This window comes from Streptomyces venezuelae (assembly GCF_008642275.1).
Classification (GTDB): domain Bacteria; phylum Actinomycetota; class Actinomycetes; order Streptomycetales; family Streptomycetaceae; genus Streptomyces; species Streptomyces venezuelae_E.
Window position 1 is genome coordinate 335,463 of sequence record NZ_CP029189.1, and the last position, 54,904, is coordinate 390,366.

Genomic DNA, 54,904 nt, shown 5'->3' on the forward strand with positions numbered 1-54,904 from the left:
GGACGTTCATGCCGGCGGTGGGCTCGAAGAGGTCCCACTGCTTGGCGTACTCGGTGTCGTTCGGGGTGACGGCCATGGCGTAGGCGCGGGTGTCCGGCTCGACGTAGGCGACGTCCGGGTCGGCGCGGAACTGGGCCATGACGTTCGCCGCGTCGGCCGGGGCGGTCGCACCACCCAGGTTGACGAGGGCGGCGCCGGTGCCGAGGCGGCGGTCGAACTTCGCCTTCTTGCCGGCCTTCTTGCCCTTGGCGTTGGCGTCGTCCGCCGCCGCGGTGTTCGAGCTGGCCTCGGTGGCCGAGGCCTTGTATCCGACGATGAGGTTCTCGACCGGAGCGGTGGGGGCGGCCGTCGCCGCCGGTGCCGCGCCGGGGTTCTCGACGGCCGCGGCCACCGACGCGGTGGCGGTGGCGGAGCCGGCGAGCAGGGTGACGGACATGGCCACCACGGATATGAGCCGACGTCTTGAAGCGTGCACGTGTTCCCCTTCGAGGGCCGTTTCCGGGCAAGCCGGAGCGGCCGGTCAGTGCAGTGTGGGAGGTTCCGACGGCCGCGGGACCGGGAGCGAGTTGGTCGAGCTCGCCCCGGCCTCCGCCGCGCGCCACGTCGCCCGAGCCGCAACGGCGGGGCCGGGCAACGGCGGTCCCGGCTCTCCCCCCGACCGTGCGGCCTTCACGCCATGTGGGGTTGGCGTGTGTGCCGTAGGGTCAGGGGAAGATCGCCGGTGGGCAGACAGTAGGCAACACGGGGATGAACTCGATACGGGGAAAACCCTTGTCCGGCCCCTGCGGCTCCCCCCGGGGGTCCCTCGGCAGGGGCGCTGACCAGGCACGTTCGAGATCCGCGCGGTCGCCGCGCGAATCCGGGAGCAGGAGCGGAACCGGCCCTACCGCGGCGGGAAGAGCCTGCGGAAGTACGTCCAGCTGGTCTCGTTCGGCTCGCTCCACTTCTCCGGCGCGTGGGCGAATTCGGGGTGGTGCTCGGCGACGTACGCGCGGGTGCGCTCCGGGACCTGCGCGTACGAGTCCAGCTTGCGGCCGCGGCAGTGGTAGGTGAGGCCGCCGGGGCGCTGCCCCTGTTCCATCCAGGGCAGCCAGGGAGACATCCGGGTCCAGGACATCGTGGCGGGGACGCTCACGGCGTCCGTGGTCAGGGTGGCGGCGGGCGCGAAGAACTGGAACAGCTCCAGGGCGCGGTAGGTGTCGTCGGCCGAGTGGGCCGGGTACTGCGCGACCGGCAGGGGCGAGGGGTAGGCCAGCGGGATCTCCAGGCTGAAGCAGACCTGGTCGTCCAGTTCCGTCAGGGGGACCGGGAAGGGCCGCCACTTCTGGTTGGCCGGATCGTTCCAGACGTGGATCACGGGCTTGTCCTGCCAGGTCTCGAGGATCTCCCGGGTCCCGGGGTCGAGGTAGAACGCGGCCTCCCTGGACAGGAGCTGGTAGCCGCCGGTCTCCTCGTCCACCACCAGGCGGGCGACGTTGAGCCCTTCGAAGCCGAAGAGACGCCGGTAGGGCTCGCCGGGGGCCCAGGCGTGGACGTCGCCGGTCCACCAGTAGGTGACCTCGGCGCCGTCGAGCGAGGCGCGGGTGCGGGCGAACGCGTGCAGGAGCTCGGCGGGTGTCAGCTCTGATGTCATACGCCCCACTGTGCGCGGTCGCCGCACGGCCGGACAAGCGGCCCCACGGACAACGTCGGCCCCGGCGGTGACGGTTCATGCCGTTCGGCGCCGACGAGCGGAGCTGGATCCGCCTCACGCCGGGCTGGCGCACACCGGAATCAGGCACCTCGGGGCCGCCGGGAACGGGGTCGTGCGCGGCCCCGGCGGGCCCCCGGACGCGCTTTTGCCGCGGCGCCCCACCCTGGGGCCGACCGGCTCCGGGCAGCCGCGTACCGACCCGCCCAGGCGCTCGCCAAACCCACCCTGACCTGGTGTTTTCCTTGAATCCACCTAGGCTGTGGAGATCTGCCGGACACCATCGGAGGGGACCTCATGAGTGACGAAGCGATCAAGTACGACGCCAGCCACATCCAGGTGCTGACGGGGCTCGAAGCGGTCCGCAAGCGGCCCGGGATGTACGTCGGCTCGACCGGCGAACGCGGCCTGCACCAGCTGGTCTTCGAGGTCGCGGACCGGGCGGTGGACGAAGCCCTGAGCGGCCGCGCCGGCCGCGTCGACGTGACCCTCATGGCCGACGGCGTCGTACGGGTGGCCGACAACGGGCCGGGCATCCCCTTCGGGGCCGCCGAGGACACCGGCGGACCCGGCCTCGAAGCGCTGTTGACCGATCTGTCGGCCGGGGCGGGGCCCGGCAGCCGCCGAGTCGTGACCTTGAGCCTCTTCGGTCTTACGCCCGCCGTAACCAACGCCCTCTCCAGCCGGCTGACGGCCGAGGTGCGGCGCGAGGGCATCCGCTGGGTCCAGGAGTACGCGTGCGGTGTCGCCGTCGCCCCGCCCGCCGCCACGGGTCCGGCGACGGGAAGCGGGACCTCCATCACCTTCCGGCCCGACGCCACCCTCTTCGAGACGACGGAGTGCTCGTTCGCCGTACTGGCGGAGCGCTTCGAGGAACTGGCCTTCCTCAACCGGGGCCTGGACCTCTCACTGACCGACGAACGCCCTCCGGGCGGCCCCCAGACCGCGCGTTTCCGGTTCCCGGGCGGGGTGCGGGACTTCGTCGCATCGATCCGGGCTCGGGCGGGGACGGTCGTGCAGACGGACGTCATCGGCTTCGAGCGGGAGGACCCGCGGATGGCGGGGACGATGGAGGTGGCCCTGCGGTGGTGCGGCTCCCGCGAGGAGCAGGTCCGGAGCTTCGTCAACAGCATGGCGACCCCCTACGGCGGCACCCACGAGGCGGGCCTGCGCGACGGGGTGGCGGCCGCGCTCGACGCGTACGCGCGGGCGCGGGGGCTGCTGACGGCGGCGGAGCCCGGCCTCGGCGCCGACCGCGTCGGCGAGGGCCTGACGGCGGTGGTGTCGGTCAAGCTGGACCGCCCCGAGTTCGTGGGCGCCACCCGCGGGGAGCTGGACAACGCCCCGGTGCGCGCGTGTGTCGGGGAGGCCGTGCGGGAGCACCTCGGTGCCTGGCTGGAGCAGAACCCGGAGCAGGCGGAGGCCGTCGTCACCGAGATCCTCCGGGCCGACGCCCTCGACTGAGTGCCCGTGTCCCGGCCGGCAGGCCGGCCGGGACACGACGGTTCAGGCGTACCTCTCGAAGAGGGCGTGGACGTAGTCCTCCAGTCGCTGCGTCAGGACGCGGGCCGTCAGGTCGGTGCGGCCGAGTTCGCGCCAGGGCACGGCGACCTTCTCGGCGTCCGGAGCGAAGCCCAGGGCGTCCAGGAGGCGCCAGTAGAGGTGGGCGGCGCGGTCCTCGGTCAGGGTTCCTCCCGCAGCGGCGTAGCGGTCCGCGAAGCCCATCCCCGCGGGAACCCCGTGCAGCAGGGCGAGGGCCGTCGAGCAGTGCGCCACGTCCAGGTCGGCGGGCCCCCAGGAGGTTTCCACCCAGTCGACGACGCCGCTGATCCGCAGGTCCGCGTCCGCGCCGGTGAACAGGACGTTCCCGGGATGGAAGTCCCGGTGCAGGAAGCGGCCCCGGTACTCCGGCGGATCCCGGCGGATCACGTCGACCGCCCGCTGCCAGAGCTCGGGCCGCCCGGTGTCCGCGGGCGGGGTCACGCGCTCGGGAGAGGTCCAGGCCTGATAGGTGCGGGGCCGGTGTCGCTCGGCGACGGGCAGCTGATGGATCCGCACGAGCTGGCGGGCCAGCAGTGCGGCGCGCTCGTCGGCGCCCTGGTCGTCCACCCGCACGGTACCCGGCAGCAGGGACATCAGCAGGGAGGGGTGGTCGCAGTACTGCGCCGTCGCGTCCACCGCCACCGGCGTGGCCGCGGGCACGTCCGTGTCGCCGAGCAGACGCAGGATCGCCGCTTCACGGGTCAGCAGGCCCTCCGCGTGCCGGGCGTAGAACGGCTTGACGAAGGACCGCAGGACGAGCGAGCGCCGGCCGCCCGGGCCGCCGAGGTCCAGACGCCGCATCTCCGACGTCCAGCCACCGCGCAGACGTACGGCCCGCTCGATGCGTTCGGCCCCGGGTAACCCCTTCTCCACCCAGGCGCGCGTGGCGCCCCAGCCCTGCTGTTCGAGATCCGTGCCCATGCCGTCGGCCTTCTCGTTCGCATTCATGACAGGAGCCTATGCGCGGCCTCGCGACCGCCATGCGGATGCCAGGTTGACGACGGCGACGTCACCGGCAACCGTGACCGGCATGTGGAACGAACACCGGCTGCTCACTCTCGCCCTCTGCCTGGTCCTGGGCGGCGGGCTGATCGCGGCCGTACTGGGGGCGTCACGTGCGGTCGGTCCGCGCGCCGGGGCGGACGGGCGGCCGGCGGCGTCCGACTACGTGGACATACGTGACGTCCCGCGCGTAGCGCCGCCCGCTCCCCTCCCGGGGGCCGAGGGATCGGCCGGGTCGGTGGTCGTGGATTGCGGCCGCAACGAGGAGGGTCACTACAACGAGGACAACCTGGTGGTCTCGCCGGGTCTGCCGGGCGGCGCGCATCACACGCACGCCTACGTGGGGAACCTCTCCACCAACGCGCTGTCCACGGAGGCCTCGCTGGACGCGGCCGCCACCAGCTGCGCGGGCGGCGACCGGTCCACGTACTACTGGCCCGTCCTGCGCCGCCCCGACCGCCCAGGCACGCGCGAGCACGAGGACGCGGCGGGGCACGGGAACGTCGGCGAGATCGTGCCGGAGACCTCCGTCCTGGTGGAGTTCCGCGGCAACCCCGTGAGCAAGGTGGTGCCGATGCCGCGCTTCCTGCGCGGGATGACCGGTGACGCCGTCGCGTACACGGCCCGCAGCGAGGCCGACGTCCGCGCCCGCTGGGGGTGTTCGGGCTCGCCGGACCGGGCCACCACCCGCTACCCGCGCTGCCCCGCCGGCGAGCGCGTCACCCGCACCCTGGTCTTCCCCAGCTGCTGGAACGGCCTCGACACCGTCGGCGTCACGCACCGTTCGCACCTGTTGTTCACCGCCGCGAACGGCGTCTGCCCGAAGGACACCTTCCCGGTACCGGAACTGCGCGTCTCCCTGGCCTACGAGATCCCTCCGGGACTGAAGGTGGCCCTCGACTCCTTCCCCGAGCAGCGGCACAGCCCGAAGACCGATCACGCCATGTTCGTGAACGCGATGACCGACCGTCAGATGGCCGCGGTCGTCGACTGCATCAACGAGGGCCGCGACTGCCGGATCTGAGTGACGCAGGTCACGTGAACCGAATCCGTCCCGGTGGCGTGTTCCGACCGCACCACATATGCGAGGAAGACGGAGAGGGTGAGATGGCCGGACCACTGTGGCCCCGCACTCGGCGGGGCTCGACCGATGAGGCACTGATCAAGTCGGTGTACGAGGAGCACGGTCACGCCCTGCTCGCGTACGCCACCCGGCTGACCGGGGACCGTGCCGCCGCCGAGGACGTCGTACAGGAGACGCTGATCCGGGCCTGGCGCCACTCCGAGGTGCTGGTCAACGGAAAGGGCTCGGTGCGCGGCTGGCTGCTCACGGTGGCCCGCAACATCATCACCGACCGCTACCGGGCCAAGGCCGCCCGGCCGCCCGAGGTCTCGGGGGCCTCGTCCGCCCCTCCGGTGGAGGCGGACCACGCCGATTCCGTGGTGGACAGCATGACGGTCCTGGGGGCCCTCGACCAGCTGTCACCGGAACACCGCGACGTCCTGAAGGAGTTGTACTACCGACAGCTCAGCGTCGCGGAGGCGGCCGACAGCCTCGGCATCCCGGCGGGTACGGTCAAATCTCGCTCGCACTACGCCCTCAAGGCGCTGCGCGACGTGTTCAAGAGCGACGGATTCAGGGACATCGGTTCCAGAGAAGGAAAGCGATCGGGCAGGCCGCCCCAGCAGCCCGCCGGACTGCGTGAGGTGGTGGCATGAACCGGCAGAGGCACGAGGAGGAACTGCTCGGCCCCTACGTACTCGGTGTCCTGGACGCCGTGGAGATCCGCCGGGTCGAGGAACACACGAGCGGATGCGTGCAGTGCCGGGAGGAGGTGGCCGCGTTGCGCGAGATGGAGGCGGCTCTGGGCGAGGTGCCCGACGAGGCGTTCCTCGACGGACCACCGCAGGGCGGTGACCTGCTGCTCCAGCGCACCCTGCGGCAGATGCGCGGGGAGCGGGCCGGTGACTCGCGCCGTCGGGCTGGCATCGCGGGCCTGGCGGTGGCCGCCTCGCTGGCCGCCGTGTTCTGGGCAGGGACACAGCTGGGTGCGGGCGACCCGGATCCGCAGGCACTGCCCGTACCGCCGGCTCCGACGGCCACGGCGAACCCTTCGCCGCCGCCCGCCGGGACCAGGACGCTCTCCGGGACCGATCAGGTCTCGGGCGCGCGGATGACGGTACAGATGACGCCCGCAGCGAAGTGGGTGCGGGTGCGTGCGGCGGTCACCGGAGTGCCGCAGGGTGAGCGGTGCAGGCTCGTCGTGGTCTCCAGGAACGGTACGCGCACCACCGCCGGGAGCTGGGTCGTGGGCGGCCAGGAGAACGGCGGGGGCAAGGGCGCGGCGCTGGACGGTTCGGCGGCCGTGGACCCGGCGGACGTCAAGGCGATCCTCGTCGAGAACGAGTCCGGCCGGACGTTCGTGTCCGTACCCGTCCCGGCCTGAGCGGGCCGGGACGCCGCGGGCGGGCCGCGGGCCGGGCCGGGAACGTGACGGAGCCCGGGAGCATATCCAGCTCCCGGGCTCCTGTTTGCCACCCAATTGCGCACACCGGCACGTTTAAGAGTCGCGGATCATTCTTAGATCGACGTGTTCTACCTTTGAACTACCGCGCCACGAGGAGAGGCACAGGGGGGACTTGAACCCCCATCCATCGATGATCGTCCACGCTCGGTCGATCCGGTGTTCGGCGGCGAATACTGAGACTGGAGCGAGAATCTGAGATTAACGGGGCCGCCTCTACCACTTGGGCCAACCCGGCTCGTGATGCCGGGTGAGGGATTCGAACCCCCAACTGACACCCCAGTTCAGCTTCAACATCAGTTTCAGCTTGCGCTCTCGCGCACCCCCTGCAGACATGCAGAGGGAGTCTTCGGGGCTACCGGAACAGGTAGCCGAACACCGCGTCGCCGACCCGCTGGTCGGTGACCTCGGCGCTGTTGGCCTCCTCGCGGGCGAACTTGACGGCCTGCTGGAGCTTCTCCACGCGGTCGATCAGTTCGTTGACCCGCCGGGCAGGGAGGGCACCGGAGAACTTCACGGTCGTCCAGTACCCGACCGGAACGTCCTCGTAGTAGACCTCGACCTGCGCCGGGTGCTTCTCGGTGGCCTCGGCCTTCACGTGGTTGCGCGGCACCTTCTTGGTACGGATGGTGCGCACGGGGTCGGTCTTCCAGGAGTCCGTGGACGGGTCCAGGTTCCAGGATTCGGAGGCGTCCAGCACCGGCAGCTTCCGGACGAAGGTGTGCATGTCGGTGAGCTGCTTCTCCAGGAAGAGCAGGTACGGCACGGGCACCTGCGCCAGCAGGACCGTTCCGTCCACGACGACGTCGGCGGCCGCGGTGCGGTTGGCCCAGTCCTTGGTGGCCGTCACGTCGAACAGCCGCGTCAGGGTTCCGGCCGTCGCCCGCAGCACGTCCTCGGCCTTGACCTGCACCCGGGTGGACTCGGGCGGCAGCTGCTCGCCCTCCTCGTCCTTGGGCTGGTAGGTCCGGGAGATTCCGGCCAGCAGGGCGGGCTTCTGGACGTCGTGGTGAGCCTGGGTGAGCTCCTGGAGGGACTTGGACTTGACGCCCTTTTCCACTGCGATGATCTGATTCAGCTTCGGCACGCGATCAACCTAGCAGCCGTTTGTACGATCATTCATCCGGATTTCCGGCACCTCCGCCCGGTCCAGCAGCCGGCGCATGTCCTCGGGCGGGAGCGCGGGATTGGCGGCCGCGGCGGGGGCGGTTTCCGGGTCGGCGAGCAGCTCGCGGATCCGGGCCAGCGGGAGCCGGGGGTCCCGGCCGGCGGAGCCGCGCGTAGCGGGGTCCCGGCTGAGGCGGTCGAGGAGTTCCGGTTCCAGGCCGGGGTCGCGCAGGGCCAGCAGTCGGCGCTGGGGGTCCGGCGAGTCGCCGAAGCGGGCGGCGAGCCCGGCGGCGGGGAAACCCGGCCGGGTGACGAGCATGGCCACGGACCGGTGGGTGCCGTTCAGGTAGAGGTCGAGGAGCAGCTCGGGGGGCGGCTCCGGGTGGAACTCGGCGAGCAGCAGCCGCACGGCGAAGTCCTCGTCCGCCGCAAGCAGTTCGACGGCGTCGGCGGGCAGCCCCGGGCACACCGCCGCGCTGCGGCGCAGCCAGGTGTGCGCGGACCGGGCGCACTGCCGCAGGAATTCGGCGTCCTCGCGCCGCTCCCACACCCAGTCGAGCGTGCCCAGACGCGCCTCGGCGTCCACGGTGTAGTCAACGGCGGCACGCTCGGCCTCGCTCAGCTCGGGGCGGGCGGACACGACCAGCCGGACCGCCGGGTCGGGGTCGGCGGCGAGGCGTGCCACGAGGTCGGGCGGAAGCGAGGGGTTACCGGCGAGCGCCGGAAGGTGTTCGCCCTCGGCGACCAGGCGTTCGGCGAGGTCCCGGGTGAGCCGGCCGGTCTCCAGCACGCGTTGCACCCGCCACGAATCGGCCAGTTCCCCGATGAGCCAGGCGGTCCGTTCCCCGTCCTCGCGGCAGACCTGTTCGGCGGCCGCGAGCCGCACCTCGCGGTCGTCGTCGTGGAGCAGGCGATCGCGCGCCGCGCCGGGCAGCTCGTGCCATGCGCCGCGGCACGCTGCCAGGCGGAACATCGGATCTTCGTGACCGGCGAGCCCCGCCAGGACGTGGGCGGGCGGCCCGGCCCACGTGAACAGCTCCTGGCGCACCAGGGCCTCGGGGTGGTCCAGCAGCCGCTCGTACGCCCAGTCGGGCAAGGGCGGCACCGGCCGCCGGTAGGGCATGGGACCTACGGCGAGCATCAAGTGGACCGACTTGGACGGGTCGTCGACCAGCCGGGCCCGCTGCTCGGGGTCGGCGTCGGCGTTCTCCGCGAAGGCGGTCCGGACGCGGCGGTCCGGGTGCACCAGAACGGCCTCGATCACTTCCTGCGGCAGAACGGCGCGCCGCGCAACCTCTCGCCGCAGGTGTTCGTCCTCCTGACCTAGCAGCCGCAGCAGCACGTCCGCGGGCGCCGCCTTGTTGTACGTCAGCGCATGCATCACATCGGTCCGCCGGTCACCCATGTCCCGTCCTCCCCCGCCCAGCCGAAACGGGAAGCCTACAAGGAAGCCCACAGCCGGACCGATCATCACATTGCGGTCCATGACATCCTGTGGCGTCACAACTCGCCGGACGGTATCGGCGGACGTCCGGGAAATTTGGGGAAGGTCATGAGGCTCTGCTTCCTGGTGGAGGAGCACTACCGCCACGACGGCATGCCGAACGAGGTGATCCGGCAGCTGACCGCGTGGGGGCACCAGGTCGACGTCGTGCGCCCGGGCGGCTCGCTCCTGCGCATGACCGAGGTGGTGGACGCGGGTGCGCACGACGCGTGGGTCCTCAAGACGGTGTCCGGCGGCCCGGGTCTGACGCTGCTCGAAGCCGCCGCCGCGGCCGGGACGACCACCGTCAACGACGCCCGGTCGATCCGTGGCGTCCGGGACAAGGCGCTGGCCGCCGCCCTCGGGCGCGGCCGGGGGCTCCCGCTGCCGCCGACGTACGCCGTGGCCGTCCCCGAACTGCTCAGGGAGGTCCCGGCGGCGGAGTACCCGCTCGTCGTCAAACCCGCCGACGGCAGCTCGGGGCGGGCCGTGCACCTGGTGTCCTCGCCGGAACGGCTGGAGGCGCTGCTGCCCGTACTCGCGGGCGAAGGCCTGCTCATCGCCCAGCCGTACGTACCCAACTCGGGCACGGACATCAAGGTGTACGCGGTCGGCGGGGAGCTGTTCGCGACGGAACGGTGCTCGCCGCTGCACCCCGACCCGTCGGTGCGGGAGCGCCGCGTGCCGCTGTCGGCCGAGGTGGCGGCGATCGCCGCCCAGGTGGGGGCGGTCTACGGTCTGGACCTGTACGGCGTGGACGTGCTGCTGGGCCCGGACGGGCCGGTGGTCGTCGACGTGAACGACTTCCCGAGCTTCCGTCAGGTGCCGGACGCGGCCGCACGGGTGGCCCGGGCGGTCCTGGAACTGGCGCGGGCGGGCGGCCGCGCACAGCCGCCGGAACCCGTGGCGCTGCCCCGTCCGCTGCCCCTGCCGATTCCGGCGCAGGTCTCGGCCATGGGGGGCGACGGCGCGTGAAGATCGGTCTGATCACCCCGGATCCCGGGCATCCGCTGCTGGCGGACACCACGGCCCTGCTGGCACCGGAACACGAGGTGGAGGTCCTCGACCCGGTCACCCTCGGGGACGTCCCGCTGCCGCTCGCCGAGGTGTACCTGCTGAAGTCGCGGACCCCGCACGCCCTGGGTCTCGCGCGTTGCCTGGAACGGCGCGGAGCGGTCGTGCTGAACTCCGCCTCGGCCACCGCGCTGTGCCAGGACCGTACGGAGATGGCCGAGCTCGCCCGGCGGGCCGGACTGCCCTTCGCCGGGACCCGTACCCACGACTGCCTCGGCACCTGGGCGGCCGGGGCCCGGATCGACGCCCCCGTGGTGGTCAAGAGCCGGCGCAGCCGCCGCGGCGACCTCGTCGCCCGCGTCGACGACACGGCCCGCCTGCGGGAGTTGGCCCGGGAGTGGCCGAACGAGCCGGTCGTGGTGCAGGAGTACGCGCCCAACAGCGGTTGGGACCACAAGCTGTGGGCCATCGGGGACCAGGTGTTCTCGGCCCTGCGCCGGTCGGAGCTCTCCCCCGGGGGCCGTGGCCCCACCCGTCCCCTGCCGCTGGCGGAACTGCCGTCCGGCTGGGCCCCTCTGGTGCGCGAGGTGGGTGCGGTCTTCGCCCTGGACGTCTACGGGGTGGACGTCATCGACACCGGCGGCGGGACGCCGCTGATCGTGGACGTCAACGCCTTCCCCGGTGTCCGGGGCCAGGCCGGTGCCCCGGAGGCGCTCGCGGAGCTGGTCCTGCGCCGGGCCGCGGGGCGGGTGTAGGCGTCTCCTTCGGATCGTGCCGGCCGCCGGGCAGGTCCGGACGGGGGAATGCGCGGGGCAGGACGGCCGTGGCCCGGTGTCGTGGCGCCGGGGGGCGGCGGGCGCCGTGAGGATCGGGGCATGGGCGTCGTCCTGCCGGTCCTCTTCGCGCTGTTCGCGGCGTTCAGCAACGCGCTCGCCACCGTGCTCCAGCGGCGCGCGGCGCTCACCGTGCCGCAGAGCGACGGCTTCCGCATCGGTCTGGTCCTCGACCTGCTGCGGCGCCCGCTGTGGATCGGCGGCATCCTGGCCGTGATCGCGGCGGGGGCCGGGCAGGCCCTCGCGCTGGCCACCGGCGCGCTGGCGCTCGTACAGCCCCTGTTCGTGCTGGAGCTGCCGCTCGCGCTGCTGATCGCCTCGCTGATGACGCGGCAGCGGCTGCCGCGGGCGCTGTGGCTGGCCGTGGCGGGGGTGGTGGCGGGGCTCGGGGTCGCGCTCGTGGCCGCCTCGCCGATGGGCAACCGGACGGACGTGCCGCCCGAGCGCTGGGTGGTGGCCCTGACGGCGAGCGCGGTCGTCGTGGCCGCCCTGGCCGTGGCCGGGCTGCGGCTGCCGCCGGGCCGCGCCCGGGCCGGCGCTCTGGGCGCGGCCACGGCCGTCTGTTACGCGCTCACCGCAGCGCTGATGAAGTCCGCGGTGCACGTCCTCGACGACGACGGTTTTGTCGCCTTCCTGACGACCTGGGAGACGTACGCCTTCGGGGCGAGCGGCATCTGCGCCCTGCTCCTGCTGGAACACGCCATGCAGGGCGGCCCGCTGGTCGCCTCGCAGCCCGCGCTGACGCTCGGCGACGCGAGCATCAGCATCGCGCTGGGGGTGGTGCTGTACGAGGAACACCTGCGGTCGGGCTGGTGGCTGCTCCCCCAGCTGCTGGGCATCGCCCTGATCTGCGCGGGCGTGATGGCGCTGGCCCGCGCCGGGGAGGGCGCGCCCTGAGACCGGGTAGCGTGCCGTCCGGTCGAGCGGAGGGCGGGATCCATGCGAGCGGTGGTCTTCGAGCGGTACGGCGAGCGGGCCGAGGTACGGGAGGTGGCGGAGCCGGCTCCGCCGGCGGGCGGCGTGGTGGTGCGGGTGGAGGCCACCGGGCTGTGCCGCAGCGACTGGCACGGCTGGATGGGGCACGACCCGGACATCGTGCTGCCGCACGTCCCCGGGCACGAACTCGCGGGTGTGGTCGAGGCCGTGGGGACCGGCGTCGTGAACTGGCGGGCCGGCGACCGGGTCACGGCGCCGTTCGTGTGCGCCTGCGGGAGCTGCGCCGACTGCGCGGCCGGTGACCACCAGGTGTGCGCCAGGCAGACGCAGCCCGGTTTCACCCATTGGGGGTCCTTCGCGCAGTACGTGGCCCTGGACCACGCCGACGTGAACCTGGTGGCCGTGCCCGAGGAGCTCTCGTACGCGACGGCGGCCGGTCTCGGCTGCCGCTTCGCGACCGCGTTCCGGGCGGTGGTGGCGCGGGGCCGGGTGGCGGCGGGCGAATGGGTGTCCGTGTACGGCTGCGGTGGGGTGGGGCTCTCCGCGGTGATGATCGCGGCGGCGGCCGGGGCCCGGGTGGTCGCCGTGGACACCGCGCCGGGGGCGCTGGATCTGGCGCGGACGTTCGGCGCCGTGCACTGCGTGGACGCCCGGGACGGCGCCGACACCGTGCGGGCCGTCCGGGAGGCGACCGGCGGGGGCGCGCACCTGTCCCTCGACGCCCTGGGATCCCCGGCCACGGCGGCGGCGTCGGTGGCCGGGCTGCGGCGGCGCGGACGGCACGTGCAGGTGGGACTGCTGCCGGCGGCGGCCGGCGCGGCGGCCCTGCCGATGGACCGGGTGATCGGCTGGGAGTTGGAGCTCCTCGGGAGCCACGGCATGGCGGCGCACGCGTACCCGCCGATGATGGAGATGGTCCGGGGCGGGGTGCTGCGGCCGGACCTGCTGGTCACCTCGACGATCCCGCTCGACGCGGCCCCGGCGGCGCTGGCCGCCATGGGAACGGCGGCCGGGGGCGGAGTCACGATCATCCTGCCGGGAGCGGACGCCCGGACCTGACGCACGGTCACCCGGGCTTTCGGGACCGGTGGCGGCGGGGACGTGTGCGGACCCCTGACGGCCCGAAGTCCCGGCCGTCTCCTTCGGGCCTTGTCGACAAAGCCCTCCGGCGTCCGACGCTTTGGGCCTCGCCGGGCCCGCCAGGGCCGAAGGGAGGCTCATGGCAGGACGGAGGGGCGCCCGTGCCCGCGTACGGGACGTACCCCGGCGCGGTGCCGGGGGCCTCGGGCCCGGCGGGATCCGGGAGCGCCGGTCCGGGGCGCCCCACCCGCGCGGGCCGTGCTGGTCAGGGGCAGCCGGGGCCGGGGCCGCGCGCTCGGCGCCGGCAGCCGTCCCAGCTCCCCCTGGACCCCGCCGCCCCGCCGGGCTCAGGCAGTCGGCAGCGGGGTCCGGGCGTACGCGCCGGAGAGCAGGTGGCCCGCCCCCGGTGCCACCGCGTCCAGGTCCAGGGACCGCAGCAGCTGGTGGGCCGTGCAGACCGCGGCGGACACCACCGGCTTGCCCAGGAGCTGCTCGGCCTCCTCGACGGCGCCGAGCGAGGGCATCTGCACGCAGGCCGAGAGCACGACCGCGTCGGCATCGGCGTACTCCAGCTCCCGTGCCAGACCGGGCAGCCTGGCCGGGTCGTGGGCGGCGACGTCGAGGTTGTCGGGGATCTCCAGGGCCTGGTGGTCCAGGACCTCGATGCCCTCGTGCGTCAGGTAGTCCACGACGGTCCTGGTGAGCGGGCGCATGTAGGGGGCCAGCAGCACGATCTTCCGGGCACCGAGGGTGTGCAGTCCGTGGACGAGGGCTCCGGCGCTGGTGACGACCGGGGCGGGGGCGCCGTTCTCGGCGGTCCGGGTGTGCAGGCGCTGCTCCGAGGTGCGGTGGTAGCCGAGGCCCATGCTCATGATGGCCACCAGGCAGGCGTAGCCGAGCACGTCGACCCGGGCGTCGGAGAGTTCCATGGCGCAGCGGTCGGAGTCGGCGTCCATGGCCCTGAGCTGTTCCGGGGTCACGTGGGTCATGCGCATCCGGCTGGAGTGGAAGGTGAAGCGTTCGTCGGGTGCGACGGCCTGGCGGGCCCGGAGGATGGCCGGGACCTCCGTCTCCATGGTGACGTTGGAGCTCGGCACGATCTGGCCGATGCGGTAGGTGCGGGGGGACATGTTCGCTCCTCAGCGGGCGTCGACGACGGGGTTGGTCAGGGTGCCGATTCCTTCGACCGTGGCTTCGACGGTGTCGCCGGGCCGCAGGAACTCGGGCGGGACCATGCCGGCGCCGACACCGGACGGCGAGCCCGTCGCGATGACGTCTCCGGGTTCCAGGGTCATGCCGGAGCTGATGTCGGCGATGAGGCGGGCGATCGGGAAGAGCATGTGCCGGGTGTTCGACTTCTGCTTGGTGACGCCGTTGACGCGCAGCGAGAGGTCGAGGGCCATCGGGTCCCGGATCTCGTCGCGGGTGACGACCACCGGGCCGAAGGGGGCGTAGGAGTCCTGTCCCTTGGAGAAGAACCACTGGCCTGAGCGGCGCTGGTCGCGGGCGCTGATGTCGTTGACGATGCTGAAGCCGAAGACGTGGTCGTAGGCCTGCTCCTCGCTCACCCGGAAGGCGGGGCGACCGATGACGACGGCGAGTTCGCACTCCCAGTCGAGCTGGGTGGTCAGGTCGGCGTCGTGCAGGATCGGCTGGCCCGGGCCCGTGACGGCGGTGGCGGGCTTGCCGAAGAGGACGGGGCGCGGTGGCAGGTCCTTGTCGGTGTCGAGGCTGCGGCTGGACTCCTCGACGTGCTCGGTGTAGTTGAGTCCGACCCCGATGATCTTTCCGGGGCGCAGGGGTGCGCGCAGGGTGACGTCTTCGAGGCGGTGCACGGCCTCGGCGGGCCAGGCCGAGGGTCCGGCGGCCAGGAGTCCGCGCGCGGTCTCCCGGGCGGACGGGCCGGCCTGGATGAACGACAGCAGGTCCAGGGGCAGGTGCGCGCAGGCCCGCCGGGCCAGGGTGGTGAGGTCCACGACGAGGTCGTCGACCTGTGCGCCGAGACGCACGGAGGCATCGTGGAGGGTGTAGCTGAGCAGCCGCATGGGGGCTCCTTGCGTGAGAGAGGGGGCGCCGGTCGGGGCGGTGCGGGGCGGTGCACCGCCCGGACCGGGGCTCCGCCGTACCGGGGCCGGTGTCAGGGCCGGCGGCGTCCGGTACGGCGGAGCGGTTCAGGGGGTGGGCTGGTGGCCGCCGTTGTCGGCGTACGCCTCTTCGCGGTGGAAGCCGAGCGAGCGCATGACGGGGAAGTCGTCGAAGGAGAAGAGGCAGGCGTCCTCGGCCGGATCGAGGTTGTGGTGCTCGTGCCAGGCCCAGGACGGGACGCAGAAGATGTCGCCCTGCTTCCACTCGAAGCGCTGTCCGGCGATCACCGAGACGCCGTGGCCCTTGGCCGCCGTGTAGATCACCGAGCCGGTGTGGCGGTGGGCGAGGGTGGCCTGGCCGGGGCGCAGCAGCTGCATGCGGGCGCTCATGGTGGGCATGACCGGGCCGCCGGTGACCGGGTTGGTGTACTCGGCGACGACCCCGTCGTACGGGGAACCCTCGGTCGCCTTCGCTAGGCGGCGCAGGGCCTCGTACGTGGGCTCCCAGGGGTAGGCGAGCAGGGGTGAGTACGGACGGGTCCACTTCTCGGAGCCGTACGGCAGGAGGTTCGCCGAGTAGGTCAGGACCGAGGAGTCGACGACCTTTCCGGGGGTCTGGTACAGCTCGGGGTGGACCTCGTAGAACCCGGCGTCCAGGGCGTTGACCAGGGGGATGTCGAGTCCGTCCTGCCAGATGACGGGGGCGTCGTCGGCGTCGTTGCCGTGCTCGTGCCAGGTTCCGTTCGGGGTGATGGCGAAGTCGCGGGGGCCGACCTTCAGCTTCTGGCCGTCGACGATCGTCCAGGCTCCGGTGCCCTCGTGGACGAAGCGCAGGGCGGCGGCCTGGTGGCGGTGGGCGGTCATGGCCTCGCCGGGTCCCATGATCTGGAGTCCCGTGTAGAGGAGTCCGGCGGCGGCGCTGACCTCCTTGCGGCCCGGGTTGACGAGCATGACGACCCGGCGGCCGGCGTCGTCGCCCTCGACGAGCGCGAGGGCCTTGTGGACCAGCGGCCGCAGGTCCGCGTAGCGCCACAGCACGGGCACGGAGCGGGGCTGCGGGTACCAGGGTTCGATGTCGTTGGCGACGGTCCACAGCGCGCCCGCGTCGAGGGTGGCGAGCTCCTCGTAGTAGCGGTTGAGCTCGGGGGTGTCGGGCACCCGGGCACGGCCGAGCATGGTGTCGTCCTGCTCGATGGTCATTCGTCCTCCTCTGAAGCGGCGGGAACGGCGGGAACGGCGGGAGTGGCGGGGGTGGCCGGGGCGGTGGGAGCGGCCGAAGCACGGGGGGCCGCGGCGGTCGCGGCGGTCGCGGCGGTCGCGGTGAAGGTGACCGGGGCCTGGGGGCGGTTGTCCACTTCGAGGCGGAAGACGTCGAAGCGGTTGTAGTGGCCGGTGATGTCGTGCATCTGCTTGGGCTGGATGCACCGGGCCAGGTCGATCTCGGCGTAGACGATGCCTTCGTCGTCGACGAGGGGTTCGGTCACCGGGCGGCCGTCGGGGCCGAAGATCCCGGACAGGGCGCTGCGCGGGCGCGTGAACCGCTCGCGCAGCTCCTCGTCGTCCCCGGCGACGGCGTCCACGATCTCCGGGGAGACGGTCGAGCAGGCGACGACGGAGAAGACCTTGCCCTCGAAGCTGTGGGCGGCGGTGCGGACGGCGATCGCGTCGGCCATGTCGTAGTCGGCGGGGGCCACGGGCAGGGCGATGTAGCAGGAGGCGTGGACGAGTTCGCCCTGGGCGAGGAGCGCGAAGCGGGCGAGGGTGTTGGTGTTCTCGCCGCAGGCCAGTGCCCCGAGCGGGCCGACGGGCGTGTCGTGGACGACCAGCGAGCTGCCGTCGCCGCCGGTCCAGGTGAGCTTTTCGGCCCAGGTCGGCACCAGCTTGCGGTGCACACCGAGCAGTTCACCGTCGGGGCCGATGGTGAGCAGGGTGTTGTAGAGGACGCCGAGGCTGTGCGCGGCCCGTTCGTTGACCCCGATGACGAGGACGACGCCGTGCCGGCGGGCCGCCGCGCGCAGGGTGTCGACGTGCGGGCCGGGAACGTCGACGGAGGCGCGCTGGAGCCGCTCGAACCAGGGGGAGCCCTGGACCGGGTTCATCGTCCAGTTCCAGTACGGGTAGCCGGGGACGAACACCTCGGGGAAGACGACGAGTTCGGCGCCCCGGGCCGCGGCCTCGGCGATCAGGGCGACGGCTTTGTCGACGGTGGCGGCGGGATCGAGGTAGACGGGCGCGGCCTGGACGGCCGCCGCCGTGAAGCGGGGCAGGTGGTCCCTGTTCATGTGCGCGGGCACCTCCGGCTCATCGGTGGGCGGGCACGGCCGCACGCGGCCGCCAGCGGCGGTGGACGGACTCGGCGGGCTGTCGCAGGAGCTCCAGGCGCGGCGGGATCCGGTCGGTCCGCGCCGACGGGGGCCGTCCGCTGCCCGCCCGCCAGGCGCGGGCCCAGGGCGCGGCCGGGCCCTGGTAGCCCTGGGCGGCCGCGGCGTGCAGGGTCCACAGGGGGTCGTGGAGCTGGGCGCGGCCCACGCCGCACAGGTCCGCCCGGCCGGCCAGGATGATCGAGTTCACGTCGTCGTACGTGGAGATCGCGCCGACGGCGATGGTGGGGACTCCGGTGGCGTTGCGGATGAGGTCCGCGTAGGGGGTCTGGTAGCTGCGGCCGTAGCGGGGCTCCTCGTGGGCGACGACCTCGCCGGTGGAGACGTCGATGGCGTCGGCGCCCGCCCCGGCGAGCGCGCCCGCGATCGCGACGGCGTCGGCCTCCGTGGTACCGCCCTCGGCCCAGTCGGCGGCGGAGATCCGTACGAGCAGCGCCTTGCCGGCCGGCCACACCTCCCGTACGGCACCCAGCACTTCGAGGGGGAGGCGCAGCCTGCCGTCCAGATCGCCGCCGTACGCGTCGGTGCGCAGGTTGGTCAGCGGGGACAGGAAGCCCGACAGCAGATGGCCGTGCCCGTACTGCAGTTCCAGCGCGTCGAATCCCGCCCGGTCGGCCCGCCGGGCCGCGGCCGTGAAGTCCCGTACGAGCGCGTCCATGTCGGCCCGGTCGGCCTCGCGCGGTACGGGGCCCCGCTCGTCCCAGGGCAGGGCCGAGGCGGCGAGCGGCTGCCCGCCGCCGTGGGATGCCGCGCGGCGACCGGCGTGGGTGAGCTGGATGCCGAGGCAGGTGTCGCTCTGGCCGTGGACGAAGCCCGTGAGGCGCCGCCAGGCCGCCTCCTGTTCGTCGTTCCACAGGCCGGGGCAGCCGGGGGTGGCCCGGCCTCCGGCACTGACGGCGGTCATTCCGGCGAGCACCAGCCCGGCGCCGCCGACGGCCTGCGTGCTGAGGTGGACGAGGTCGAAGTCGCCGGGGATCCCCTCGCGCGCGGTGTGCAGGGCGGTGGGCGGTACGACGACGCGGTTGCGCAGCAGCAGTCCGCCGAGCGGGTAGGGGCGGAACATCGGCGGCACGGCCGAGGAGCGGTTGACCGCGGTGGTGAAGCCCTCGTCGCGCACGCGCAGGTTGTCGTAGGTGACCCGGCGGCTGCGGGTGAGGAGGTTGAAGGCGAACTGGTGCGGCTCCTGACCGGTGTACCGGTCGATGCGCTCGAACCACTCCAGGCTGGCCTGGGCCGCGCGCTGGGTGGATTCGACCACCGGCCTGCGCTCGTCCTCGTAGGCGGCGAGGGCGGTCGGCACGTCCGGGTGCTCGTGCAGGCTGGCCGCCAGCACGAGGGCGTCCTCCATGGCGAGCTTGGTGCCGGAGCCGATGGAGAAGTGCGCGGTGTGGGCGGCGTCGCCGAGCAGGACGACGTTCTGGTGCCGCCAGGTCCCGTTGCGGACCGTGGTGAAGCGCAGCCACTTGGAGTTGTTGGGGATCAGGCGGTGGCCGTCGAGATGGCCCGCGAGGAGTTCCTCGCAGCGCCTGATGCTGTCCTCGTCGCTGGTGCCGGGCGGAAGGTCGCGGCCGTCGGACTCCGCGAACCCGGCGCGCCGCCAGGCGTCCTCCGTCATCTCCACGATGAAGGTGGAGCGGGTCGCGTCGTAGGGGTACGCGTGCACCTGGAGGGTGCCGAACTCCTGCTCGTCGACGATGAAGGTGAAGGCCTCGAAGACCTTGTCCGTGCCGAGCCACATGTAGCGGCCGGAGCGCTCGTCGAGGTCGGGGGCGAAGGTGTCGGCGTAGGCGGCACGGGTGGCCGACCGCACGCCGTCGCACGCCACCACCAGGTCGTAGCCGGCGGCGAGTTCGGCGGCGGGCGGGGACTGGGTGCGGTAGCGGACGTCCACCGCGAGGTCGGCGCAGCGCCGCTGGAGGATGCGCAGGAGGTGCTGCCGGCCGAGGGCGGCGAAGCCGTGGCCGCCCGAGGTGAGGGTGCTCCCCCGGTGGCGGACGTCGATGTCGGTCCAGCGGGCGAACTCGGCCGACATCGCCTCGTAGATCTCGCGGTCTGCCTGGGCGATGCCGTCGAGCGTCTCGTCGGAGAAGACGACCCCGAAGCCGAAGGTGTCGTCGGGGGCGTTGCGTTCCCAGACGGTGACTTCCCAGTGCGGGGAGAGCTGCTTGGTGAGGGCCGCGAAGTACAGTCCGCCGGGCCCTCCTCCTATGACTGCGACGCGCACGGCGTGCCTCCTGACGGTGGTGCGGTGGTGAGTAGTTCCGGTTCCTGCGGACCCGCCGTGCCGAGCAGCTCCCGTACCTCGGCGGGCCAGGGGGTCGACCCGGTGGCGTGGGCGGCCGAGTGCGCGACGACCATGCGCCCGGTGGCCGCCTCACCGCCCTGCGCGCCCCGTACGGTGAAGGCGTAGTGCAGGGAGGCCGTGCCGACCTTCGTGACCTTGAGTTCGGTGCGCACGGCGTCCCCGAACCAGAGGCGGGCGCGGTAGTCGGCCTCGAAGTGGACCCGGGGTGTGCTGCCGAAGAGGTGGGACAGGCCCAGGCGCTGGAGCAGGACGGCCTCGGCCGCCTCGACCCAGCGCACGACGGTGGAGTGGTGGTAGTGACCGGCGGCGTCGGTGTCGGTCCACTCGACGCGGCGTTCGACGACGACGCCGGCCGGCCCGGCGGGCACCGGGGCCGCGGGCGCCGCGGTGGACCCGGCGGTGGACACGCCCGTGGGCACGCCCGTGGACACGGCGGTGGACACGGCGGTGGACACGGCGGTGGACACGGCGTCGTTTCGGGCCCGTTCACGCAGTTCACCGCGCCGTAGCTTGCCGGTGCCGGTACGCGGGAGCGTGGTGACGAACTCGACGGCGCGCGGGTACTTGTACGGGGCGATGGTCTGCTTGACGTGGCTCTGGAGCTCGCGGACGGTCGACCCGTCGGCCGGGACACCGGCGCCCAGGACGACGTACGCCTTCACGAGCATGCCGCGCCGGGCGTCCGGGGCCCCGACGACCGCGCACTCCTCGACGTACGGGTGCGTGGCGAGGGCCTTCTCGACCTCGGGGCCGGCGATGTTGTATCCGGAGGAGACGATCATGTCGTCGCTGCGCGCGACGTACCAGAAGTAGCCTTCGGCGTCGCGGATGTAGGTGTCGCCGGTGATGTTCCAGCCGTTCCTGACGTACGAGGCCTGGCGCGGGTCCTCCAGATAACGGCATCCGGTGGGACCGGTGACCGCGAGCAGCCCGGGCTGCCCGTCGGGGACCCGGTCGCCGTTCTCGTCGACCACGGCGGCGCGGTATCCCGGGACGGGACGGCCGGTGGATCCGGGCCGGATGTCCTCGTCGGCAGCGGAGATGAAGACGTGCAGCATCTCGGTGGCACCGATGCCGTCGATGATCCGCAGGCCCGTGGCGGCATGGAACTCGTGCCAGACCGCGGCCGGGAGCGGTTCGCCGGCGGACACGCAGCGGCGCAGCCCGGACAGCCGGTCCGCCGCCCCCGCCTCCATGATCGCGCGGTAGGCCGTGGGCGCGGTGAACAGGACGGTCACACCGTGCTCCGCGACGAGCTCGGCCAGCTGCAGCGGGGCCGCCTGCTCGATCAGCAGGGTCGCGGCCCCGGCGTGGAGGGGGAAGACCACCAGTCCGCCGAGCCCGAAGGTGAAGGCGAGCGGTGGGGTGCCGGTGAAGACGTCGTCCGGACGGGGTTTGAGGACGTGCCGGGAGAACGTGTCGGCGTTGGCCAGGACGTCGCGGTGGAAGTGGAGGGTCGCCTTGGGGCGGCCTGTGGTGCCGGAGGTGAAGGCGATCAGCGCCACGTCGTCCGCGGCCGTGACCACGGTGGTGAAGCGGCCGTCCTTGGCGGCGCAGCGCGCGGCCAGGTCCTCCGGGCCGGGTCCCCCGTAGGTGAGGACGGGCAGGGCGGCGGGCGAACCGGGGCGGCGGCCCGGGTCGAGCTCGTCGGCGTAACGGTGGTCGCACAGGGCGAGCGAGGGCCGGCTGATGTCGGTGAGCTCGGCGAGCTCACCGGCGCGCAGCAGCGGCATGGTGGTGACGGCGACCCCGCCGGCCTTCAGGACGCCGAACCAGGCGGCGACGAGCCAGGGGTTGTTGGGGCCGCGCAGCAGGACGCGGTTGCCGGGCCGGAGACCGAAGTCCTCGGTGAGGACCTGGGCGACCTGGTTGGCGCGGTGCTGCAGTTCGCCGTACGTCCAGCGCTCGGTCGGGGTGAGCAGACAGGGGCGGTCGGGGCCGTGCCGCTCGACGGCGTCGTCGAGCAGGCGCCGGGCGCAGTTGAGCCGGTCCGGGTATTCCAACTCCGGTAGTTCGAAGTGGAGTTCGGGCCAGAGAGAGAAGGGCGGAAGCCGATCACGACAGAAGGAATCGGCGTACGCGGAAGGGGAGAGCTCCATGGGGCGGCACCTCGATCAGGGAGCAGCGGGGAGATGGGTGCAAGGTATGTCGAATATTTGTCGCCCGTCAACATCTCGCGATATTGCGGCGGGGTCATGAGCCTCGCCACCCCCTCCCGGACGGCCCGGAACGCCCCCGGCCGCACCTCAGGACAGAGGGAGGCGCACCCGGACCGACTTGCCGAACTCGCGCGCCACGACCGAGAGTTCACCGCCCAGCTCGGCCGCCAGCAGCTGGACCATCAGCAGCCCGCGCCCACCCTCGGACTCGGGATCGACCTCCGCGCGGGGCGCCGGCAGCCGCGGCAGCCCGGCACCCCGGTCGGCGACCTCCAGCCGGAGCCAGCCCCCGCCCTCCGCGACGGCGACGCGCACCCGTCCGGCGCGATCCGCGTGCCGGACCACGTTCCCGACGAGTTCACTGACGGCCAGCAGCAGCGCGTCCGTCACGTCCGCGGGGATCCGCCAGCCGTCGAGGGCGGTGCGCACCCGCGACCTGACCTGCGGAACGCTCGCGGCGACGGGATCGGAGACCCAGTGGACGAGGGTCCGGACCGCGGGAGCCGCGGAGGTGTCGGGGAGGGTGAGCATGAAGTGCTCCCGGAGGGGAAGGCGACGCCGCCACCGCGGCAGCTCGTGTCACCGAGTCCGAATCCGGATCGATTCCGGGCTTGTGGTCAGCGGAAACGCGTCGCTAGAGTCCTTGATTACACGTGTAACAACGTACGCCTCCCCCGGTGGCCGCGCAAGCATTCCGGACAAACGGCGCGAAGCCCTCGTCCACCCCGCCGGCCACGGAGCCGGTGCTCCACCGGGACACCGCCGACACTGGAAGGGCAGCAATGACGCAACCTCCCCCCGCCGGGATCGACATCGCCGACATGACCTGGCCGCCCCCGCCGTACCGGTCCCCCGTACCGGCCGTGACGGGCACCGACGGCGTGCGCCGCTTCGACGGGATCACCTACGCGACGACGCCCGGCTTCCGCCCCCGGCTCCTCGACGTCCAGGTGCCCGCCGGCGAAGGCCCGTTCCCCGCGATCGTCTGGATCCACGGCGGCGGCTGGCTGGACGGCGACCGCCGGTACCCGCCGCCGACCGTCCCCGTGGGCCTGCTGCACGGTGCGGTACTCGGGGCCGGTATCGCCCTCGTCTCCGTCGACTACCGGCACAGCCTCGAAGCGTCCTTCCCGGCCCAGCTGCACGACGTGAAGGCCGCGATCCGCTACGTCCGCGCGTTCGCCGGCGACCTCGGCATCGACCCGGACCGGATCGGCGTCTGGGGCGAGTCCGCCGGCGGCCACCTGGCCGCCCTGGCCGGCCTCGTCGGCCCCGACAGCCCGCAGGGCGCGGCGCTGGAGGGCACGGAGGGCGTCGGCTCCGGGGAGACCGGGGTCCGCGCCGTCGTCGACTGGTACGGCGTCTCCGACCTCGTCACCCTGGCCGAGCACCCCATGCCGGTCCTGCCCGGTACGGACTTCCCCGACCCCTACGAGGCCCTGCTCGGCGCCACCGTCGCCCAGCGGCCGGACCTGGCGCGGGCCGCGAGTCCGGTGACGTACGCGGGGGGCTCCACCCCGCCGCCGTTCCTGCTGGTGCACGGGACGCACGACGGCCTGGTCCCGTACAGCCAGAGCGAGGCGCTCGCCGCGGCCCTGCGGAGCGCCGGGGGCGAGGTCACCCTGCAGCCCGTGGAGGGTGCCGACCACATCTTCCTCGGGTCCTGCGACATCCCCGCCATCGTCGAGGGCGGCGTCGCCTTCCTCGCCCGGCACCTCGGCGCGGGAGCCTGACGGCGCCGGTCCCGCACCCCTGTTCCGCCACGGGGGCGCGGCCGCGCCCGCGCCCCCGCGCTCCCTTCCCCCCGCGCTCCCTTCCCCCACGCTCCCTTCCCCCACGCTCCCTTCACAGCGCACCCGGCCGCGGGCCCCCGCCGCGGTCACGAGAGGCAGCCATGTCCGCCAACCCGCTCCCCACCACCGCCGGCACCCCGTACGACAGACCCCGCGAACCCCAGCGGTCCGGTGGGACCGGCCGACGCGCCGAGACCGGGGCGCCGCCCGGCCGCGGCGTCCTCGTCACGGGCATCCTGCTGCTCGGGGCGGCCGTGGCCTCGGCCCTCGTCGTCCGCGCCGACGCCGCGCATCCGCCCTTCCAGGGGCTGGACGACCGGTGGCTGACCTGGATGGGCGGCCCCCACGAGGGGCTGTACCGGGCCGCCGCCACGGCCCTGAACCTGTTCGGCGGGCCGGTCGGGGTCGTGGTCCCGCTCTCCCTGCTGATCCTGTTGCTGGTCCGCGGACGCCGGCTCTCGGCCGGATTCCTGCTCGCGGCCCACCTCGGTGGCAACATGCTCGTCGTCCAGGGCCTCAAGCACCTGGTGGACCGGCCGCGTCCGGCCGACCCGCTGGTCCGTGTCGACCACGGCTCCTTCCCGTCCGGTCATGCGGCCACGGCGGCACTCCTGGTCGTCGTCCTCGGCGCACTGCTGGTCCCGGCCGCCCGTCGGCGGGCGTGGTGGATCGGTGGCACGGCCTTCACGCTGGCCATGATGTGGAGCCGTACCTGGCTGCACGCGCACTGGCTCAGCGACACCGTGGCCGGGGCCGCGGCGGGCGCGGGGGCGGGACTGCTGGTGTGGTGGCTGTTCGGTCCGGCACTCGCCCGGGAACGTGTCCGCGCCCACGACCGCCGGGGGGCGGCCGCGGGCGCGGGCACCACGTGAGCCGGACGCACGGCCGCTGAGCCAGGGGGTCGGCCCGGCCGGGATCCGGGACGGCTCCCCGGACGGACCCCCGCCGGAACTGGTCGGCCGGCGAACGCCCGCAACCGGTCGTTCTCGGCCCGCCCGTCCCCACCGACGACGCACGGCCGCCCCCGCTGCACACACGAGAGACCGGACCGCAATGCCGGCACCGGCCGCCCTGCACTGGCTGATCAGGATCAGGGGATGCCTGCCCAGAGTGAGGGGGCGGCGGCGGGTGGTCAGGCATCAGGGTCGGCTTCGGGGTGCGTGAACCGCACGGGCTTGCCCAGCGACCGGGCGTAGGCGACTTCGGCTCGGGTACTGTCTCCGATGTAGCCGCCGACGACGAGCACCTCGTCGGCGAGCCGGATCTTCGCCCGGTGCAGACCGTCGAGTCGGGCCTTCAGCGCCTCGGCCTCGACGGGATCGGACCAGAGTCCGTGCGGCGACTTCATGTCGACGCCCGGTTTGACGACGATCCTTCCGGCTGTGGTCTCCCGCAGATCGGCCTCGTTCATCTCGGTCATGAAGCGGGTGGAGCCGCAGATCACGACGATGGACGGAAGTCTCAACAGCTGCTTCGCGTCGGCGAGTTTCTCCTCGGGGGTGGGCGGTTGCGGGTACGGCACCGGTTCCTCCTGGTGGTGTGGTCCAACGGGCAACGCCTTCTCGGCATCGCGTGCGTGAGCCTGCACGACCACGACCAGTCGCCTCGCTCGTTCCTGCGGTGCTTCGCCCGAAGGCGTCATGTTCGGTGCGAGGAGGCTTCCGACCGGCGGCAGAGCGACACATGAGCCAACAGGCCTTCGGTCAGGGGGACGTTCCCACGCTGCTGACCCAGACCTTAAGGGGTGCGTACTCCGGTTCGGGGTCGGTCCCCGCCGGGTCGTCCTCCACCTCTTCCAGGTCCGCCCGGGCGATGGTCCCCGGCTCACTGTCGGCCAGGAACCCCAGGAACCCCTCGATCACCGGACCGAGTTCGGTGCAGGGCGTGTAGTCGCATCCGAACGGCAAGGCGTCCGGGGACACGGAACCGGTCGAGCAGCGGAGCTGACCGGCTTGCCCGTCGTGCCAGACGTAGAACGTCGCCGCCCCGGAAAAGCCCAGCCCGCGCACGCGGCCCCGGATGGCGGTGGCGGTCCGCTCGAACGCCGCCACCAGCTGGGAGACGGACAGCGATGCCCTGTCCCCTTCCGCCGCGCTCAGGAACCAGGTGTTGGTCTCCCGCTCCGCCTGCCGGTCGGCCGGTTCGAGCACGAGGGGCTCGTGCGCCACCTCGGCTATCCACGTCAACAGCATCGCCACGGCATACGAACGGTTCAGGAGGTCAGGCGGTGGACCAGGACCGGGTTCACGGCCGGCACCGGCGCCGCCGTACCGGTCTCGATCAGCTCGTGCACGGCGTCCGCGATCCGCGCGGCCGACGGCATGTCCAGCCGTACCGTGGTGAGCGCCGGCTGCTGGAGCGCGGAGAGGACCAGGTCGTCGCAGCCGACCAGGGCGACCTCGTCCGGCACGGTGATGCCCTCGGCCTGCAGCGCGTGCAGCAGCAGGGCGGCGTACTCGTCGTTGTAGGTGAAGGCGGCGTCCAGACCGAGGCCGCGCCAGCGGCGGGCGAGGGCTCTGGCGGACTCCAGGGTGTAGGACAGTTCCACCGGGGTGACGGTGGCCATGTGCCGGGCCGCCACCGACTCGGCGCCCGCGAGGCGGGGCTCCGCGAGGGTGCCGAGGCCGCGTTCCTGGGGCATGACCACGCCGATCCGGGTCCGGCCACGCGCGATGAGGTGCTCGGCCGCGGTGGCACCGATCCGGGTGTGGTCGAAGTCGACGGTGTGCACTCCCTCGACCGGGTGGGACGCGAAGGCCAGCAGGCCGCGCACCCCCGCACGGGCCAGCACCTCGGCCGCCTGGGCGGTGAAACGGTCGCCGTCCAGGGCCACAACGGCCGCGGGGCGCAGTTCGGCCCAGGCCCGGGCGGCGTCGAGAGGGTCGGCGAAGCGGCCCGCGTGCAGGACGGCCGTGTAGCCGAAGCGGTCGAGCTCGCTGTGCAGATCGTCGACCCAGTCGCTGACGAGGCGGCCGATCGCGGAGATCGACGAGGGCATCAGGACGAGGTTGCTGCGGCCGGCGCGCAGGGACCGGGCGGCCGCGTGCGGTACGTAGCCGAGCTGCTTGGCCGCGTCGAGCACCCGGGCACGGGTGCCCGCGCTCACCCGGTGGCCCTGGGTGTCGTTGAGGACGAAGGAAACCGTGGCACGTGACACCCCGGCGAGGCGGGCCACGTCGGCGCTGGTGATGGATGCGGGGACGTGCGTGTCTCTGGCCATGACGACCCTCGTCGCTCCTTCTGCTCGGGCGGGCATCCGATCGAGCACCGGTTCGCGCACCGGATTCCTTCGGGTGACTCCTTCCTTCTCAGGTTACACGAGTCAAATCAAGGGGTCGGGGGCGTGCAGGAGCCTGGAGGCTCCCGCGAGGTCGTCGAGGGCGGTCACGACCGAGTCGAAGCGCATCGTGGTGCGGGTGCGGGTGTCGTACGGCCGCCACCGCGGCAGGCCGGGATGGTTGGGGTCGCCGGTACGGACGAAGGCGATCCAGGCCCGGTGCATGGCGCATGCGAGCCCGTCGCGGACGGCGGGGGCGAGGCCGGCCAGGAAGGGTGCGTGCGACCAGCGGTCGAAGTTGGCGAACACGAAAGGGAGTTCGAGGCAGTGCGCCGCGCCGAGACGCCCCTCATACGCAGGGGTGGGCAGGTCGAACTGGTAGGCCCATACGGGACGGTCCGTCCCGCCGCGCGCCTCGGCCAGCCGCACCGCCGGCACCCGGAAGAGCTCGTCCGTGACGAGGTCCATCAGGACGTCGGCGGGACGGGCTCCGGGCCGGGCCCGCTCGTACGCCGCGTACACGCCTTCCGCGGCCTCGTTCCCGAAGGTCTCCGCGATCCGCTCGGTGACCTGCTCCCGGGTGGCGGCGGCGTACCCCTCGTCGAGGGCGAAGCCGAAGTTGGCCTCCTCCCGCGTCCAGCCGATCATGACGTCGACACCGGCCGCGGCCCCGCTCAGCAGGGCCTCGGCGGGGTGCCCGCAGAGGGTGACTCCGTCGATCACGGGCAGGAAGGGTGTCGGCCAGTACCCCCAGCGCACGGTCCGGGCGAACAGCCCGGCGCCCGCCCCGATCAGCTCGGGCCAGGGCAGCGTGCGCAGCTCCGCCAGATCCTTGGCTCCGGCCAGCTCCAGGTAGGCGGCGGTGCGCTCCAGGTACGCCTGCGGGCCGGGGAGGTCCAGGCCGAAGGGCGGGCTCTGCAGGATCACCCGCCTGATCAGGCCCGCGGTCTGCGGGTGGCCGGCGAGGGCGGCGGTGGACACCGCACCGCCGGACTGCCCGGCGACGGTGACGCAGTCCGGATCACCGCCGAAGGAGGCGATGTTCTCCTTCACCCAGCGCAGGGCGGCGAGCTGGTCGGTGAGCCAGAAGTTCCCGCCCTCGCCGGCCGGGTCGCCTTCCCCGTCGCCCGGGTAGAGGTAACCGAGCGGCCCGATGCGGTAGTTGATGCTCACGACGACGAGGTCGCCGTCACGCGCGAAGGTCTCGCCCGAGTAGCCGGGCAGCGAGCCGGAGCCGGACACGAAACCGCCGCCGTGGATCCAGACCAGGACCGGGCGCCGGGCGTCGTCGGCGGCGGGCGTCCAGAGGTTCAGGGTCAGGCAGTCCTCGTCGAAGGGCGGTGACCCGTGGCCGCCGAGCACCGGATCGCCGCCCTCCAGGTACATCTGCGGCGCGCTCGGGCCCTCGGCGGTGGCGTCCCGCGTGCCGCTCCAGCCCGCGTGCGGCTGCGCGGGCCTCCAGCGCAGGTCACCGACCGGCGGGGCGGCATAGGGCACGGCCCGGAAGACCGTGAGCCCGCCTTCGCGCGCTCCGCGCAGGCGGCCTGCGGGCAGGTCCACCACCGTCCGGTCCTGGCCTGGGGGGTGAGGCATGAGCCGTTCCTTCCTCGCTGCCGCGCGCCGGGTGCGCGCCACCGGTCGAGAGTATTGCGTAAATTTGCCGGACGTCAATGATGCTCAATATTCCCGGATGCCGGGGTGTACGCCTCACAGCCAGAGGCTGTTCGAGGCCATCCGCTCCGCCTCCGCCTCCAGCAGCGGAGCGAAGACCCGCCACAGCACGAGGCAGGCTCCGACGCCGACGAGGGCGCCGGCGACGGTGTCGCTGAGCCACTGGGCGTGGAGCCAGGTCCGGCTGCCCATCATGGCGAGGACGTACGGGGCTCCGAACGCCCACCACCAGCGTCGCGCACGCGGCGGGAACAGCACCACCGCGACGGCGACCACCAGCGTCACGGCGCCGAACACCTGCCCGGACGGGTACGAGCCGTCGTTGACCAGCACCGACGGGTGCGGCGGGCGGGGCCGGTCGGCCACCTGCTTGAGGGGCAGGAGCACGACGAGGTTGGCGACGACGGTGACCGTGAAGACGAACAACCCCGAGCGCCAGCGTCCGTAGACGCACAGGCAGCCGATGACCAGCAGCGGCAGGACCATTCCGAGCGGGCCGCCGAGCCGGTCGAGGACGGTGGTGAACAGCCCGAGGTCGTCACCGTCGGGGGATCCCGCGACGGCCGTGTCGTTCACCGAGGCCGCCCAGCGGTCGTCGAGCCCCTGGAAGAAGGGCCGCGGGTCCAGCCGCAGCAGCAGCCCGGCCAGGAACACGAGGGCGAGGAGGGCGATCCCGAGGCCGAGCGCATGACGCGGCGGGGCCGCCGGAAGGTGGTGCCGGGGCGGGCCGGCCGGCCGGGTCGGCGGCACGGAGGAGGGCGAGGGGAACATGGCGGGCCTTTCGCGGTCGTCTCCCCAAGCGGTGGGGGCACGCGGAGAGCAGGCACGGGACGGTGGAGCGCGGGGGAGGGCGCCGGGGAGCGCCTTCGGGGGACGTGACCGGGGAGCGTCCGACGAGGCCTTGGGCGGCGCCATCGGGCAACGCCGTCGGGGGACTTCTTCTGCTGCGGGCGACACCTGCGGAGGGCGCCCCGGCGAGCGTCTTCGGGACACGGCACCGGGGGGTGCCAGCCGGAAGCCGACGGAACACGCCGCCAGGGCACGGTGCACGGCGCACCGTGCACGGCGCACGGCGCCGACCAGGCGGCCCGCGGCGCTCACGCCACCGGCCGCCCGGGCCGGCGGGAAGCCCGCCTGCGACCGGATCATCGCGGTGCGGCACGGAGTATTGCCGAAGAGTCACGGCCACCACAAGAGCAAGAGGGTTTCCCGACACATCCGCCGTGACGATGGCCGCGAACCAACGGTTACACGCGTCGCCCTTTTGCCTTGGCCTTTCGGTCACGATCTGCACAACGTGCCGTCGCAGGGCCTGGCGGAGCCCGGAAATGGGTGCTACACAATGTCCACCGCACTTGGTGACACGTGTAACAACATCACGTTACGAACGAACGACCGACGTCCGCCACCGCACGTCCCGACGGCCACACCGTTCCCCGCCGTCCCGCGCCCGTTCGCGGGCCGTCCCGCGCCGTCCCGCGCCCGGGCCGCCCCTCCCCCTCGCACGCCACCTCCCCGCTCCGTCCCCCGAGGAGTCGTCATGGCCACGCCCGAAGTTGCCGAACCGTCCGTACCCCCGACCGGGGATCCCGCACCCCGGCGGGGTCTCCTGCTCCTCCTGCTGGTCGCCAACTCGGCGATGATGGCGCTCTACATGGGCGTCGGCTCGGTCCTCCTGCCCACCCAGGTCGCCGCGATCGCCCCCGACGACAAGGTCGCCGTACTCGGCCTGATCGGCGGCGTCAGCGCGGTCTTCGCCACCGCCTTCAACCCCATCGCCGGCGCCCTCTCCGACCGCAGCGGGCGCCGCAACCCGTGGATCGTGGGCGGTGGCCTCGCCTCGCTCATCCTCCTGGCCCTGCTCGGCAGCGTGAGCACCGCGCTGCTCGTCGGCATCGGCTGGTGCCTGATCCAGGCGACGATGAACGTCTACCAGGCGGCGGTCACCGCGATCGTGCCGGACCGGATCCCCGCGGCCCGCCGCGGCACCGCGTCCGCGCTGGTCGGACTCGGCCTGCCCATCGGCGGTACCGTCGGGGTGCTCATCGCCTCCCGGACCGCGGACCAGCTGCGGACCGGGTACCTCGTCCTCGGCGCGGTCGTCGCCGGGTCCGCACTGCTGCTCAGCGCCTTCTGCCGGGACGTCCCGCGCACCGGGCCCGCCGCCGAGGCGCCCGCCAGACCCAAGGGCGCCCAACTGGCCGCGTTCCTCTCGGCCCTGGCCAACCACGACTTCCGGTGGGCCTTCATCGGCCGCGCCCTGATGGTCCTCGGCTACTTCTCCGTCGTCGGCTACCAGCTGTACATCCTCGGCGACCACATCGCGCTGCCCGACGGACTGACCCCGCCCGCCGCGATGGCCGTCCTCACCCCGGTGTCGATGGTCGCGATGGCCGTCTCCACCGTGGTGGGCGGGCTGCTGTCCGACCGCTGGAACCGCCGCAAGGTGTTCGTCGGCGTGTCGGCGGCCCTCGCCGGGCTCGTCATGGTGGTACCCGTGGTCAGCCCGACCTGGACCGGCATGCTCGTCTTCAGCGCGCTCAACGGACTCGCCTTCGGCTGCTTCATGGCCGTCGACACCGCGCTCGTCACCCTGGTCCTCCCGCGGGCCGAGGACGCGGCCCGCGACATGGGCGTCCTCAACATCGCGAACGCCGGGCCGCAGATCATCGCCCCGTTCGTCGCCTCGGCCGTCGTCACCGGCCTGGGCGGCTACACCCCGCTCTTCCTCGTCGGCGGAGCCCTCTCGCTGGTCGGCGCGCTCGCCATCCTCCCGATCCGCAGCGTGCGCTGACCCGCTCCCCCGGGCCCGCCCGTCCGCAGCTCCGGCGGGCGCACGCCGAGGGTCGTGCGCCCGCCGGTCACCACCTCTGCCCACCCTCGACTCCCCTCCCTCCCAAGGAGCCCCCTGTGAGACGCACGCGAGTTCTGCCGCTGGCCGCGCTGCTGCTGTGCACGCCGGCCCTGGCCGGCACGGCCCCGGCGGCCGCCGCGCCGCAGACCGCGCCCGCCGGCCCGCTGCGGATCCTGCTCACCAACGACGACGGCTACGACGCCCCCGGCATCCGCAAGGCCTTCGAGCGGCTGACCGCCGCCGGGCACGACGTCACGATCGTGGCCCCGCTCACCAACCAGAGCGGCACGGGTACGAAGATGCTGAGCGGCCCGTCGATCACGGTGAAGCACCCCGAGCCGAAGGTCTGGGCCGTCGACGGCACCCCCGGCGACTCCGTCGCCTTCGGGCTGGCCGAGGTGTTCGCGGGCGATGCCCCCGACCTGGTCGTCTCGGGCACCAACTTCGGCCCGAACGTCGCCGGTCTCGCCACCCACTCCGGTACCGTCGGCGGCGCCGTCGCCGCGCTGGAGCACGGCGTACCGGCCATCGCGCTGAGCACCGGGGGCGTCACCGCGCCGGACCCGGTCACCACGGTCAACGCGATGGGGCCCACGCTCGACTTCGCGGTCAAGCTGATCGACCGGCTGCGTTCGCGGGCCCGGTCCGGGCCGCTGCTGCCCGAGGGGGTCGGCCTGAACGTCAACCACCCGGTGGTCGGCGCGGACGGCCGGGGAACGGCCGCGGGGGTGTCCTCGACCTTCCAGGACGCGCAGACCCTGCTCGAACCCGACTTCACCGACGCGGGCGACGGCACCTGGAAGGTGACCGTGAAGGTGGACCTCCGGCCCGCCGCCAAGGGCAGTGACGTCGAGGCCGTCGCCGCCGGCCGGATCGCCGTCAGCCCGATGAACGCCGACTGGAACACGGGGCCGGTGGACCGGGCCGTGACCTCCGTACTGATCGCCGGGCTCCGCCCCTGACGGGTCCCGGCCGGGGCGGAGCCCGCGACCGCTCCGCTCCGCCCCGGCCGGTCCGGCCCCGGCTCCATCCCCGCGGAGCCGCGGCTCCCCCGGCACGACATCGGCACGCACCGGCACATTCCAGGAGGACGGATGAAGAGGCCCGGAAAACGGCTGCCCTCGGCAAGGTCCCTGCTCACCGCCGCACTTGCCCTGGCGGCACTGCTCGCCGGCGCACCGCCCACGTCGGCGTCGCCGCCGTCGTCGTCGTACGGCGGACCACCGCACCCGGTGGTCACCGTCGCGCAGGGCACCCTGCGCGGCCAGTCCCGTGACGGCGCGCAGGAGTTCCTCGGCGTCCCCTACGCCGCTCCCCCGGTCGGGGACGCCCGGCTGCGGGCCCCCGCGCCCGCGCCCCGGTGGCACGGGGTGCGGGAGGCCGTCCGGCAGGCCCCCGCCTGCCTGCAGTTCTCGCCCTTCGGTCTGAGCGATCCGGCGGCCGTCGGCGAGGACTGCCTGTACCTGGACGTGTACCGGCCCCGGACCGCCCGCCCCGGAGCCCGGCTCCCGGTGGTCTTCTGGATGCACGGGGGTGCGTACAGCCAGGGAACCGGGACCCAGTTCGGCGGCCGGACCATGGCCGACCTCACCGGGAGCGTGGTGGTCGGCATCAACTACCGGCTGGGGCAGCTCGGCTATCTCCAACTGCCCGAGCTGGGGCGGGAGAACGCGCTGCGCTCCGGGTCCTTCGGGCTGATGGACCAGCTCGCGGCGCTGCGCTGGACGCGGGAGAACATCGGCGCGTTCGGCGGGGACCCGGGCAACGTCACGATCTCCGGGCAGTCGGCGGGCAGCGGTTCCGTCTGCGCGCTGCTCGCGGCACCGGCGGCCGCCGGCCTGTTCCACCGGGCCGTGCTGCAGAGCGGTCCGTGCACCCTGCTGGGTACGCCGGACCGTGCGGAGGCCGAGGAACAGGCCCGGTCGTTCGCCGCGCGGGCGGGCTGTACCGCTTCCGCGGAGGTGGCCGCCTGCCTGCGCGCCGTCTCCGGGGCGGCACTGGTGGATGCGGCCCGTACGCTGCCCACCCGGGGTCCCGCCTCGGGTGACGGGCTGCTGCCGGTCGCTCCCGCGCGGGCCATCGGGAGCGGTGCGTGGAACAAGGTGCCGGTGCTGATCGGGAGCACCCGCTCCGAGGCCCGGTTCTTCGTCGCCCTGACGCAGCCGTACCTGACCGCCGAGCAGTACACGGCGCAGGTCATGGCGGATCACGGGGCGGCCGGGCCGGAGGTGCTCGCGCGTTATCCGGTCGCGCGGTACGGCTCGCCGTACCTGGCGCTGTCCGCGGTCCTGACCGACTCGACCTTCGCGTGCCACACCGCGTGGACGGCCGAGCTGTTCGCGGCTCAGGTGCCGACGTACGTCTACGAGTTCGACGACCCGCGGTCGCCCACGCTCGCGGGTGCGCAGGTGCCGGGCCTGGACGAGTCGAACGCGCACAGTGCGGAGCTGGCCTACCTGTACGACTTCACCATGGGTGAGCGCCCGCTGACACCGGTTCAGGTCGCGCTCGGGAACCGGATGAAGCGCTACTGGGGGGCGTTCGCCCGGTTCGGCGCCCCTGTGGTGGCGGGCCAGACCCCGTGGCCGCGGGCCGGCTCCGGGGCGGCCACGGTGCTCGTCCTGGACCCGGTGGCGACGCGGACGACCACGTCGTTCGGGGCGGAACACAACTGCGCGTTCTGGCGGACCCGGCCTCCCCGGCCGCTCTGACGTCCCGCCCCGGGAGTGTCCTGTCGGGTCAGGCGGCCGGCGGACGGGGGCGTCGCTGCGCCCACGGCCGGACCTCCTCCAGCTGCGCCGCGACCCGCAGGAGGGTCACCTCGTCGTCCCGGCGGCCCACCAGTTGCACGGCGAGCGGCAGACCGTCCTCGCCGAGGCCCGCCGGGACCGAGGCGGCCGGGTGCCCGGTGACGTTCCACAGGGCGGTGTAGGCGACCATCGGGCGCGAGCGGACCATCGCCGTCAGCAGCCCGGCACCGTCCAGCGCGCCCACCGGGCGCGGTCGTTCGGCGACGACCGGGGTCAGGAGCAGGTCCATGGTGGTGAACATGCGGTCGGCCCGCTCCGCGAGCCGCTCTCCCGCCCGGATCGCGCGCTCCACGGCGGATCCGGGGACCCGCCGGGCGAGCGCGAGGGTCTGCCGGGTGCGCCGTTCGAGCAGGTCGGGGCGCTCGACGGCGTCGGCCTCCGCCCTCACTCCACCGCAGAACTGTGCGACGAACGAGGCCGTCGCGTCGGGGTAGCGCGGGTCGACCTCCCGTACGTCGTGGCCCAGTTCGCGCAGGGCCCGTACGGTTTCCCGTACGGCTGCGACGTGTTCCGGATGCGGGCGCACCCCGGGCACGGCCGGCTTGACCGCGTAGCCGATGCGCAGCCGGCCGGGCGGGGTCTCCAGGGCCTGCGTCCAGGCGGTGGTCGCGGGGCGGGCGCTCCAGCGGTCGGTGGGGGTGCTGCCGGCGAGCACGTCGTAGAGGAGCGCCGCGTCACCCACGCTGCGGGTCAGGGGTCCCACGGTGCCCAGCGCGTACCAGAGGTGGGGGTTCGGGGCGGTGGAGACCCGGCCGCGCTGGGGTTTGAGGCCGAACAGTCCGCAGCAGGCGGCCGGGATGCGGATGGATCCGCCGCCGTCGCCGCCGAGGGCCGCCCCGACCAGTCCGGCCGCGACGGCGGCGGCGCTGCCGCCGCTGGAGCCGCCGGGGGTGCGGGTGGTGTCCCAGGGGTTGCGGGTGTGGCCGTGGGCGGCGGATTCGGTGAAGGGCCACTGGCCGAACTCGGGCATCGTCGTCTTGCCGATGACGACGGCTCCGGCGGCGCGCAGGCGGCGTACCGCTTCGGAGTCGGCGGTGACGGGGCTCCGGTTGGCGGAGCCGCCGAAGGTGGTGACCTGGCCCGCGACGTCCAGTTCGTCCTTGACGGCGATGGGGACGCCGTGCAGCGGGCCGGCGCCGCTCGCGGGGCCTTCCGCGTCACGGGCATCGGCCTCGGCGAGGGCCTGCTCTGCGAGGACGACGCGGAAGGCTCCGAGAACGGCATCGGTCCGGGCGATGCGGCGCAGGGCCGCCTCGACGAGGGCCCGTGAGGTGGTCTTGCCGGTGCGCACCAGCGCGGCCTGGTGCGCGACCCCCTGGAACATCAACTCCGCGTCGTCCCGGTCCTGTTCCTGCCGCCGTACGCCGTCTGTTTCCGCGAACACCACGCTGATCCCCTTACCTCTCGGTAACTCCGGTGCAAGGCTGGTGTGCCCGCGCTCGCGCGTCAACCCCGGCAGGTGTGGCGGCAGGCAGGCGGATCAGGCCGTCGCGGAGGCACGGCTGCGGGACGGCTCCTCCAGGGGATGGCCGTCGGGGATCTTCCCGCAGGGGGCGTGGAGGAGGACGACGAGTGTCCCGGTGGGTTCGTACCAGTCCACATCGATCTGGTCGCCGGTGTCCTGGTTCTCGAATCGGAAGCCCATGGGGGAGACGTTCTGGCTGACGGGCTTCCAGCCCTGCCGGGTCAGCCGGGAGCGGACGCGCTCCTGGGCGGCCCGGGCGGTGTCCTGCGCGATGCCGGTGGTCTCCCGTTCGAGGCTGAAGCTTCGGACGTCCCTGCGGGCCTGGTCGATGTGGGCGAGGGAGCGCAGTCCCCGGTAGTAGCAGGCGCCCGTCTCCATCCGGTCGGGCAGCGGGCCGGGCCCGACGGGCAGGGCCAGGTCGTTCTCGACGCGCTCGGCCTCCGCTGCGAGCCGCGTGGCGACGACATGGGGATCGACCTCGGGGTACGGTCCGCCGTTCCAGAGGCGGTACGCGCCCCAGCAGGCGAGAAGGCAGCACACGGCACTACCGAGAGCCAGTGCCGCGAGGAGGGGGCGGGACCGCGGGCGGCGCGGGCGCGGCGGTACAGCAGGGGGGACGGACCGTAGGGAAGGCATGATCCCGAGCCTAGGGGGACGGTTCGGGCGGCGAATCGGGGCGGGTACTCAGGTCGGGGTGAGTACCCGCCCGTGCGCGTCCGGCGTGACGGGTCCGGGCGCCGGGGCGGACCGGCCGCGCCGGGCTGGAGCCCGGCGGTGACGTCGTCCGGGTCAAGGCGCCGCGGCCTGGACCGGGTCCGGGGCCGGGCCGGAGCCCGTGCGGCGGCCGCGGAGCCGGAGCACCGTGAGGGACCCGGCGATCAGGGCCGCCACGACGGCCGCCGACGTCAGGAGCCAGACCGGGACGCCGCCCAGCGTGAGCAGCTCGTCGTGGTAGACCGCCCTGCGGAACGGGGTGTCCTTGGCGGTGGCGCGCAGTTCGTGGTCTGCGTCGATCCGGCCGGGCTCCGGGAACCGCTGGTCGAGGGCGGTGAGGAAGACGGGCTCGGCGCCCGCCAGTTCGGCGAGCGGGCCCTTCTCGGGGCGGATGGCTCCCGCGAACGTCACCTCGGGTGCGGAGCCGCCGATCGGCGAGGTGGGCTCCATGCGGTGGTCGGCGAGGACGTACAGGCCGAGGGACTGCGGTGTCTTCGCCATCCGGGAGAGCCGCATCGGGTAGACCAGCCGGTCGCTGTCGAAGCGGATCCTCAGCGGGTCCAGCTCGCCCCGCAGGGGGTTGCCCGGTCCGCGCGGGACCAGCCGTACCGCCACGTACTCCCAGTGCTGGTCCACGTAGGGCTTGACCTCGGCGGCGAGGCGGTCGGGGAGCTCGAAGCCATTGCTCTCCAGCCAGTTCCCCAGGGCGTCCGGGTCGGTGGCGGTGAGCCGTGCGACGTCGAAGGCACCGAGCTGCTCGCGGCCGACGACGCCGACCGGCGGCGCGGCGGCGCCCGGTGCCGGGGCTCCGGCGGTGTCGCGCCCGCCCGTGGAGAAGGGCCAGTCGCGGTCGCGGGGCCAGAAGTAGCCCCGGGTCCTGTGCTCGGGCCGGGTGATGCGGCTCAGTTCGTCGAACACCTCGCCGTCGCCGAGCTCCACGGTGGCCCGGCCCGGCACCGGCATGATCCAGGCGGCCCGCCGGGCGTCCCCGCCGACGGTGAAACGCATGAGGATCTGCTCCGTGCGGCCGTCCCAGCGCACGACGGAGGTCTCGCGGTCGACGGCGATCCGGGACTGGCCGTCCGGGATCATGGCTCCGCAGCCGCACGCGTAGGCGGGGTTGACCAGGGCGCCCAGCTGGGTCACGAGCAGGGCGAACAGCAGTGCCGGAATTCTTCGTTTCATCCACACGGGGTCTCAGACGGCGGACCCTGTGATCCGGTTCCGACCCCCGTCGCCGTCGACTCCGGCCTGGCCTCATACTGTGCCCCATGACGGGGAGCGAGAAGCGGCAGCAGGCGCTGCTGCGCAGGTCCGCGGTGCTGCGCAGCCCGCTGGTTCCGGATGCCGTGGCGGTGGAGATCGCGCGGCACGACTGGGAGTCCATCGAGTGCGGCTGCGGCCGCTCGGCGGGCCATCTGGTGGACGCTGTCCGGGACGCGGCCGAGGGGCATCCGTCCGCGTTCCACGCGCTGGAGGGGCACGTCTTCTTCGCGGAGCACCTGAAGCCGCCCGCCCCGGCGGTGTGCGGTGTCCTGATGGCCGTGTGGGCCGCGCACCCGCCCCGGCAGGCGACCCGCGAGGCCCTGCTGTGGACCCTGCTCGCCCTGCTGTGCACGGTGGACGACGGCGGCACCCACGAGGCCGGACTGCACGGCCAGTGCGCCGCCTTCATCCGTACGGGTGTGGACGGCTTCCGACGTGAGGTCGCCACCGCCCCGGGCTCGGGGACCGCCGCCTACGCGGAGGGCATCCTGGACATCCTCGGCCTGCCGGGCTGAGTGCGGGTCAGCCGCCCGCCGTCAGGCAGCTCCGCAGCCGGGCCACGGTGACGTCCTCCAGGGAGGCGGCGAAGGTCCGCGGCGGTGACGCCGGGACCGCCAGCAGGGACGGGACCACCAGGACCGCGCAGCCCGCGGCCTCCGCGGAGGCCGCGCCGTCCGGCGAGTCCTCCACCGCGACGCACGCGTGCGGGGCGAGGCCGAGGCGGCCGGCGGCCTCCCGGTAGGGGTCCGGATGCGGCTTGGTGCGTGCGGTGTCGTCGGCGGACAGGGTGAAGGCGAAGGGGACATGGGCCAGGGAGCCCCCGACCACGGAGTCGACGACGACCCGCGGTGACGCGCTGACCAGCGCGAAGGGCACTCCCTGTGCCTCCAGTGCGGTCAGCAGCCGCTGGGCGCCGGGCCGCATCGGCGCCCCGGCCTCCACCTCGCGGAAGAAGCTCTCGGTGAGCGCCGCCGCCACCTCGTCCGGGTCTCCCCCGCCCGCGACCCGGACGAGGTGGGCGGCGGTGTCCTCCACCGCCCGGCCGACGACCTCCGGCGCGTCCGCGTCGGTGAGCCGGTGGCCGAGGTCGTCCGCTATCTCCTCGGCGGTGCGCCACCACAGCACCTCGGTGTCGACGAGGGTGCCGTCCATGTCGAACAGCACCGCGGCGAGGGCGCTCACGCGGACCCGGCCACGACGAGCACGGGCCGTTCGGCCAGTCCCACGGTGGCGCTCGCTCCCGGCACCAGGGCTCCGGCGTCCCGCGAGGGCAGGTCGGCCTTGACGGTCACCCCGCCCCGCAGTTCCAGGTGGAGCCGGGTCACGGAACCCAGGAAGGAGGCGGAGACGACGGTGGCGGTGCCGGCCTCGTCGGCGGCGACGGTGACGTTCTCGGGCCGTACGAGGACCTGCACCTGCGGCGTCGTGGGGACCGGGCCGTCGACGGGCAGGCGCGCCCCGGCCACCTCCACCAGGCCGGAGTCGGTGAGCCGTCCGGGCAGCCGGTTCATGGTGCCGACGAACTCGGCGACGAAGGGGGTGGCCGGCCGGTCGTACAGTTCGGCCGGGGCGGCGCACTGCTCCAGCTTCCCGGCGTTCAGGACGGCGACCCGGTCGGCCATCGAGAGGGCTTCCTCCTGGTCGTGGGTGACGAAGACGGTGGTGATGCCGAGGGAGAGCTGGAGGCGGCGGATCTCCTCGCGCAGGTTCGCCCGTACCTTGGCGTCGAGCGCGGACAGCGGCTCGTCGAGCAGGAGTACGCGCGGGCGCAGGGCGAGGGCGCGGGCGAGGGCGACGCGCTGCTGCTGGCCGCCGGACATCTGGTGCGGGTAGCGGTCGCCGTGGTCGGGCAGGCCCACCAGGTCGAGAAGTTCGGCGGCGCGTTCGCGGCGCTCGGCCGCGCCGACCTTGCGCACCCGCAGGCCGAAGGCCACGTTGTCGCGGGCGCTCAGGTTCGGGAAGAGGCTGTACGACTGGAAGACCATGCCGGCGTCGCGGCGGTTGGCCGGGACCCGGGTGATGTCCGCTCCGTCGACGAGGACCTCGCCGGAGTCGGGCTGTTCGAAACCGGCGACGACGCGCAGGGCGGTGGTCTTGCCGCAGCCGGACGGGCCCAGCAGGGCGAGGAGTTCACCGGGTTCGACGGTGAGGTCGAGCCCGTCGAGGGCGACGGTGGAGCCGAACGCCCTGCGCAGGCCGCGGAACTCGACGCGGGCGCCCGCGGGCCGGGCGGGATCCGCCGGCGTCCCGGCCGCGGGAAGGGTGGTGGGCGTGGTGGACATGGGCTCAGGACTCCTTGCGGGAGGTGGTGGCGGGTGCGGCGGCGGCTGTGGAAGGGGTGGTCCCGGCCCGGGAGAGGGCGATCAGCAGCAGCCAGGTGATCAGGAGGCTGAGGATGGAGACGGCCACCGACATCCGGGCCTGCGCTCCGGAGATCGAGACGATCCACACGGCGAACGGCCGGAACCCGAGGAGGGAGGCGATGGTGAACTCGCCGAGCACCAGGGCCAGGGTGAGGAAGGCGGCACCGGCGAGGGAGGCCCGCAGGTTCGGCAGCAGTACGCGCAGGACCACGTACGGCCAGCTCGCGCCGCAGCTGCGGGCTGCCTCGGCCAGGGTCGGTACGTCGACGGCGCGCAGGCCCGCGTCGAGCGACCGGTAGACGAAGGGCAGCGCCAGGACCGTGTAGGCGAGGACCAGGACGACGGGGAACTTCTCGTTCTGGACGGCGATGAAGGTCTGGTAGAGCGGGGTCCGCGACAGGTGCTCCGGTCCCCAGCGCAGCACGGTGGTGATGCCGGTGACCAGCGCGATCGGCGGCACCACCAGCGGCAGCATGCACATGACCTCGACGACCGGGCGCAGCCGCGGGGAGCCGATGCGTACGGCCACCAGTGCGGGTACGGCGAGCAGCAGCGACAGGGCGATGGTCGCGGCGGCGAGGCCGAGGGAGAGCAGCAGGCTCTTGGTGAAGCCGTCGGCGGAGAGCAGCTCGGTGTACGCCTCGAAGGTGATGCCCTGGCCGGGCACGTGGACGGTGAAGACGAACGAGGCGACGAGCGGGATCAGGAAGTAGGCGCCGGCGAGGGCGAGGACGGCTCCGCGCCAGATCCCGGGGCGGGGCCGGCGGGCCGGGGTCCGCGCGGGGGCCCCGGTGTCCGGTGCCCGTGTGTCGGGGGCGGTGTCGGGGTGCCGGGTGGTCGGGGTCATCGCAGCCATCGGGCGCTCCGTCGCTGGAGGGGCAGGTAGACCGCCATGACCAGGCCGGCGATCAGGATCATGTCGAGGCCGAGGGCGAGCGCCACGTTCTCCTGGCCAGTGAGCACGTTCCCGGACAGCGCGTCCGCGATCTTCAGCGTGACCAGCGGTACGGATCCGCCGACGAGGGCCGCGGCCGTGGCGTGGGCGGCGAAGGCGGTGCCGAAGAGCAGGACGAACCCGCCGAGCAGGGAAGGCGCGAGCACGGGCAGGCCGACGTGGAGCCAGAACTGCCGCCCGGTGGCCCCGCTGCTCTGGGCGGCCTCGCGCCACTGCGGGCGCAGTCCGTCCAGTGCCGGGGCGATCACGAGCACCATCAGCGGGATCAGGAAGTACAGGTAGACCACGGTGAGGCCGGTGAAGGAGTACAGGTTCCAGCCGAGGTCGGTGAGGTCGGCGAGCTGGGTGACGACGCCGGAGATCCCGACGGTGGCGATGAAGGCGAACGCGAGGGGGACGCCGCCGAAGTTGGCGAGCACCCCGGAGGCGGTCAGCGTGGCGCTGCGCAGGCCGGCGGAGCGGGAGGTGACCACGGCCTGGGCGATCACCACGCCCAGGACGCCGCCGACGAGTGCGGTGAGGGCGGAGAGCTGGACGCTGCCGACGAGGGAGGCGAGGTAGGGGCCCTGGAGGGAGCGCGCGAGGTGCTCACCGGTCGCCTGGGTGGCGCCGCTCGCCGGGTCGGTGCGGGTGACCGCGCCGTAGGCCATGGCGCCGAGCGGGATGCCGAAGCAGAGCCCGGTGAAGGTGAGCAGCGGGAGGGTCGCGAGCCAGGTGCGCGGGCCGCGCCGCCGGCGGCGGGTGCCGTCGGCGGCGCGGGGGTCGGTGGTGGAGGACATCAGGAGAGGGCCTTGTCCCACTTCTCGGCGAGGGTGGCCTTGGCCTTGTCGAGCTCCTCGGAGGCGGGGAAGGCGGGGGTGCCCTGGACCTGCGGGAGCTTGGCGACGGCGGCCTGGTCGGCGGTGCCGTCCTGGGTCATGCCGGGGAGCAGGACCGGGCGGGCGTATCCCTTGAGCCAGAGGTTCTGGCCCTCGGCTCCGTAGAGGAACTCCAGCCACAGGCGGGCGGCCGCCGGGTGCGGGGCGTCCTTGTTGATGGCCTGCGAGTAGTACTGGGCGTAGACGCCGTCGGTGGGGACGGCGACCTTCCAGTCGACGCCCTTGCCCTTGAACTGGTCGGCGTAGCCGGCGTTCAGGTAGTCCCAGTCGATGGAGATGGGCGTCTCGCCCTTCTCGACGGTCGCCGGGGTGGACTCGACCGGGATGAAGTTCCCGCTCTTCTTCAGCTGCCCGAAGAAGTCGATGCCGGGCTGGATGTCGGCGAAGGAGCCCTTGTTGGCGAGGGCGGCCGCGTAGACACCGCCGAAGGCCGAGCCGGACTTGGTGGGGTTGCCGTTGAGCGCGACCTTGCCCTTGTACTCGGGCTTGAGGAGGTCGGCGAAGGTCTGCGGGCAGGTGGGGATGCGGGCCGCGTCGCAGCCGATGGAGACGTAGCCGCCGTAGTCGTTGGTCCAGCGTCCGTCGGCGTCCTTCTGGGCGGCGGGGATCTTGTCCCAGGCGGTGACCTTGTACGGGGCGAAGAGGTTCTCGGCCGCGCCGCTGCGGGCGAAGGCGATCCCCAGGTCCAGGACGTCGGGGGCGCGGTTCTGGCCCTTGCGGGACTTGACGGCGGCGATCTCGTCGGAGCTGGAGGCGTCCGGGTTCTCGCTGTTCACCTTGATCTTGTACTTGGCCTCGAAGGCCTTGATGATCTCGCCGTAGTTCGCCCAGTCCGGGGGCAGCGCGATCACGTTGAGCTCGCCCTCCTTCTGCGCGGCGGCGGCGAGGGCCTCCAAGGAGCCGAAGTCGGCGACCGAGGTCGCGGCGCCCGGCTGCACGGCGTTCTTGGCGCCGCCTGCGCCGCCGGACTTCTGGTCGGGGGCGGCACCGCAGGCGCTGAGCGTGGTGAGTACGGCGGCGCTGAGCAGAACGGCCGCACCGCGACGGGCGGAGGAACTGAGCACGGTCTCTCCCGGAGACGAAGGTGGGTTCACTTGTCTGAACAAGTTGGCTCCAGTTCGCCCGGGCCCGCTGTACGGACGGTGAACGCCGCCTGTCGCCTGGAGCACGTCTCGAAGAAGAGAGAAGAATGACCGGAAGAAGCCGTGACAGAACCTGTTGGAATGATCATGGGAGACCGGTGCGCGACGATTCCGGTACGGCACCGCCGGCACACGGCGATCAGGGGGCGAAGCACATGAGTACGAGCGCGGGCACGGCCAGGTACCTGGAGATCGCCGAGGCGCTGCGCCGGCAGATCCTCTCGGGCGAACTCCCGGTGGGGGCGCACCTGCCCTCGGAGAGCGACCTGGCGGCACACTGGTCCGCATCGCGCGGAACCGTCCGCCAGGCGGTCGCCACCCTCGCCGCTGAGGGACTGATCGGCTCCCGGCAAGGGGCACGGCGCATCGTCCTGCGCGGGGAGCGCCGGCACAGCTTCGGCGAGCTGAACAGCTTCGCCCAGTGGGCCGAGGGGCTGGGACACCAGGCCGCCAGCCGTTTCCTGTCCCGCACCCGCCGGCCGGCCACGGCCGAGGAGGCGGACCGGCTCGCGCTGACCGCCGGGACGGAGATCCTGGCGGTGCTGCGGCTGCGGCTGCTCGACGGGGAGCCCACCATGGTGGAGCGGACCGCCTACGCCGACTGGGTCGCGGCGGCCGTCGAGGCGCTGCCGGTGGACTGCCGCTCCGTCATGGACAGCCTGGCCGCGGGTTCGGGGGTCACCGCCCACTACGGCGAGCACCTGATCGACGCGCTTCCGGCCGGCAGCGAGGACGCGCGCCTGCTCCAGATCCGGCGCGGCAGCCCGCTGCTGCGCCAGCGGCATGTCTCCGCCACGGCCACGGGCCGCCCGATCGAGTGGTCCGACGACCGCTACCGGGCCGGCAGCGTGACGTTCAGTGTGAGCAACTCATCGGTAGCAACTCCCTTGGAGCGGCGCGTCGGAGACCAGTGACCGCGTCAGCCGGCCGCGCGCGCCGTCTCCGCGATCGCCCCGGGCAGCCAGTCGGCGACCCGGCCGAAGCCGAAGCCCAGCGCCGAGGCCCGGCCGTTGTCCATGGCGTAGGCCCGGTCGAAGGAGAAGGGCGAGGCCGCGGCGCCCTCCCCCACCACCCGGTACCGCGGGTCGCGTCCGACGTGCGCCGCGACCGCCTCGCAGAGCGCGATCACGTCGGGTGCGCCGTGCGAGGCCGCGTTGACGGGCCCGGTGAAGGTCTGTTCCGCCGCCCAGTACAGGAATCCGGCCATCTCGTGGTGATGGATGAACGAGGTGGCGTACGGGGCTTCGTGGACGTCGACGGGGGTCCCGGCGCCGATCCGCTCCACGTAGTGCGCGAGCCGGCCGGTGAACTCCGCCGGGCCGCCGCCGAGCACGTGCGCGGCGCGCACGCTGACGCAGGGGAAGGCCGGGTCCCGCAGGAAGACGGCCTCGGCCTGCCGCTTGCCCTCGGCGTAGACGTACGCGGGCCAGGGCCCGGGCGTACCGCCCGCCGCCCCCGGGAGCGGCAGCCGCGCGGGGTCGAGCGACGCCTCGGTGACGGGTGCGGGGGCGAGGGCGGGTGCGGGGGCGGGAACGCGGTCCTCGGGACCGGCCGGGAGCGTGGCCGGGTCGTAGACCTCCATCGTCGAGGTCATGACGTAGCGCCCGGTCCGCCCGGTGAAGACCCGCCGGGCGACGGCGGCCTGGAGCGGCGTGTAGCAGACCTGGTCCACGACCACGTCGAAGTCGCGCCCGCCCAGCGCCGCCCGCAGGGCTTCCTCGTCGTCGCGGTCGGCGACCAGACGGCCCGCGCCGGACGGGGGCGCACCGGAGCCCCGGTTGAGCACGGTCACCTCGTCGCCCGCCTCGACCGCCCGTGTGACCAGGGTCTTTCCGAAGTACCGGCTGCCGCCGATGACAAGAATCCGCTTCATGCGTTCGACTCTGCCGTTGTATCGTCCCCCGCGGTACCGACCAGCTGCTGAACGCGTCGTAAGGAAAACTGATGATCGATGTGCAGCGGCTGCGCGTCCTGCGGGCGGTGGCCGAGCACGGCAGCTTCAACCGGGCGGCCGGCGCCCTCCTGCTGACCCCTTCGGCCGTCTCGCAGCACATCGCGGCGCTGGAGCGCGCGGTCGGCCACCCGGTGGCGGTGCGCAGCACCCGCGGGGTCACCCTCACCGAGCCCGGCCGGCTGCTGGTGGAGGCCGCCGAGTCGATCTCCGCCGAGCTGGACCAGGTCCGCCACGCGATCGACCGGCTCACGGCGGAGCGGCCGCGCCTGACCGTCGCCACCTTCACCAGCGGCGGCCGGCACCTGCTGCCCACGGCGCTGTCCCGGTTCGTGGAGGCGCATCCGGAGGTGGAGCTGACGGTGGTGGAGAGCGAGCCGGAGGGAGCGACGGAGATGGTGCGCGGCGGCGCGGCCGATCTCGCGCTGGCCTACCACTTCGACGGGCCGCCCCCGGTGCGCCCGGACGGACGCCCGGGGCTCGACTGGGTTCCCCTGATGGAGGACCCGCTCTGGCTGGTGCTGCCGCCCGGCCACCGGCTCGCGGACCGTCCGTCGCTGGGCCTGGCCGAACTGGGCTCCGAGCGCTGGGTGCTGGGCTGCCTCAGGACGGAGGCCTACCTGCGCCGGTACGCGGAACTCGCCGGTTTCGACCTCCGGGTGGCGGCCTCCACCACTGACTACTTCTTCGCGCAGACCCTGGTCGCGGCCGGGGTCGGGGTCTCCCTGGTCCCGCACGTATCACTGTCCACGACGGGCGAGTTGACCGTGGTGCGCGTCGAACCCCCGCGTCCCGCACGGCACATCGGGCTGGTCCTGCCCCGGCGGCGCCCGCACCCCCGTGCCCAGGCGTTGGCCGCAGCCCTCACCGCTGCTGCCGCCGCCCCGCCCCGCACACCGACCGGAGAGCGCCCTTGAACCACCTCCTGTGCGGTCTGGCGGCCAATCCGGCGCTGCCGCCCGAACTGGTCGATCGACTGCTGGTGTTCGCGCTGGAGGAGGCGAGGGCCGACCCCGGGTCGGAGTTCGCCGACGAACTGCTCCACGACCTGGCCGACCGAGCCGATCTGCGGCACCAGCAGGTGCGGGAACTCGCCGCGCACTCCGACACGATGGCCCGGTACCTCGCCTACAAGGGGACGCTCGACGCCGCCGACGTGGATCCCGGGTCCGCGCCGAACGCGGCCGTCGCCCTCCTCGACGAGCGCCGCGGGCGCCCCGAGTGGGCCGGCCTCCTCGCGACGCACCCGGACTCCGGGATCCGCTGGAAGCTGGCCTCCTGCCCGGGCCTTCCGCAGGACGCCGTGGACCTGCTCGCCGCCGACCCCGATCCGGACGTCGTGGAGGAACTGGCCCTCTGGACGGACTCACCCGTGACCGCCCGCCTCGCACTCCACCCGGCCCCCCGGGTACGCCTCGCGGCGGCGGCCAACCCCGCCACCCCGCTCGAAGCCGTGATCACCCTGGCCCAGGACCCCGAACTGACGCTGAACTGGGCGCTCTCCCAGCGCACCGATCTGCCACAGACGCTCTACGCCCGGCTCGCCGCCGACCCGCTGCCCGGGGTCCGCGCCACGTACGCGAGCAATCCGGGGATCGGTCAGGAGCTTGTCGGCGTGCTGGCCGCCGACCCGGAGGACCGGGTACGGCGCGCCCTCGCGGAGCACCCGCACGTACCGCTCGACCTGCTGGCCGAGCTGACCGTCGGCCACCGGGCGGAGTGGAGCCTGCGCCCGCGGATCGCCGCCGCCACACCCGCCGAACTCGCCGAGCTGGCCGCGTCCCCTCACGCGGCCGTGCGGATGCTCGTGGCGCAGCGGCGCGACCTGCCCGCGGACCTGCGCGACGCGCTGGCGGTCGATCCGGACGTGTCCGTGGTCAGGGCCGTCGCTCCGCATCCCGGGCTCTCCGAGGAACTGCTGCGCGACATGATCGTGCGGCATGGCGTACAGGTCCTGTCCCGGGTGGCCGCCAACCCGGACGCCTCCGGAGCCCTGCTGGAGCTGGTGACACGGCACCGGCCGGGCGTGCGGGGAGCGCTCAAGGCGGTCGCCGAGCACCCCCGCGCAACGGGCCCGGCCCTGCTCGCCTGCCTGGCGGACCGGACGGCTCGCCCCCTGGCAGCCGCCCACCGGGCCCTGCCGCCCGAAGCCATCACCGAGCTGCTGGCCGACGAGGACACGTGGGTCGCGCAGACGGCGGCGGCCAACCCGTCACTGCCGCCCGCCGTGATGGCGCGCCTGTCGCCCTGAGTGCCATCCGCAACCGCCCGAGGACAGGACCCGGCGGCCGGTCCCCGTGCCCCATCAGGGGCCCCGGCCGGCCTCGGCACCGGACGGCGCTGCCGGCCTGAACTCCCCGTGAACTCCGGCCGACGCCCCGCGCCCGGACCGGCCCGAGGGAATTCGTCACCTCCCCGGGCCGGGGGTCGTTAGGGCCTGGGGGTTGACTCGGGGGCGAAGGGATGACGGAATGCGGCAGTTTCCTCTGGAGATGCACCACATGGCACCCGGCCGGGTGGTCGAGTGGCGGCTCAGGTCCACGGCGGCGGAGGCCGCCGGCACGGATGACCCGGTGGGCAGGAAGGCGTCCTTCAACCAGGACAAGCACTTCACCGTCGCCGAGGAGAGCAGGGCCGCCGACGACCCGGTGGCTTCCTGGGTCGCGGTGACCTTCGAGGTGACCGGCCCGCTGGACGAGCAGACCCTGGCGCAGTCACTGCTCTCCTTCGTGCGGCGGCACGAGGTGCTGCGGTGTGCGTTCCGCCGTCTGGCGGGCGAGGTGGCCTGTGAGCCGTTCGACCCCGCCGGACTCTCCCTCGAACCCCGGCAGGTGGGCGCGTTCGAGACCTCCGAGCTGCTGCGCGAGTTCCTGGTCGAGCGGTTCAAGCGGAGCATCGACACGCTCTCCTGGCCGCTGTTCGTCATGGGTGCGGTGGAACGCGAGGACTCCGCGACGGTCTACCTCGCCTTCGACCACATCGTCTGCGACGGCATGTCGATGCCGATCGTGGCCCGCGAGGTGTCGACCTGCTACGAGGCCCTGTGCCGCGGCGAGAACGCCGAACTGCCGGCCGCCCCCAGCTATCTCGACTTCGCCGAGGAGCAGCGCCGCCGCTATCTGTCCATCGACGCCCGCGACGAACGCCTGGACTACTGGAAGGCGTTCATGGGCGAGGCCGGGGAGTTCTTCCCCCGGTTCCCCCTCGACCTCGGTGTGGAGACGGGCCGGATGTACCCGATCGTCAACGAGGCCTCCACCCTCCTGGACGCCGCCGAGGCCGAGGTGTTCGAGAAGACGTGCCTGGCGGCCGACGGCAAGCCGTTCATGGGGGTACTCGCCTCGGTCGCGGTCTGCCTGCGCGAGGCGGGCGGCCCCGGCGTCTACCGCGGGCTCATGCCGGTCAGTGAGCGCGGCCGGGACACCTGGGCGCATTCGGTGGGCTGGTTCGTCAACACCCTGCCCATCGAGTTCGACGCCTCGCCGGGCCGGGACTTCGCCCAGGTCATGGCCTCGGTCCGGGCCGGCTTCGGCGAGATGATGCGCCATCTCGACGTACCGTTCGTGCGGGCGTGGGAGCTGCTGGCGCCCGAGGAGTTCGCCGCCCGTTCCTGGCCGCACCCGGTGAACTTCTTCTCGTACATCGACATGCGCAAGTGCCCCGGGGCCGAGCGCCACGACGACTGGCGGCCGACCACGCACGTGTGGTCGGCGCGCGCCAACGGGGCCTGTTCGTGGTTCCAGCGGGACACGGAGGGGCTGCACATGAACTCCCTCTACGTCGACACCCCGGCGGCCCGCCGGACCATGGGCGACTTCCAGGAGGCACTGCGCCTCACCGTGCAGGAGATCTCCCGGTCCGGCGGATTCCGCCGGCCCATTGCGCTGACCGCACCGCGGCGGCCCGTGCGGACCCCTCTGGACGTGGCCGCGTTCACCCGCCGCGGCTGAACCGCGCCCCCGGGGTCAGGCCGGCCGGGCCGCTCGGGCCGCCGCCCGTGGGCCGGTCGCCGACGTGCGCCGCAGCACGGCGATCCCTACCGCGAACGCCCAGTAGACGAGGAGGGCGGCCGTCAGCGCCGTGTTGCCCCAGCCCACGGCGCTGTAGAAGCGGGCGGCGTCCGTCCCGAAGAACAGTGAGGGAACGAAGGCGAGGTTGACGGCGGCGACGGCGTGTGCCGTGTACCCGGTCCAGCGCGGCAGGACCCCGGCGCGCAGGATCGCGTACCCGGCGGCGGCGAGCAGGACGGCGGTCAGCAGCCGGGCGGCCGAGCCGTGCAGCAGCATGTTGGCGTGGGCTAGCGGGCCGTCCACGGTCGGGTCGAGGCGACCGGCGGGGTCCTCCAGGACGATCCCCGCCTCGACGGACGCGGCGACCAGAGTGATGGTCACGTAGGCCAGACCCGCGCCGAAGACCAGGGCGGCCGGCCCGTCGAAGGAGGGGCCCGCACCGCGGATGACGTGGCGCAGTCCAGCGAGGAAGACGAGCAGGGCGGCGCAGGTCAGGAGGTTGAGGAGGATACGGGCCAGGACGTTGCCGGCCGGCGGCGGTCCGGAGTGCACGAAGTACAGCGGTACGGCGACGGCGGCGAGCGCGCCCGCCGTGACGCCGCCGATGCCGGTGATCCGTAAGAGGTGTTTCTCGTTCATCGGTTTCCCTCTTTCTCTCGTGCGGGTGGAGACTTCTCGATTCCGTCGAGCAGTCGCGCGATGCCGCAGGCCACGATCGGGTCGACGGCGCCGTCCTCCTCCTCGTCGAGGCCCGCTTCGCCCGCGAGCGCGCACAACGTGGGGAAGTTCCCGGGGTCGAGGCGCTCGGCGAGGACGCGTCCGTACGAGGCGGCGCCGGCCGGGTCGAGTTCGGAGGCGACCCTGGCCAGGTCGCGTACGGCGCCCGAGATGAAGGTGGCGAGCGGGATCAGCTCGTCGCGGGCGGCGCCGGAGCGGGCGAGCGGACTCAGCAGTGCCTCGAACCAGGCGAGCTGGTTCGGTCCGACCGGGGCGCTGATCGTGGGGACCCGCACCATCCACGGATGTGCGTGGTACGTCGACCAGAGTGCGTCGACCCAGGTCTCCACCTCGGCACGCCAGCCCGCTCCGGCGGCCGCGGGCGGGCGGCCGCCGGCGGCGTCGGTCATGGCCGCGAGCAGGTGTTCGCGGCCGGGCACGTGCCGGTAGAGGGCCATCGCGGTGCAGCCCAGCTCGGTGGCGACGCGCTGCATCGACAGGGCGTCCAGCCCTTCGGCGTCCACGACGGCGACGGCCGCGTCGACGATCCGGCGGGGGGTGAGGCGCGCGCGTCCCTCGGCCGTCCGCTCGGCGTCGACCCGCCACAGCAGGTCGGCGACGGTGGCGAGGTCGGGCGGTGTGCTGGACGCGTTCGACCCGCGGGGCTCACGAGGCATCGAGGCCCCTCCTCTCCGGCCGCTCGGGCCGCGCGCATGTTTATGACATACACAAAGTATATGACGTAAACACGCGGGGCAAGGGAGTGGTCGCACGGGGGCGATCCGCGGCCGCGGCGCTCAGAGGCGGGCCGCGCGGGACCGCAGCAGGGTGCGTTCCCGTGCGTTGCGCGTGAGGGAGGCCGCCCGCTCGAACTCCGCGCGGGCCTCCTCGGTCCGGCCGAGCCGCTCCAGCAGGTCCCCGCGTACGCTCGGCAGCAAGTGGTAGGCGCGCAGGGCCGGTTCCCGGTCCAGGGCGTCGACCAGCGGCAGGGCCGCCTCCGGCCCCTCGGCCATGGAGACGGCCACCGCCCGGTTGAGCTCCACCACCGGGGACGGGATCAGCTGGACGAGCCGCCCGTACAGAGCGGCGATCCTCGGCCAGTCCGTGTCCTCGTAGCGGACCGCCGCCGCGTGGCAGCCGGCGATCGCGGCCTGGACGGAGTAGGGGCCGTTCCCCGCCCGGCCCAGCGCCCGGGCGCCCCGGTGGATGAGCAGTCGGTTCCACCGGGCCCGGTTCTGGTCGGCGAGCAGCACCGGTTCCCCGTCGGGGCCGGTGCGGGTGGCGATGCGGGAGGCCTGGAACTCCAGCAGGGCGGCCAGGCCGTGCGCCTCGGGCTCCTCGGGCATCAGGGCGGCCAGTACGCGGGCCAGGCGCAGGGCGTCCTCGCACAGGGCGGGGCGGACCAGGTCCTCCCCGGCGGTGGCCGCGTACCCCTCGTTGAAGACGAGGTAGATGACCTCCAGGACCGAGGAGAGCCGTGCGTCGCGGTCGGCACCGTACGGGACCTCGAACGGCACCCCCGCCTTGGCCAGGGTCCGCTTCGCCCGGACGATGCGCTGGGCGACGGTGGCCTCGGAGGTGAGGAACGCGCGGGCGATCTCCTGGGTGGTCAGCCCTCCCATCAGACGCAGGGTGAGCGCGATCCGGGCCTCGGTGGGCAGGACGGGGTGGCAGGAGGTGAAGATCAGGCGCAGCAGGTCGTCGTCGATGTCCTCGGGGTCGGCCGGCTCGGCGGGCGGTGGCACGTCCTCCAGGCTCCGGCCGACCTCCGCGAGCTTGCGGGCGTAGGTCTCCTTGCGGCGGACGAGGTCGACCGCGCGGTGCTTGGCGGTGGTCATGAGCCAGGCTCCGGGCCGGTCCGGGACCCCCTCCTGCGGCCACTGCTCCAGCGCCGCGACGAGGGCGTCCTGGGCGATCTCCTCGGCGATGCCGATGTCCCGCACCACGCGGGCGACACGGGCGATGATCCGCGCGGACTCGATCCTGAACACCGCTTCGACCGCCTGGGCCGCACTCACTGCCGTCACGGCCACCCATCAGAGCAGCCGTGACGAGGCAGGGCAAACGCGGCAGGGCGCGCCGGGATCACATCTCCTGGATCTCCCGGACCTCGGCGCTCACCTTCCATTCCACCGGGTGGATCTCCAGGAACCGCCGGGTCCATTCGACGGCCTCGGCCTTGTCCTTGCACTGGGTGAGGGAGTAACCGCCGACGACCTCCTTGGTCTCGGTGAAGGGGCCGTCGGTGTAGCTGATCTTCCCGCCGGACCAGCTGAGACGGGTCCCTTCGGCGGTGGGGAGCAGCCCGGCGGTGTCCAGCATGACCCCGGCCTTGGTGATCTCCTCCAGCAGCGCGCCCATGCGCTGCTCGAACTCGGGCGGGAACTCGTCGCTGGGCAGGTCCTGCTCGTCGATGCGGATCATCGTCAGGAAGCGCGGCATGGTGACTCCTCGGTCGGGAGGACGGGGACTCTCCCCGCCTCTCACCCCTGCGTCGAACGGCAGCCGCCCGGATCGACAGCCTCCGGGAAAATTCTTCGAAGATTTTTCCGCGGCGGCCACCGCACTCCCCCATCCGGCTCCGCTCCGGGCCACCCGGATGGCCGTGACCTGGCCGTCCGGGCAGCCGGGGAGGACACGGCGGGCTCCCCCGGGCTCCGCGGCCCGCCTTTCGACCACACCCGCGGCTACTCGCGAGTAGGATCGCGGGCCCGGACACCTTCGAGAGGACCCCCGATGGCACGCGCCTCCTCCCCCCTCCTGCTGGCCGGCCTGCTGGCCACGGCGGCGGTCGCCCATGCGGCCGTGCCCGGGAAGTTCGACGCGACCGTGCCCCGTTCGCTGCCGGGCAGCCCGCGCGGGTGGACGTACGCCAGCGGTGCGGCCGAACTGGCCCTCGCCGTCGGGGTCGCCCATCCGCGCACCCGCCGGGTGGCGGCACTGGCCACGGCCGCCTTCTTCGTGGGCGTGTTCCCGGCGAACGTGAAGATGGCCGTCGACGCGCGCCACGGATCCCCCCGCACCCGCGCCGTGACGCTCGGCCGACTGCCCCTGCAGGTACCGCTGGTGCTCTGGGCCCGCAAGGTGAGCCGGGACGCCTGAGACCGCCGAACCGGTCACCGAACCGGTCGCCGCACGCGTCACCGAGCTCGTCGCCGAGCCTGCTGCCGTACCGCTCCCGCCGGGGCCGGCAGCGCCGTCAGCGGCTGTCTCCCGTCCAGTCCCAGTGGACCGGATCCCCCGCGCGGCGGCGGTAGTGGGCGCGGCCGCCCGCTCCGTAGCGTCCTATCTCCGTGGGGAGCCTGGCCTCTTCGGCGAGCTGGGGCGCACCCCAGCCGGTGATGTCCAGGAGGAGCCCGTCGAGCGGCCCGCCGACCAGCTCGCCGTAGGTGTGTCCGGGGCGCGGTCCCGGATCGGGGTCCTCGTGGTCGGCGCCGTAGACCCGGCGCCGGAGCATCCTGTCGTCCATACCGCTCAGCTTCACAGCCGCCACTGACAACGGGCCCGGCTGCCGCGGCCCGGCGCGGCGGCGATGATGGGGTCCGCCCTCCCGATCCGGGGAGGTGCAGGAACGAGGAGCGACACGCATGGCACGTCGGGTGCACCAACCACTGGAGGACCAGGAGTTCGACTTCATCCTCTCGATGACGACCGGGCCCGTTCTCGCGTACTTCTGCGGCAGCTGGCCCAAGGCCGTCGAGGCGTGCCGCGCGATGGACGCCGTCGTCGGGGAGCTGGTCGAGGAGTACGGGACGCGGTTCACGGCCGTCCGCACCGACATGACCCGCTGCCCCGGCCCGACGAGGCGTTACGGGGTGACGGGTGCCCCCACCGCCGTACTCGTCAAGGACGGCGAGGCGGTGGCGAGTCAGGCGGGGCCGATGACACGCGAGGAGTTCCGGACCTTCCTCGACGCCCACCTCTGAGGGCTCCGCGGCGTCCCGGTGCTCCCGGTCTCCCCGCGCTCCGGGGCTGCCGGCGCTCCGGGGGTGCCGGCGCTCCGGGGGTGCCGGCGCTCCGGGGGTGGAGCGGGATCAGAGCAGGGCAACGGCCCGGCGTTCCAGGGCGAGCGAGCCGTCCACCAGGCCGGCGAGCTCGTCGAAGAGGACGCGCCGCTCCGGGGCGTCCGCGTCCGGGGCGGCCGCGCGGGCCAGCTCCGCGAGCCGGGACCAGTTGCCCGCCGAGTCGCGGAACAGGGCGGCCGCCTCCGGCCGTCCCGCGCGGTCGAGGAAGTCCGCGTACAGCGGGCGGGTGGCTCCGGGGGCGGTCCACTCCTCCTCCAGGCAGGCGTACAGCCGCCGGGTTCCCGCGAGGAAGGCCTCCGGGGAGCCGAAGCGCCGCTCCCAGCCGGTCCGGGTACGGACGTCGCGCAGCTGGGCCGCGAGCTTCTCCATCCCCGAGAAGCCGAAGTTGACGTCGAACCTGTTGCCCAGCACGGGTCCGGTGAGGCGGGCGGCCGTGGCGGCCACGGCCCCGTCGACGTCGGGGTCGCCGACGGCGGGGCCGCTGGGCACGAGCATCCGGTGGCGGCCCTTGCGATGGCCGGTCCAGGCCTCGCCGAACTCCCGCGCCGTGATCCGGTACGCGGCCGGGGCCCCGTCCTCGACGTACAGGCTGTCGCCCTCGTACCCGGCGAGGACCACGGTGTACGGGTCGGCGGCGGCCATCTCGTCCGGGGTACCGCCGTGCCACGGGAGCCGGGACCGGTCGACGGTGCAGAACACCGGCCGGCCGGCGTCCAGGGCGGCGTGCACGCGGTCCCAGCGGGGCCGCGATCCGTGGGTGACCTCGTAGGGGACGCGAAGCCGGTCGAGGGCGGCTTCCACCCAGGGATCGGGGTGGGCCTGCGCGACGATCGTCAGCAGGGGCGGATGCCCGGCGTACTCGAAGACGAAGT

Annotated in this window: 52 protein-coding genes and 1 pseudogene (2 of these 53 only partly in view); 20 read left to right on the forward strand and 33 right to left on the reverse strand. The window is 73.5% G+C overall.

What is annotated here, in order from left to right; genetic code table 11:
• Positions 1 to 436 carry the 5' portion of a S8 family peptidase gene (locus DEJ51_RS01445; protein WP_150261625.1) on the reverse strand. The gene continues 1,334 nt to the left of window position 1, outside the view, so the window shows 436 of its 1,770 coding nt (coding positions 1-436); the start codon lies at positions 434 to 436; its stop codon lies off the left edge, out of view.
• Between the two features lie 447 nt (positions 437 to 883).
• Entirely contained in the window at positions 884 to 1,633 is a 750-nt protein-coding gene (locus DEJ51_RS01450) for a DUF1838 family protein (protein ID WP_150255553.1), read from the reverse strand.
• A 354-nt stretch (positions 1,634 to 1,987) separates the two neighbouring features.
• Between DEJ51_RS01450 and DEJ51_RS01455 the strand changes: the two genes are divergently transcribed.
• The gene (locus DEJ51_RS01455; protein ID WP_150255555.1) at positions 1,988 to 3,154 is read left to right on the forward strand and encodes an ATP-binding protein; all 1,167 of its coding nucleotides are present in this window, start codon (positions 1,988 to 1,990) and stop codon (positions 3,152 to 3,154) included.
• Positions 3,155 to 3,196: 42 nt separating this feature from the next.
• Here the strand turns inward: DEJ51_RS01455 and DEJ51_RS01460 are convergent, their stop codons facing one another.
• Complete coding sequence (locus DEJ51_RS01460) at positions 3,197 to 4,180, reverse strand: phosphotransferase family protein (protein ID WP_150255556.1); 984 nt, start codon at positions 4,178 to 4,180, stop codon at positions 3,197 to 3,199.
• An 82-nt stretch (positions 4,181 to 4,262) separates the two neighbouring features.
• Between DEJ51_RS01460 and DEJ51_RS01465 the strand changes: the two genes are divergently transcribed.
• From DEJ51_RS01465 to DEJ51_RS01475, 3 genes are all read left to right on the forward strand, one after another.
• Positions 4,263 to 5,258 carry a DUF1996 domain-containing protein gene (locus DEJ51_RS01465; RefSeq protein ID WP_150255558.1) on the forward strand — a complete coding sequence of 332 codons (996 nt, stop codon included), beginning with the start codon at positions 4,263 to 4,265 and terminating at the stop codon, positions 5,256 to 5,258.
• Positions 5,259 to 5,341: 83 nt separating this feature from the next.
• Positions 5,342 to 5,953: a sigma-70 family RNA polymerase sigma factor gene (locus tag DEJ51_RS01470; RefSeq protein ID WP_030725819.1), complete on the forward strand. Its 612-nt coding sequence runs from the start codon at positions 5,342 to 5,344 to the stop codon at positions 5,951 to 5,953.
• Positions 5,950 to 6,681 (forward strand): anti-sigma factor family protein, encoded by a 732-nt coding sequence (locus tag DEJ51_RS01475; protein ID WP_150255560.1) that lies wholly within the window; start codon positions 5,950 to 5,952, stop codon positions 6,679 to 6,681. Before DEJ51_RS01470 ends, DEJ51_RS01475 begins: the two co-directional genes overlap by 4 nt.
• Positions 6,682 to 7,114: 433 nt before the next feature.
• Here the strand turns inward: DEJ51_RS01475 and DEJ51_RS01480 are convergent, their stop codons facing one another.
• Both DEJ51_RS01480 and DEJ51_RS01485 read right to left on the reverse strand, forming a co-directional pair.
• Positions 7,115 to 7,846, reverse strand: coding sequence for a hypothetical protein (locus DEJ51_RS01480; RefSeq protein WP_150255562.1), 732 nt, complete (start codon positions 7,844 to 7,846; stop codon positions 7,115 to 7,117).
• A 9-nt stretch (positions 7,847 to 7,855) separates the two neighbouring features.
• Positions 7,856 to 9,271 (reverse strand): hypothetical protein, encoded by a 1,416-nt coding sequence (locus DEJ51_RS01485; protein WP_150255564.1) that lies wholly within the window; start codon positions 9,269 to 9,271, stop codon positions 7,856 to 7,858.
• A 147-nt stretch (positions 9,272 to 9,418) separates the two neighbouring features.
• Here DEJ51_RS01485 and DEJ51_RS01490 point away from each other — a divergent pair, with 147 nt between their 5' ends.
• The 4 genes from DEJ51_RS01490 to DEJ51_RS01505 all read left to right on the forward strand — a co-directional run bounded on the left by DEJ51_RS01490 (position 9,419) and on the right by DEJ51_RS01505 (position 13,191).
• Positions 9,419 to 10,324 carry a RimK family alpha-L-glutamate ligase gene (locus DEJ51_RS01490; protein ID WP_150255566.1) on the forward strand — a complete coding sequence of 302 codons (906 nt, stop codon included), beginning with the start codon at positions 9,419 to 9,421 and terminating at the stop codon, positions 10,322 to 10,324.
• Positions 10,321 to 11,118 carry a RimK family alpha-L-glutamate ligase gene (locus tag DEJ51_RS01495; protein WP_150255567.1) on the forward strand — a complete coding sequence of 266 codons (798 nt, stop codon included), beginning with the start codon at positions 10,321 to 10,323 and terminating at the stop codon, positions 11,116 to 11,118. Before DEJ51_RS01490 ends, DEJ51_RS01495 begins: the two co-directional genes overlap by 4 nt.
• Positions 11,119 to 11,238: 120 nt before the next feature.
• Positions 11,239 to 12,093 carry a DMT family transporter gene (locus DEJ51_RS01500; protein ID WP_150255569.1) on the forward strand — a complete coding sequence of 285 codons (855 nt, stop codon included), beginning with the start codon at positions 11,239 to 11,241 and terminating at the stop codon, positions 12,091 to 12,093.
• A gap of 42 nt (positions 12,094 to 12,135) precedes the next feature.
• Complete coding sequence (locus tag DEJ51_RS01505) at positions 12,136 to 13,191, forward strand: zinc-binding dehydrogenase (RefSeq protein WP_150255571.1); 1,056 nt, start codon at positions 12,136 to 12,138, stop codon at positions 13,189 to 13,191.
• Positions 13,192 to 13,559: 368 nt separating this feature from the next.
• Here DEJ51_RS01505 and DEJ51_RS01510 read toward each other — a convergent pair whose 3' ends face one another.
• From DEJ51_RS01510 to DEJ51_RS01540, 8 genes and pseudogenes are all read right to left on the reverse strand, one after another.
• Positions 13,560 to 14,342 carry an Asp/Glu racemase gene (locus tag DEJ51_RS01510; protein ID WP_317852305.1) on the reverse strand — a complete coding sequence of 261 codons (783 nt, stop codon included), beginning with the start codon at positions 14,340 to 14,342 and terminating at the stop codon, positions 13,560 to 13,562.
• A 9-nt stretch (positions 14,343 to 14,351) separates the two neighbouring features.
• Entirely contained in the window at positions 14,352 to 15,257 is a 906-nt protein-coding gene (locus DEJ51_RS01515; protein WP_150255572.1) for a fumarylacetoacetate hydrolase family protein, read from the reverse strand.
• Between the two features lie 126 nt (positions 15,258 to 15,383).
• Positions 15,384 to 16,496, reverse strand: coding sequence for a cupin domain-containing protein (locus tag DEJ51_RS01520; protein ID WP_190620121.1), 1,113 nt, complete (start codon positions 16,494 to 16,496; stop codon positions 15,384 to 15,386).
• Positions 16,493 to 17,578 carry a carbon-nitrogen hydrolase family protein gene (locus tag DEJ51_RS01525; RefSeq protein ID WP_150255574.1) on the reverse strand — a complete coding sequence of 362 codons (1,086 nt, stop codon included), beginning with the start codon at positions 17,576 to 17,578 and terminating at the stop codon, positions 16,493 to 16,495. Before DEJ51_RS01525 ends, DEJ51_RS01520 begins: the two co-directional genes overlap by 4 nt.
• A gap of 19 nt (positions 17,579 to 17,597) precedes the next feature.
• Positions 17,598 to 19,901 (reverse strand): FAD-dependent monooxygenase, encoded by a 2,304-nt coding sequence (locus DEJ51_RS01530; RefSeq protein WP_150255576.1) that lies wholly within the window; start codon positions 19,899 to 19,901, stop codon positions 17,598 to 17,600.
• Positions 19,883 to 20,449: an acyl-CoA thioesterase gene (locus DEJ51_RS34840; RefSeq protein ID WP_223836123.1), complete on the reverse strand. Its 567-nt coding sequence runs from the start codon at positions 20,447 to 20,449 to the stop codon at positions 19,883 to 19,885. Before DEJ51_RS34840 ends, DEJ51_RS01530 begins: the two co-directional genes overlap by 19 nt.
• Before the next feature lie 18 nt (positions 20,450 to 20,467).
• Positions 20,468 to 22,081: pseudogene (locus DEJ51_RS01535) on the reverse strand (AMP-binding protein); the annotation flags it as partial.
• Positions 22,082 to 22,228: 147 nt separating this feature from the next.
• Positions 22,229 to 22,672, reverse strand: a complete 444-nt coding sequence (locus DEJ51_RS01540) for an ATP-binding protein (protein ID WP_150255579.1) — start codon at positions 22,670 to 22,672, stop codon at positions 22,229 to 22,231.
• 251 nt (positions 22,673 to 22,923) lie between these two features.
• Here DEJ51_RS01540 and DEJ51_RS01545 point away from each other — a divergent pair, with 251 nt between their 5' ends.
• Together DEJ51_RS01545 and DEJ51_RS01550 are read left to right on the forward strand one after the other, a co-directional pair.
• Positions 22,924 to 23,874 (forward strand): alpha/beta hydrolase, encoded by a 951-nt coding sequence (locus DEJ51_RS01545; protein ID WP_150255581.1) that lies wholly within the window; start codon positions 22,924 to 22,926, stop codon positions 23,872 to 23,874.
• 161 nt (positions 23,875 to 24,035) lie between these two features.
• On the forward strand, positions 24,036 to 24,806 hold the full coding sequence (locus DEJ51_RS01550) for a phosphatase PAP2 family protein (RefSeq protein WP_150255583.1): 771 nt from the start codon (positions 24,036 to 24,038) through the stop codon (positions 24,804 to 24,806).
• Between the two features lie 260 nt (positions 24,807 to 25,066).
• Here the strand turns inward: DEJ51_RS01550 and DEJ51_RS01555 are convergent, their stop codons facing one another.
• The 5 genes from DEJ51_RS01555 to DEJ51_RS01575 all read right to left on the reverse strand — a co-directional run bounded on the left by DEJ51_RS01555 (position 25,067) and on the right by DEJ51_RS01575 (position 29,653).
• Positions 25,067 to 25,456 carry a hypothetical protein gene (locus DEJ51_RS01555; protein ID WP_190620123.1) on the reverse strand — a complete coding sequence of 130 codons (390 nt, stop codon included), beginning with the start codon at positions 25,454 to 25,456 and terminating at the stop codon, positions 25,067 to 25,069.
• A 181-nt stretch (positions 25,457 to 25,637) separates the two neighbouring features.
• Positions 25,638 to 26,126, reverse strand: a complete 489-nt coding sequence (locus DEJ51_RS01560) for a hypothetical protein (protein WP_150255587.1) — start codon at positions 26,124 to 26,126, stop codon at positions 25,638 to 25,640.
• Between the two features lie 20 nt (positions 26,127 to 26,146).
• Complete coding sequence (locus tag DEJ51_RS01565; RefSeq protein ID WP_150255588.1) at positions 26,147 to 27,154, reverse strand: LacI family DNA-binding transcriptional regulator; 1,008 nt, start codon at positions 27,152 to 27,154, stop codon at positions 26,147 to 26,149.
• A 102-nt stretch (positions 27,155 to 27,256) separates the two neighbouring features.
• The gene (locus DEJ51_RS01570) at positions 27,257 to 28,804 is read right to left on the reverse strand and encodes a carboxylesterase/lipase family protein (protein WP_150255590.1); all 1,548 of its coding nucleotides are present in this window, start codon (positions 28,802 to 28,804) and stop codon (positions 27,257 to 27,259) included.
• Between the two features lie 114 nt (positions 28,805 to 28,918).
• Positions 28,919 to 29,653 carry a phosphatase PAP2 family protein gene (locus tag DEJ51_RS01575; RefSeq protein ID WP_150255592.1) on the reverse strand — a complete coding sequence of 245 codons (735 nt, stop codon included), beginning with the start codon at positions 29,651 to 29,653 and terminating at the stop codon, positions 28,919 to 28,921.
• A 769-nt stretch (positions 29,654 to 30,422) separates the two neighbouring features.
• On the opposite strand from DEJ51_RS01575, the gene DEJ51_RS01580 reads away from it, so the two are divergent.
• From DEJ51_RS01580 to DEJ51_RS01590, 3 genes are all read left to right on the forward strand, one after another.
• Positions 30,423 to 31,676, forward strand: a complete 1,254-nt coding sequence (locus DEJ51_RS01580; protein ID WP_150255594.1) for an MFS transporter — start codon at positions 30,423 to 30,425, stop codon at positions 31,674 to 31,676.
• Positions 31,677 to 31,792: 116 nt separating this feature from the next.
• Positions 31,793 to 32,698 carry a 5'/3'-nucleotidase SurE gene (gene surE / locus DEJ51_RS01585; RefSeq protein ID WP_150255596.1) on the forward strand — a complete coding sequence of 302 codons (906 nt, stop codon included), beginning with the start codon at positions 31,793 to 31,795 and terminating at the stop codon, positions 32,696 to 32,698.
• Between the two features lie 132 nt (positions 32,699 to 32,830).
• Positions 32,831 to 34,447 carry a carboxylesterase/lipase family protein gene (locus DEJ51_RS01590; protein ID WP_150255598.1) on the forward strand — a complete coding sequence of 539 codons (1,617 nt, stop codon included), beginning with the start codon at positions 32,831 to 32,833 and terminating at the stop codon, positions 34,445 to 34,447.
• 28 nt (positions 34,448 to 34,475) lie between these two features.
• On the opposite strand, the gene DEJ51_RS01595 is transcribed toward DEJ51_RS01590, so the two are convergent.
• From DEJ51_RS01595 to DEJ51_RS01605, 3 genes are all read right to left on the reverse strand, one after another.
• Positions 34,476 to 35,930, reverse strand: coding sequence for an amidase (locus DEJ51_RS01595; protein ID WP_223835615.1), 1,455 nt, complete (start codon positions 35,928 to 35,930; stop codon positions 34,476 to 34,478).
• A 96-nt stretch (positions 35,931 to 36,026) separates the two neighbouring features.
• Positions 36,027 to 36,551: a hypothetical protein gene (locus tag DEJ51_RS01600; RefSeq protein ID WP_150255600.1), complete on the reverse strand. Its 525-nt coding sequence runs from the start codon at positions 36,549 to 36,551 to the stop codon at positions 36,027 to 36,029.
• Between the two features lie 249 nt (positions 36,552 to 36,800).
• The gene (locus tag DEJ51_RS01605; RefSeq protein WP_150255602.1) at positions 36,801 to 37,910 is read right to left on the reverse strand and encodes a DUF2330 domain-containing protein; all 1,110 of its coding nucleotides are present in this window, start codon (positions 37,908 to 37,910) and stop codon (positions 36,801 to 36,803) included.
• Between the two features lie 86 nt (positions 37,911 to 37,996).
• Between DEJ51_RS01605 and DEJ51_RS01610 the strand changes: the two genes are divergently transcribed.
• Complete coding sequence (locus DEJ51_RS01610; RefSeq protein ID WP_150255604.1) at positions 37,997 to 38,506, forward strand: hypothetical protein; 510 nt, start codon at positions 37,997 to 37,999, stop codon at positions 38,504 to 38,506.
• Positions 38,507 to 38,513: 7 nt separating this feature from the next.
• Here DEJ51_RS01610 and DEJ51_RS01615 read toward each other — a convergent pair whose 3' ends face one another.
• The 5 genes from DEJ51_RS01615 to DEJ51_RS01635 are packed head-to-tail and all read right to left on the reverse strand — an operon-like array spanning position 38,514 to position 43,251.
• A complete protein-coding gene (locus DEJ51_RS01615) occupies positions 38,514 to 39,173 on the reverse strand; it encodes an HAD family hydrolase (protein WP_263411693.1) in 660 nt (219 codons plus the stop codon).
• The gene (locus DEJ51_RS01620; RefSeq protein WP_223835616.1) at positions 39,170 to 40,273 is read right to left on the reverse strand and encodes an ABC transporter ATP-binding protein; all 1,104 of its coding nucleotides are present in this window, start codon (positions 40,271 to 40,273) and stop codon (positions 39,170 to 39,172) included. The genes DEJ51_RS01615 and DEJ51_RS01620 overlap by 4 nt, the downstream gene beginning before the upstream one ends.
• Before the next feature lie 4 nt (positions 40,274 to 40,277).
• Complete coding sequence (locus DEJ51_RS01625) at positions 40,278 to 41,210, reverse strand: ABC transporter permease (RefSeq protein ID WP_223835617.1); 933 nt, start codon at positions 41,208 to 41,210, stop codon at positions 40,278 to 40,280.
• A complete protein-coding gene (locus DEJ51_RS01630; protein ID WP_150255606.1) occupies positions 41,198 to 42,088 on the reverse strand; it encodes an ABC transporter permease in 891 nt (296 codons plus the stop codon). The genes DEJ51_RS01625 and DEJ51_RS01630 overlap by 13 nt, the downstream gene beginning before the upstream one ends.
• The gene (locus DEJ51_RS01635; RefSeq protein ID WP_150255608.1) at positions 42,088 to 43,251 is read right to left on the reverse strand and encodes an ABC transporter substrate-binding protein; all 1,164 of its coding nucleotides are present in this window, start codon (positions 43,249 to 43,251) and stop codon (positions 42,088 to 42,090) included. Before DEJ51_RS01635 ends, DEJ51_RS01630 begins: the two co-directional genes overlap by 1 nt.
• A gap of 233 nt (positions 43,252 to 43,484) precedes the next feature.
• On the opposite strand from DEJ51_RS01635, the gene DEJ51_RS01640 reads away from it, so the two are divergent.
• A complete protein-coding gene (locus DEJ51_RS01640) occupies positions 43,485 to 44,243 on the forward strand; it encodes a GntR family transcriptional regulator (RefSeq protein WP_150255610.1) in 759 nt (252 codons plus the stop codon).
• A gap of 5 nt (positions 44,244 to 44,248) precedes the next feature.
• Here DEJ51_RS01640 and DEJ51_RS01645 read toward each other — a convergent pair whose 3' ends face one another.
• Positions 44,249 to 45,202, reverse strand: coding sequence for a reductase (locus DEJ51_RS01645; protein ID WP_150255612.1), 954 nt, complete (start codon positions 45,200 to 45,202; stop codon positions 44,249 to 44,251).
• A gap of 71 nt (positions 45,203 to 45,273) precedes the next feature.
• Here DEJ51_RS01645 and DEJ51_RS01650 point away from each other — a divergent pair, with 71 nt between their 5' ends.
• From DEJ51_RS01650 to DEJ51_RS01660, 3 genes are all read left to right on the forward strand, one after another.
• Positions 45,274 to 46,197, forward strand: coding sequence for a LysR family transcriptional regulator (locus tag DEJ51_RS01650; protein WP_190620125.1), 924 nt, complete (start codon positions 45,274 to 45,276; stop codon positions 46,195 to 46,197).
• Positions 46,194 to 47,531 carry a hypothetical protein gene (locus DEJ51_RS01655; RefSeq protein WP_150255614.1) on the forward strand — a complete coding sequence of 446 codons (1,338 nt, stop codon included), beginning with the start codon at positions 46,194 to 46,196 and terminating at the stop codon, positions 47,529 to 47,531. The genes DEJ51_RS01650 and DEJ51_RS01655 overlap by 4 nt, the downstream gene beginning before the upstream one ends.
• Before the next feature lie 220 nt (positions 47,532 to 47,751).
• On the forward strand, positions 47,752 to 49,230 hold the full coding sequence (locus DEJ51_RS01660) for a condensation domain-containing protein (RefSeq protein ID WP_150255615.1): 1,479 nt from the start codon (positions 47,752 to 47,754) through the stop codon (positions 49,228 to 49,230).
• A 15-nt stretch (positions 49,231 to 49,245) separates the two neighbouring features.
• Here DEJ51_RS01660 and DEJ51_RS01665 read toward each other — a convergent pair whose 3' ends face one another.
• From DEJ51_RS01665 to DEJ51_RS01680, 4 genes are all read right to left on the reverse strand, one after another.
• Positions 49,246 to 49,929, reverse strand: coding sequence for a hypothetical protein (locus DEJ51_RS01665; protein WP_150255617.1), 684 nt, complete (start codon positions 49,927 to 49,929; stop codon positions 49,246 to 49,248).
• Complete coding sequence (locus DEJ51_RS01670; protein WP_150255619.1) at positions 49,926 to 50,684, reverse strand: TetR/AcrR family transcriptional regulator; 759 nt, start codon at positions 50,682 to 50,684, stop codon at positions 49,926 to 49,928. The genes DEJ51_RS01665 and DEJ51_RS01670 overlap by 4 nt, the downstream gene beginning before the upstream one ends.
• 120 nt (positions 50,685 to 50,804) lie before the next feature.
• Complete coding sequence (locus DEJ51_RS01675) at positions 50,805 to 52,025, reverse strand: RNA polymerase sigma factor (protein WP_150261633.1); 1,221 nt, start codon at positions 52,023 to 52,025, stop codon at positions 50,805 to 50,807.
• A gap of 67 nt (positions 52,026 to 52,092) precedes the next feature.
• Entirely contained in the window at positions 52,093 to 52,449 is a 357-nt protein-coding gene (locus DEJ51_RS01680; RefSeq protein ID WP_150255621.1) for a YciI family protein, read from the reverse strand.
• Between the two features lie 294 nt (positions 52,450 to 52,743).
• Between DEJ51_RS01680 and DEJ51_RS01685 the strand changes: the two genes are divergently transcribed.
• Positions 52,744 to 53,109: a hypothetical protein gene (locus DEJ51_RS01685; RefSeq protein WP_150255622.1), complete on the forward strand. Its 366-nt coding sequence runs from the start codon at positions 52,744 to 52,746 to the stop codon at positions 53,107 to 53,109.
• 97 nt (positions 53,110 to 53,206) lie between these two features.
• Here DEJ51_RS01685 and DEJ51_RS01690 read toward each other — a convergent pair whose 3' ends face one another.
• The gene (locus DEJ51_RS01690) at positions 53,207 to 53,476 is read right to left on the reverse strand and encodes a hypothetical protein (protein ID WP_150255624.1); all 270 of its coding nucleotides are present in this window, start codon (positions 53,474 to 53,476) and stop codon (positions 53,207 to 53,209) included.
• Positions 53,477 to 53,594: 118 nt separating this feature from the next.
• Here DEJ51_RS01690 and DEJ51_RS01695 point away from each other — a divergent pair, with 118 nt between their 5' ends.
• On the forward strand, positions 53,595 to 53,933 hold the full coding sequence (locus tag DEJ51_RS01695) for a thioredoxin family protein (RefSeq protein ID WP_150255626.1): 339 nt from the start codon (positions 53,595 to 53,597) through the stop codon (positions 53,931 to 53,933).
• A 108-nt stretch (positions 53,934 to 54,041) separates the two neighbouring features.
• Here DEJ51_RS01695 and DEJ51_RS01700 read toward each other — a convergent pair whose 3' ends face one another.
• A protein-coding gene (locus DEJ51_RS01700; protein WP_190620127.1) for a BtrH N-terminal domain-containing protein crosses the window boundary here: on the reverse strand, positions 54,042 to 54,904 show its 3' portion. The gene runs 157 nt beyond the window's last position; 863 of the gene's 1,020 nt are visible here — the last part of the coding sequence; its start codon lies beyond the right edge, outside the window — the gene reads right to left on this strand; the stop codon is at positions 54,042 to 54,044.

Bases quoted from the DNA above. Each gene is read 5' to 3' on its own strand.
- DEJ51_RS01590 (WP_150255598.1), top strand. From the start codon at position 32,831: ATGAAGAGGCCCGGAAAACGGCTGCCCTCGGCAAGGTCCCTGCTCACC.
- DEJ51_RS01550 (WP_150255583.1), top strand. From the start codon at position 24,036: ATGTCCGCCAACCCGCTCCCCACCACCGCCGGCACCCCGTACGACAGA.
- DEJ51_RS01455 (WP_150255555.1), top strand. From the start codon at position 1,988: ATGAGTGACGAAGCGATCAAGTACGACGCCAGCCACATCCAGGTGCTG.
- DEJ51_RS01490 (WP_150255566.1), top strand. From the start codon at position 9,419: ATGAGGCTCTGCTTCCTGGTGGAGGAGCACTACCGCCACGACGGCATG.
- DEJ51_RS01610 (WP_150255604.1), top strand. From the start codon at position 37,997: ATGACGGGGAGCGAGAAGCGGCAGCAGGCGCTGCTGCGCAGGTCCGCG.
- DEJ51_RS01680 (WP_150255621.1), bottom strand. From the start codon at position 52,449: ATGCCGCGCTTCCTGACGATGATCCGCATCGACGAGCAGGACCTGCCC.
- DEJ51_RS01690 (WP_150255624.1), bottom strand. From the start codon at position 53,476: ATGGACGACAGGATGCTCCGGCGCCGGGTCTACGGCGCCGACCACGAG.
- DEJ51_RS01575 (WP_150255592.1), bottom strand. From the start codon at position 29,653: ATGTTCCCCTCGCCCTCCTCCGTGCCGCCGACCCGGCCGGCCGGCCCG.
- DEJ51_RS01640 (WP_150255610.1), top strand. From the start codon at position 43,485: ATGAGTACGAGCGCGGGCACGGCCAGGTACCTGGAGATCGCCGAGGCG.
- DEJ51_RS01505 (WP_150255571.1), top strand. From the start codon at position 12,136: ATGCGAGCGGTGGTCTTCGAGCGGTACGGCGAGCGGGCCGAGGTACGG.
- DEJ51_RS01465 (WP_150255558.1), top strand. From the start codon at position 4,263: ATGTGGAACGAACACCGGCTGCTCACTCTCGCCCTCTGCCTGGTCCTG.
- DEJ51_RS01580 (WP_150255594.1), top strand. From the start codon at position 30,423: ATGGCCACGCCCGAAGTTGCCGAACCGTCCGTACCCCCGACCGGGGAT.
- DEJ51_RS01570 (WP_150255590.1), bottom strand. From the start codon at position 28,804: ATGCCTCACCCCCCAGGCCAGGACCGGACGGTGGTGGACCTGCCCGCA.
- DEJ51_RS01605 (WP_150255602.1), bottom strand. From the start codon at position 37,910: ATGAAACGAAGAATTCCGGCACTGCTGTTCGCCCTGCTCGTGACCCAG.
- DEJ51_RS01510 (WP_317852305.1), bottom strand. From the start codon at position 14,342: ATGTCCCCCCGCACCTACCGCATCGGCCAGATCGTGCCGAGCTCCAAC.
- DEJ51_RS01620 (WP_223835616.1), bottom strand. From the start codon at position 40,273: ATGTCCACCACGCCCACCACCCTTCCCGCGGCCGGGACGCCGGCGGAT.
- DEJ51_RS01695 (WP_150255626.1), top strand. From the start codon at position 53,595: ATGGCACGTCGGGTGCACCAACCACTGGAGGACCAGGAGTTCGACTTC.
- DEJ51_RS01660 (WP_150255615.1), top strand. From the start codon at position 47,752: ATGCGGCAGTTTCCTCTGGAGATGCACCACATGGCACCCGGCCGGGTG.
- DEJ51_RS01470 (WP_030725819.1), top strand. From the start codon at position 5,342: ATGGCCGGACCACTGTGGCCCCGCACTCGGCGGGGCTCGACCGATGAG.
- DEJ51_RS01650 (WP_190620125.1), top strand. From the start codon at position 45,274: ATGATCGATGTGCAGCGGCTGCGCGTCCTGCGGGCGGTGGCCGAGCAC.
- DEJ51_RS01540 (WP_150255579.1), bottom strand. From the start codon at position 22,672: ATGCTCACCCTCCCCGACACCTCCGCGGCTCCCGCGGTCCGGACCCTC.
- DEJ51_RS01645 (WP_150255612.1), bottom strand. From the start codon at position 45,202: ATGAAGCGGATTCTTGTCATCGGCGGCAGCCGGTACTTCGGAAAGACC.
- DEJ51_RS01460 (WP_150255556.1), bottom strand. From the start codon at position 4,180: ATGAATGCGAACGAGAAGGCCGACGGCATGGGCACGGATCTCGAACAG.
- DEJ51_RS01670 (WP_150255619.1), bottom strand. From the start codon at position 50,684: ATGCCTCGTGAGCCCCGCGGGTCGAACGCGTCCAGCACACCGCCCGAC.
- DEJ51_RS01475 (WP_150255560.1), top strand. From the start codon at position 5,950: ATGAACCGGCAGAGGCACGAGGAGGAACTGCTCGGCCCCTACGTACTC.
- DEJ51_RS01665 (WP_150255617.1), bottom strand. From the start codon at position 49,929: ATGAACGAGAAACACCTCTTACGGATCACCGGCATCGGCGGCGTCACG.
- DEJ51_RS01565 (WP_150255588.1), bottom strand. From the start codon at position 27,154: ATGGCCAGAGACACGCACGTCCCCGCATCCATCACCAGCGCCGACGTG.
- DEJ51_RS01515 (WP_150255572.1), bottom strand. From the start codon at position 15,257: ATGCGGCTGCTCAGCTACACCCTCCACGATGCCTCCGTGCGTCTCGGC.
- DEJ51_RS01485 (WP_150255564.1), bottom strand. From the start codon at position 9,271: ATGGGTGACCGGCGGACCGATGTGATGCATGCGCTGACGTACAACAAG.
- DEJ51_RS01560 (WP_150255587.1), bottom strand. From the start codon at position 26,126: ATGCTGTTGACGTGGATAGCCGAGGTGGCGCACGAGCCCCTCGTGCTC.
- DEJ51_RS01450 (WP_150255553.1), bottom strand. From the start codon at position 1,633: ATGACATCAGAGCTGACACCCGCCGAGCTCCTGCACGCGTTCGCCCGC.
- DEJ51_RS01630 (WP_150255606.1), bottom strand. From the start codon at position 42,088: ATGTCCTCCACCACCGACCCCCGCGCCGCCGACGGCACCCGCCGCCGG.
- DEJ51_RS01685 (WP_150255622.1), top strand. From the start codon at position 52,744: ATGGCACGCGCCTCCTCCCCCCTCCTGCTGGCCGGCCTGCTGGCCACG.
- DEJ51_RS01500 (WP_150255569.1), top strand. From the start codon at position 11,239: ATGGGCGTCGTCCTGCCGGTCCTCTTCGCGCTGTTCGCGGCGTTCAGC.
- DEJ51_RS01525 (WP_150255574.1), bottom strand. From the start codon at position 17,578: ATGAACAGGGACCACCTGCCCCGCTTCACGGCGGCGGCCGTCCAGGCC.
- DEJ51_RS01625 (WP_223835617.1), bottom strand. From the start codon at position 41,210: ATGGCTGCGATGACCCCGACCACCCGGCACCCCGACACCGCCCCCGAC.
- DEJ51_RS01520 (WP_190620121.1), bottom strand. From the start codon at position 16,496: ATGACCATCGAGCAGGACGACACCATGCTCGGCCGTGCCCGGGTGCCC.
- DEJ51_RS01545 (WP_150255581.1), top strand. From the start codon at position 22,924: ATGACGCAACCTCCCCCCGCCGGGATCGACATCGCCGACATGACCTGG.